The organism is Actinoplanes sp. NPDC051470, from assembly GCF_040682035.1.
GTDB lineage: Bacteria > Actinomycetota > Actinomycetes > Mycobacteriales > Micromonosporaceae > Actinoplanes.
The window spans coordinates 1-47517 of record NZ_JBFBAA010000048.1; the positions used below are offsets into that span (position 1 = coordinate 1).

A 47517-nucleotide genomic window follows, 5' to 3' on the forward strand; every position below is an offset into this window, starting at 1 on the left:
CTTGTTTGCATCGGCGTTTCCATGAACCATTCGGCCATCCTAGACGGAGCGAACTTATCGAAGGCCCCTTCTTCTGAAGCGCACGGATCTGCCGCTGATAAGGCGCGGTGGCCCGTTCAGGCTGGACGGTGGGTTGGGCCCGCGGCTCATCCGCGCCGGCGAGATCGCGCAGAATTCGGTTGTTCCAACCGAACGCAGCAACCATCGGGCATGCCACAGTGTTTCGGTCGCCGACAACAAGATGACGAAGTCCGCGGGTTATCATTAGGTCTGTTGAGTCTTCGCACGGCTCGGCTGGGCCGCCGCCTTGACGCGTGACGGGCTGGAACGAACAGACATCCTCGCGGTTCAGGGGCTGCAACCACGATGCATGGTTGAAATCCAGGTCAAGGACTGGCACCCCACGAGTCGGTCAGCGTCTTCCAGCGTGCGTCCGCCTGATACCTAACCCTCACCGGTGGGGCTGACGATCAACCTCTGGTTAGCCTCAAGTCGCCGCGCGTGCCGCCGATCTCACAATCCGTGCGTAAACGGATCATTCTCGCCTCGGGTCTCACCGCCCTGTCCATGCTCGGCCTCGCCGCTGCACCGGCCTCCGCCGCTCCTCCCGCCAGTGCGAACGGCAAGCGCTGCACGATCATCGGTACCAAGGGCAACGACCGGCTCAACGGCACCTCGCGCGCCGACGTGATCTGCGGGCTGGGCGGCAACGACGTGCTGCACGGCAACGGCGGGAACGACGTGCTGGACGGCGGCGCGGGCGCCGACACCCTCCTCGGGGGTGCGGGCGCCGACGTCATGCTGGGCGGTGCGGGTCTCGACACGGTCTCGTACGCGGACCACACGAGCGCCGTCACGGTCGTGCTCGACGGCAAGGCGGGCGACGGCGCGGCCGGCGAGCAGGACACGGCCGGCGGGGACGTCGAGAACGCCGTCGGTGGGTCCGGCGCCGACACGCTCACCGGCAACGGCGGACCGAACACGCTGACCGGTGGCAACGGCAACGACTCGGTGTCCGGCGGCGCGGGCGACGACGCGGTGCGCGGCGAGAACGGCGACGACAACCTCAGCGGCGGCGCCGGCAACGACTACGTTGACGGCGGCGCGGGGCAGGACTCGTGCCCGCGCGACACGGGCGACCGGCAGCTGAGCTGCACGGTGGCGCTGACGGTGGCGCCGGTCGTGATGGCGACACTGTCCGGCCGGATCGCCGACGCCGGTGGGCAGCCGGTCGCCGGCGCGCTGGTGGAGATCTGGAGCAACACCTTCGGGGCGTCGGCGGTGAGCGGCACGGATGGCACGTTCTCCCTGACCGCCCGAGCCGGTTCGTACAAGATAAAACTCTCCAACATCCCCGATTACCCGGCCATGCTGACGTCGTCCGTCGGGCTCACCGTGGACCGGGACCTCGACATCACCCTGCCCCGGTCGGCGCAACTGACCGTGCATGTCACCGACCCGGACGGCACGCCCCTGGCCGGCGCGTTCGTCGAGGCGAAGCCGGGTTCGGCGCCGCCCACCGATGGCCCGCTGTGGTCCGGCGGTCCGGCCTACTCGGTGATGCCCTGGCTGCACGGCGGCTTCACCGACGCCGGCGGGGACTTGACCGTGAGCACGTTCACCGGAGTGATCCCTGAGGTGACCGGGTCGTACGAGTCCGATGGCCGGAGTTACCGGGGCTCGCTGCCGGCCGTGGAGTTCGACGGTGATACCGACGTCTCGCTGACGTTGACCGCGCTGCCGGTGGTGGCGCCGGCGCCGGCGCCGACGGCGACGCTGTCCGGGCACGTGGTCGATGCCGACGGGCAGCCGGTCGCGGGCGCGAGCATCAGGGTGCGAGACATCTGGGCGAACACCGACACGGCCGGCGCGTTCACGGTGACGGCGAAGGCGGGACAGCTCGGCATCTCGATCTACCTGCCCGGGAATCAGAACAACCTCTACCTGGTGACCTGGACCGATCTGTCGGAGGACGCCGAGGTCACGATCACGCTGCCGCGTCCGAGCCGGCTGATCGTGCACGTCGTCGACCCGCAGGGCACGCCCGTCGAAGGCGCTGACGTCTTCACGCAGGACGGCGTCGGAGGCAACGCGCCGCTGTGGCCCGGTGGGCCCGGCTTCGACCAACTCTCCGGGTTTTCCTCGGCCAAGACCGGCGTCGACGGGTCGGCGACCATGTGGGCCTATCCGGGCCAGGTTTCCGGGCTTCAGGCCACTCACGAGATCGATGGCGAGACGGCCACCGGCGGCCTCGCGAAGGTCGCCGTGGTCGGCGACACCGAGGTGACGCTGGTCGTGACCCCGCCCGCCAAGGTCCATCTGACCGGGCACGTAGTCGACGCGGACGGGGCGCCGGTCGCCGGCGTCTGGGTGAACGGCACCACCACCGATGCCGCCGGTGCCTTCGCGCTGACCGTCCGGCGTGGCCATGTCGACGTCGACGTGGTCTCGCCGGACCGGATCGACTACTACGCGCCGTACTGGCTGCGGACCGCCACGATGCTGACCGAGGACACCGACGTGACGATCAGGCTGCCCCGGCGGGTGCGGCTGACCGTGCACGTCGCGGACCCCGGCGGTCACCCCGTCGCCGGTGCCACGGTCGTCACGAACGCGCCGATGAACTGGCGGCCGAGTGGCACGCGGACACTGTGGCCCGGCGGGCCTGTGTACACCTACCAGACGTACGCTGGCAGCGGGGTGACCGACACCGACGGCACGCTGACGCTGTGGGCGTACGAGGGCGAGACCGTGGTCGTGTCCGCGACCTACACCGCCGGCGGAGTGACCAGTGAGGGCAGCGTGCGGGCGGTCATGCCGGCCGGTGGGCTGGAGGTCACCGCCGCTGTGGGATCGTGACCCGCCGCGGCCGCCGCCCAGCATCGCGAGGGCGGCGGCCGCGATTCCACCGTGACCTCGATCCAGAACCTACAACGAACGCACGAGCTGGGCACAGCCACGGCGGAGGTTGGGCTCTCTTCGGCTGTCCCAGGTCTCTCTGACCGCCGGGGTCTACCGCGAACGACACGACACCCACGGTCTGCCGCGCGAACTGGTCGACCAACTCGATACATTGGAGTCCGTCGATTCAAGCGGAGGATCTATGAGCCAGGCTCGTCGTGCCGTCGCCCGAGTTCTCGCAGGCCTGCTGGCCACCGCAGCCGCGCGGGATGTCTTCCGATGCTCAGCGGTTGTTGTATGCCTCGACGACGGAACTCGGGATACGGCCTCGCTCCGAGACAGCCCAACCATTCTTGGTGGCCCACTCCCGGATCGCCTGATTCTCGCCCCGGCTGCTCGCCCGCGACGGCCCGACTGCACCACGCCGTCCCGCGATACGGCCGGCCTTGGCAGCGACCGCCAGGTACGGCTCGAGCGCCTTGCGAAGCTTGCCGGCATTCTTTTCCGACAGATCAATCGTGTAGGTCACCCCGTCGAACCCGAACTCGACCGTCCGATCGGCGTCCCCGCCATCGAGATCGTCGGTCAACACCGTGATTGTCTGACGAGCCATCTAAACCATCCACTCCCTCACCCAACATCAAGAACCTGGAGCCACGTCCACCAGCCTGCCGCACCGCAAAGCCTAGATCATCCATCCCGGGCCGTACGCGCCCGAACATCGGCAACGACGCCCCTCCACACGAGCCACAGCTTCACCGCAGGAACGGCATCAAAATCAAGACAACCTCACAGCGGCGGAATCCCTGCCGGCTCACCACACAGCCCCGTCTCACTGATTTGCCGAAGTGAGTGCTTCAGCTGGTGCTTGGCAGATTGCGATGCAGGGAAGTCCACGTTCGCCAAGGCACGGCACGGCACGGAGTGCCTCACCGTTGAAGTAGCCAGTCGAGCCGACCGTCGACTATTTCGGCGTGCCGTCGTTCGATCTCTGTACCGTTGACCAAAGCGTCGGCGACGTCTGACAGCATTGCGGTCACGCTTGGCCAGATCGGGCGATCGTAGTTCCATTCGTCCTTGCGGTGTCTACCTACGCAGCCATTTCTGGGTCCCGAACGGAGATCAAGGAATAGGTAATCCCCGCCCAGATTGTGGGCGATGGGGAGCCATTCCGGCAGCCATACCCCGGAAGAGGGGGAACCGGCTGGTTCAGCACTTAGACGAGAAAGCTCGGGCTCGTCGGCAATAAAATTCTGCATGACGTTATAGCGGATCAAAGCGTCACGGGTAGAGAGAGGTGTCCAGCCTGCCGGTATAAGCCAAACAGCAGGGCCGTATTCGTCAGTTCCGTCTGCGAGCCGCCACCATGCCTGCTGGTCGGCCGGTAGCGGTTCCCGCAAGGCTCGCTCTATGGCGATGAGCCCTTCGTCGGAGGCGGGACCCTGAAGGCTCGCGAGATCGCCAGGGCAGTTTTCGTTCAGCCAGTTGACGATAATCGTCCAAGAATACCCTACGTTCGGCGGCTGCTCCATGCCCCTATCATCCATGAAGCTGAAGGGTTTGGCCGTGAAACAGCGGCATTGCATGGGGGTGCCTGCTATGACCCGCTGCCTCTGACGACACGTGGTCATCTAGCATTTCCGGCGTGCTCTTGTACAAGCTAGTTATCCGTGAAGAGTAGGTACTCTGCCCGTGCTTGGCCGGCCGACCCTCTTAGGCAACGGGCGCCTGTCAAGCAAGTCATACTCGTATTCGGGTATGGCTTCAGGGGGGTCGCGCTGAATGGCGCCCTTCAGATGCTTGAAACTCACGCGTCAGCACATGGTGAGTGCGCGCAGTTATTTCAACGCCGCGGGCCACTGCCGAGATTGCGCGAAGCGTGACTTCAGAAATTCACACTGGCTCCTCCGTGAGCCAACCGATCGCGCACTCATGCCGCAGACAATGCGCTCCCGTGGTCGAACCTCGTCACCGAACGTAAGTGGTCAGCCGGCTAGCGACCGGCGCCTCGACCTCACGGAGCGGTGGAGTCCGGACCTCACGAATAAGGCCAGTCTCTCGTCGTGCGTATTGTCGGGTTCTCATCGGGGGGCCCCGGTGTGAGGGGCGTGTACGGCGAGTGGGTGGGGTTGGCCGGTCAGGGCGGCGAGGGCGGTGGCGACTTCGGTGAGGTCGGCTTTGATGTAGGTGGTGGTGGCGGGGCCGGTGGTGTCGGTGTGTCCGGCGTAGGCGCGGGCGGTGGCGTAGCCGTAGTGGCGTTCGACCCAGGTCAGGGTGGTGTGGCGTAGCCAGTGGGTGGAGATGCACTGAGCGGTGACCCAGGGCAGATGCCGACCGATACGGGCCCAGAGTTGGTCGTAGCGGCGTCCGGTCAGCGGACGCCCGTCGCGGTGGCGTAGCAACTGGTCCTGGGGTTTGGTGGCGCCGCGGGTGCGGGCGTGGTGCAGCAGGTGCGCGGCCAGCTCGAGCGTGACGGGTTGCCATCGCATGGTTCCGCCTTTCTCGTGTAGGAGCACGAGGCCGCGGTCGGGGTCGACGTCGGTGGCGCGGAGGGCGAGGGCGCCGCCGCGGCGGCAGGCGGTTTCGGTGTGCAGTCGTAGCAGCAGGGCGTCGAGTGCGGGGTCGTGGCCGGTGGTGCGGGCGATGGTGTTGATGGCGGCGAGTTCGCCGGGTGTCAGGGCACGCCGGGTGCTGGGGAGTCGTCGGGGTTTGCTGATGCGGTGGGCGGGGCTCGCGTCGGGGGTGATGTATCCGTCGGCGATGGCCCGGGTGAACAGGGCGCGGGCGGCGGTGATCAGGTGGACGCCGGCGTAGCGGCCGCTGCGTCCGTTGCGGCGGGGCACGGCGTTTGCTGCGGCGTGGCGGCGCAGGGCTTCGACGTCGGTGGCGCGGATGTCGTCGAGGCGGCGTTCGCCCCACGCGTGAGCCATGTGTTTCCAGTAGCTGCCGTAGGTGCGGCGGGCGGCGGGCCCGGCGGCGGCTTCGATCTGGGGCAGGTACTGCGCGACGGTGGGCACGCTGCGGGTGGCGCCGGGCTGTAGGTCGGCGAGGGCGGCCTGCAGTTGGTGGACGGCCTGGTCGAGGCGGTCGGGGCCGGCGGTCATCGCCCGCCTCCGGGTGGCCGGTGGTAGTGGGCGGTGAGCAGCCGGGCGAGCAGGGCGACCGGGTGCACGGTCAGGGTGTCCCGGTCGATCGCGGCGACGAGGGCGACGGTCGGGTCGCGGTCGAGACCGGCCATGGTGCGGACGGGGGCGGGTATGGCGATCTCGCCGCGGGAGCCCACGATCACGGTGCCGGACCCGTCGGCGGTCAGCACGACGGCGTCGTCGCCAACGTGCAAGACCAGCGCGTCGGCGGGGGACCAGCCCAGGGCGCGCAGCAGGGGGCGGCTGGTGAACCGGCCGGAGGCGTCGAGGCGGGCGATGTCCAGCTGTAACGGCGGGTGGGGCCGGGGTGGTGGGGTGAGCGCGGCGATGTCCAGCGGTGCGGGCAGTGACCGGGGGAGGGCCGGCGGGATGAGGGCGGCGATCGGCTCGTCGAGCCGGCCGTGGTCATCGGAGGAGGGCGGCGGCCGTCGGGCGCGGCTCATCGCATGCCCCGAAGAGGACGTTGCAGCTCAGGGCTACTGCGCCGACCGTCCAGCCGTCGGCCGGGCGCCAGCCGGGAACCATGAGTGCGCCAGAGGCCGGTCTGGCCCGCCCGAGCAGATCTTGGTGGGACTCCACCGACAGTTGTGTCCGGAGGGGGAGTTGAGCCCCCACCAGCCGCATCCGTGCCACAGGCACGTGCTCATGCGTCCACAATAGCTGGTCAGCGGGCTGGACGTCCAGTTTGTCTTCTGGCACAGGCCTTTTGACCGTGTCTGATCGTACGCCGGACCGAGAAGGTCGTCGGTGCCTGAAGGCAGAATTGATTCGCACCGCGGGGCCGCGAAGCGACCAGGGTGAGTGCCGGCTCAGCCCATGCGGACGATGGGCGGTTCGGGGTAGCGGGTGCAGCAGAGCGGCCAGCCACGCCCGGGCCGCGGGAGCGAACTGGACCCGGTCACCACCGAGCTGCCGTTCGAGGACCATGATCTGGTGGCGCAAGGCCAGGATCTCGGCGTCCTTGTCCCGGTCACTCATCGGCAACAGCCGCAACAGTGCCATCGCGTTGGTCACACGGAGATACGCCAGTCGCAGCAACACAACCGATCATGCTCGTGTAGCAGCAAGCATCGAGCATCACCGAGGTCCGGTCACTGAACCAACCCGGGTTCGGGCTGCGCACATCGGCCGCTGAGATGGCTGTGAACAGGGCGGATGAGTTTTCGGCACCCGCAGCGCCGAGATCGGCGAGGCGCTGGCCACCACCGCGCCGAGCTTGTTACCTGAATGTAACTTGACCGCAACTTCTGTCGCGCGTTAGCTTCGACGGCGAAGGCAACTAACGCGCGACAGAAGCAGGTCAGCGATGCCAGATCGCCCCGTTATCATGAGTGATGTCGCGCGAGCGCTCGGCTTGTCCCGAGCGGCTGTGTCCTTCGCGTTCAACAACGAAACCCAGGTGTCGGCGGAGACGCGCAAGCGTGTGTTCGAGAAGGCTGCGGAGCTCGGTTATCGCCCCAATGCCGGCGCGCGTGCCCTTGCCGGCCAGCGGACCGACCTGTTCGGTTTGCTCACGGACATCGTCTCGACCCCCTTCGGCGGGGACCTGATTGCCGGTGCCCAGGATTCGTTCTGGCGCAACGACAAATCCCTGATCATCGCGGGCGCGTCCCGCATCGACCGACCGCACACCCGGTCGATCGAGATGATGTTGGAGCATCGGGTCGGCGGAATCATCGTCGCCACGACCTGGAACCGCGCTATCGAGCTGCCGCCCGCGTTGGACGGCGTACCGGTCGTGCTGGTTCACTGCTTCGATACCCACGGTCGCCACTCCACGGTTCTGCCCGATGAGGAGCAGGGCGGATACGCGGGAACCCGGATGCTGCTGGCGGCCGGCCGCCGGCGCGTCGCGTTCGTCAACCTGCCGAGCGACCTGGTGGCGGCAGGTGGTCGCGAACGGGGCTACCGCCGGGCGCTGGGCGAGGCCGGCATCCCTTTCGATCCTGCACTCGTCGTGTCTTCGGGTCCCGACGCCCAGGATGCGTACGGCGTAGTGCTCGCCCTCCTGGGTGGCAATGCGGTCGACGGTCTGTTCTGCGCCAACGACCGCATCGCCATGGGCGCGTTCGAGGCCGCGCGTGAGCTGAACCTGCGGATTCCGGAAGACCTCTCCGTCGTCGGTTTCGACAACATGGAGATCATCGCCAAGTCGCTCCGGCCCGCACTGTCGACGGTCGCGCTGCCCTTTCGTGAGATGGGGGAGCGCGGCGCAGAACTCCTGATGGACATCGCCGACGGGGCGCCGCCCGCGCATCTGGTGCTGTCCTGTCCTCCGGTCCCCAGGGATTCGGTACTGCCCTCCTGACCGGCATCCCCCTTCTTATTCGGCGAAAGCCTCGAACAGCTTCTATTCAACGATGAGAGGAAATCATGAGTGGTTCTCGTTCACGTCGTTTCTGTCGCGCGTTAGTAAGCCTGACCTCGGTTTTCGTCTCCGCCGCCCTCGTCCTCACGGGCTGCTCCCGCGGGCCGTCGAGCTCATCCTCGGAACATATTCTTCGGATCGCTGCCATCGGCAACGCGTCGTTCGTGCAGAACTTCAACCCGTTCTCGCCGTCCGCGATGAAAATCACCAACCGTGCCGTCTACGAGTCGCTGATCATCACCAATCTCGCCAAGGGTGAGGTCGTGCCATGGTTGGCGAAGGAGTACCACTGGAGCAAGAACGGCAAGTCGCTCACCTTCACGCTGAACGACAACCTCACCTGGTCGGACGGTCAGCCGCTGACCGCCGCCGACGTCGTCTACACCTTCGACCTGGTTCGAAAGGTCCTGGGCGATGCCACGTACGACTACGTCGACTCGGTAACCGCGTCCGGCACGGGCACCGTGACGTTCGCGTTCAACCGCCCGTACACGCCCGGCCTGTACGAGCTCGGTACACAGGTGATCGTCCCGGAGCATGTCTGGAAGGGCGTCACCGACCCGGCGAAGTTCCAGAATCCCAAGCCCGTCGGGTCGGGCCCGTTCACCGAGGTCACCAACTTCTCGGCCCAGTCGTTCGACCTTCGGCGCAACCCCCACTACTGGCAGAAGGACAAGGCGAACTACCCCGCCATCCGCGTCATCGCCTACGGCGCCAACGATGCGGCCAACATCGCGGCCATCAACGGTGACATCGACTTCGGCCTCGGGTTCATCCAGGACGTTCAGAAGACGTACGTCGACGTGGATCCGCAGCACCGCGGCTACTGGTTCCCGACGGTGGGGAACACGATCTCGCTCACGTTGAACACCCAACAGGCGCCGTACAACGACGTGAATCTCCGCAAGGCGATCAGCATGGGCATCGACCGTGAGGCTCTCGTCAAGAAGGGGATGAGCGGATATACGCATCCCGCGGACTGCACCGGCCTGAGCGACGCCTACGACTCCTGGCGGGACAAGGACGTCGTGTCGCAGTGCGATTGGACCACGTTCAACGTCGACGCCGCGAACAAGCTGCTGGACGCGTCCGGGTATGCGCGGGGCGCCGGCGGGATGCGTACTGCTCCGGGCGGGAAGCCATTGACGTTCAGCATCGGTGTGGGGTCGGCGTCCACGGACTGGATCGCCGTGGCCCAGGTGATTTCCGACGACATGAAGGCGCTCGGCATCAACGCGCCCCTGAAAGTGCAGGACTGGTCGCAGATCAATCAGGCGCTCTTCGGCGGTACCTTCCAGGGCAACATCGCCTGGAGCGCCAGCGGGCTCACCCCGTTCGAGTACTACCGCAGCGCCATGTCCTGCCGAACGGTCAAGCCCGTCGGTCAGGAGGCCACCCAGAACTTCCAGCGGTTCTGCAGCAGGGAGGCCGACCAACTCCTGGACCAGTTCGCGGCCACCACCACAGAGGACGAGCAGCACAAGGTCGTCGACCAGCTGCAGGCTCTCTACTCGAAGCTTGCCCCGACCATTCCGCTGTTCCCCGGGCCGGAGTGGGGCGCGTACAACAGCAAGGTGTTCGTGGGTTGGCCGACCAAGGACAACCCCTACGCCACGCTCTCCCCGGAGGCGTCGAGCACGGTCCTGGTCTTGACGACGATCCACCCCCGCTGATCGCTCCGGTGCCGGTGGGGATGCGGACTGATGCCCCCACCGGCGCCTCTCCCGGAGAGGGAATGCCCGTGATGCGCCGCTTCTTCAAACCCGACCACGCGCGGGTGGGTGACACGATCCCGTTCTACTGGGACGGGGTCTACCACATCTTCTACCTGAAACGATTCGCGGACGACACGCACGACCGGATCGAGACCGACTGGTGGCACCTCACGAGTACCGATCTGGTCACCTTCACCGAAGTCGGTGTCGCGGTCGAACGGGGCGGGACGAAGGATCCCGATCATTCGGCGGCGACGGGCAGCATCGTCCGCGTCGGCGAGCAGTTCCACCTCTACTACACCGGCTTCAGCGCCTGGCAGCGGGCGAACGGCGGACGACATCAGACGATCCTCCGCGCACGCAGCACCGACCTGAACTCGTGGACCAAGGACCCGGACTTCTCCCTCGTCGCCGACGAGGAAAACTACGATCGGCACGAATGGCGGGACCCGTTCGTGGTCTGGGACGACGAGGCGGGCGTCTTCCGCATGCTCATCGCCGGCCAGAAGAACGACGGACCCGCCCTGCGGCGCGGCGCCACCATCCAGGCAACCTCCGCGGACGGCGAGGACTGGACCATCCGGGACCCGCTGTGGGCGCCGGGGCTGTTCTCGATGCATGAATGCCCCGACCTGTTCCACATGGGCGACTGGTGGTATCTGGTGTACTCGACACTCACGGATCGCACCGTCACGCGGTATCGCATGGCACGCTCTCTCGACGGCCCCTGGACGGCGCCCGCCGACGACGAGATCGACGGCCTGGGCCTCTACGCCGCGAAGACCATCTACGACGGCGACCGCCGGTACATCGTCGGGTGGTGTCCGAACTACACCGCCGGCCAGGACGGCGCGTCGTGGTTGTGGGGCGGCAATCTCATCGTCCACGAGCTCTTCCAAGCGCCGGACGGGCGCCTGCTGGTGCGTGGCGTAGGGCGAGCTCGCGAGGAGTTCGCACGACTGGCCGTTCCCGTCGCGTTCGGGGCGCGGCGAGTCGAGTCCGCGTCGGGATATGCGACGAGCAGGCTCGGCGTCATGCCGCACGTCGGCTGTATCGACGTGACGCTCGACCCCGAGCCCGGCACGAAGGTCTTCGGCCTCGAGCTGCGGACCGACGACGAACGCCGGCACGGGTATTCACTGTCGGTCGAGCCGGCTCTGCATCGCCTGAGGATCGACCGATTGAACCGGTTCGGGGCGGATGCGCCCTTCGACGTACGCCCGTTCGAGCCGCACGGCGGGACCGTCTCGCTGTCGATCGAGTTCGACGGCGAGGTGGCCGTCATCTACGTCGACGACGAGAAGGCGATCACCTTCCGTGGCTACGACCTCGACGGCGATCAGCTCGCCGTCTTCGTGGAGGAAGGGGCGGTCGAGATCGGCTCCGGCAGCATTTTCTCCCTGCAAACCCGACCCGAGGAGGACCGATGACCGCGTGGCTGGAGCAGGCCCGGTACGCCCTGGAGCGAGGGGACCGGTCACGGTCGTTCACCGCCGAGAATCCGACGGCAGCGCCCGGTGATGGCGGGCGCGCCTCCTCCATCCTCGGCGCAGGCCGTAAGGGCGCGCCGTGTATCACCATTCCCGCGGGCGGGACCGTCACCCTTGCCGAGGCCGCGGGAGCGGGCGAGATCCGGCACATCTGGTGCACTGTCACCCATCACACCGAAGCGGTCGGCTTCGTGCTGCGGGATCTCGTCCTTCGCGCCTACTGGGACGGATCCGACACGCCTTCGGCGGAGGTGCCTCTGGGGGACTTGTTCTGCAACGGCAACGGCCAGCGCAGTCTGGTCACCTCCTCCCAGGTGGTGGTCGCCCCGACCAGCGGGATGAACGCCTACTTCCGGATGCCGTTCCGGGACGGCGCCCGCATCACCATCGAGAATCAGCATCCCGTCGACGTCGAGGGATTCTTCTACCAGATCGACTGGATTGAGATCCCCGACCCCGCGACGGTGTCGCCGTTGCGGTTCCACGCGGAGTTCCGCCGAGAGAATCCGACCCGCCTCGCCCACGACTACGTCCTCGTCGACGACATCGTCGGCCGCGGTGTCTTCCTCGGCTCGTACCTGACCATCGTCGCTCTGGAGCGGTACTGGTGGGGCGAGGGCGAGATGAAGTTCTTCATCGACGGCGACACCGATCATCCGACGATCTGCGGCACCGGCACCGAGGACTACTACGGCGGTGCCTGGGCCTTCCAGGACCGGCTCTCTTCCGAGACCGAGCCGGAGGTGCTCACCTTCAGCGCTCCCTACGTCGGGTATCCGATGTACGTCACCCGCGACCAGTCGCACCAGGCCGTCTACGCGACGGCGATGGCGCCCGCACACGGCATGTACCGGTGGCACGAACCGGATCCGATCTACTTCCACCATGACCTGCGGGTAACTCTGCAGCAGATCGGCCAGGTCGGACCCGATCTGGTGGAGCGCGCCGATGACGTCTCCTCGGTCGCGTACTGGTACCAGGAGTCGGTGGGCAACACCGGTCATCCGTTCCCGAGCCGCGACCAGCGGCGCCCTCGCTAGGAGCAGCGCGATGGCCTACATCCTCCGCCGACTCGGCTACTATCTCGTCGCCTTCTGGGCATCCCTCAGCATCAACTTCATGCTGCCGAGACTCATGCCGGGCGATCCGGTGGGTCGCTTGCTCGGCCAGATGCAGGGAACCCTCACCGACGCGCAGGTAGAGCAGTTCCGGCACCTGTTCGGACTGGACGACAGACCGATCTGGTTGCAATACATCGAGTACATCCACGATGTGTTCACCGGCAGACTGGGCATCTCGACCTCCCAGTTCCCCGTCCCCGTGGTAAATGTCATCGGCGCACAACTCGGGTGGACGATCCTCCTCGGCGGCACCGCACTGATCATCGCAGTGGTACTGGGCAACCTCTTGGGGATAGTGGCGGCCTGGCGCCGCGGCGGAATCCTCGACCGGGTGTTCCCGCCCCTACTGGTGTTCGTCGGCTCGTTCCCGTACTTCTTCATCGCGATGATCGCCCTCTACCTGTTCGGAGTGAACCTGAAGTGGTTCCCGATCGGGCAGGCGTTCACTCTCGGAGCCGCACCCTCGTTCAGCGGGCAGTTCATCGGGGACGTCATCTGGCACCTGGTGGTGCCGGCCGGGACGATTGTCGCTGTCTCGCTCGGCGGCTGGATGCTGGGCATGCGCAATACGATGATCGGTACAGCCGCCGAGGACTACATCACCATGGCCCGCGCGAAGGGACTGCGCGAAGGCCGGATCATGTATCGCTACGCGGCACGCAACGCGATGCTGCCCTCGGTGACCGCGTTCGGGATGTCCATCGGCTTCGTCGTCGGCGGCGCGCTGCTCACCGAAGTGGTCTTCGCCTACCCCGGTATCGGCTACCAGCTGCTGAGGGCCGTGCAGTCACTGGACTACCCCTTGATGCAGGGCATCTTCCTCACCCTGACCGCCGCCGTCCTGGCCGCCAACTTTCTGATCGACATCGTCTATGTGCGGCTCGACCCGCGCGTTCGTGTGAGGTAGCGCATGTCCGTCCAGAACTCCGGCTCCAGCATGCTCACGACCGCAGCCACGTCGCAACCGGCCGCCCCGGCGAAGGCGCCGAGATACCGTGACCACCTGGCCCTGCGCATCCTCCGCGACAAGCGGGCGCTGACCGGGGTGATCATCCTCGTGATCTTCGTGGTGGTCGCCCTCGCGGCTCCGCTTCTCGAACCCGGCGACCCACGCGCATCCGTCGCGACCGGCTCCGAATCCCCGTCGTTCGCTCACCTTCTCGGCACCACGACCAAGGGCGAGGACGTTCTCGCACTTCTCATCTGGGGAGCTCGCAGCTCGCTCGGGATCGGCTTCACCGTCGGAGCGCTCGCCACCCTCGTCGGTCTGCTGATCGGCCTGACATCCGCCTACTTCGGCCGGGTGATCGACGACATCCTGTCCGTCGTCACGAACATCTTCCTGCTGATCCCCGGACTGCCGCTGCTGATCATCCTGGCCGCGTTTCTCCCTCCCGGGCCCGGGACGATCGTCATCGTCCTGGTGATCACGGGTTGGGCGGGCTCGGCCCGCGTCGTGCGAGCTCAAGCTCTCTCCCTGCGCGGGAAGGACTACATCGACGCCGCCGTCGTCACGGGCGAACGTCCCCTGACGATCATGATCCGCGAAATGCTGCCCAACATGGCCTCGATCGTCATGAGCACGTTCCTCGCGTGCGTCATCTTCGGCATCGGGGCACAGGCCGGACTCGAGTTTCTCGGTCTCGGGGACGTGTCCGCCGTCAGCTGGGGAACGAACCTGTTCTGGGCCAGCAACGAAGGGTCCCTCATCCGTGGCACGTGGTGGACGTTCGTGCCGTCCGGCGCGGCGATCGCTCTGATCGCTTTCTCCCTCGCGCTGATCAACTACGCGGTCGACGAGGTCACCAACCCCCGACTCGCGGGCCGGACCAAGTGGAAGGACCGCCGGCGATGACAACACTTCCCGCAACCGATCCGGCTACCCGTCCCGGCGATGCCGACGTGGTCCTGGACGTGCGAAACCTCACCATCGAGTACGACGTGAACGGTCGCTCCGTCACCGCCGTCGATGACGTGTCCTTCACCATCCGGCGCGGCGAGACCTTCGGGCTCGCCGGCGAGTCCGGAAGCGGCAAGAGCACGATTGCGAACGCCATCCTCAAGCTTCTCGGCGGGAACGGTCGCGTCGTGTCCGGATCCATCCGGTGCGGCGACGTAGAGATCGGTGCTCTCGACGGCGAGGAACTCCGTGCGTTCCGCTGGAACCGCGTCTCGATGGTGTTCCAGAGCGCGATGAACTCGCTGAACCCGGTGATGACCGTCGGTGACCAGATCATCGACGTCTTCACCACTCACCGCCGGATGAAGCGTGCCGAGGCGGCGCGCCGAGCGCGCATGCTGCTCGAGCTCGTCGGTATCGACCCGAAGCGGACGGCTGCCTACCCACACCAACTCTCGGGCGGGATGCGTCAGCGAGCGGTGATCGCGATCGCGCTGGCCCTCGAACCGGATCTGCTGATCATGGACGAACCGACCACCGCGCTGGACGTAGTGGTGCAGCAGGAGATCATCAACGAGATCAAGGAGCTGCAGGCTCGGCTCGGGTTCGCCATCCTCTTCATCACCCACGACCTCTCGCTGATGGTCGAGATCAGCCAGCGGCTCGGTGTGATGCGCCATGGCGCTCTTCTGGAGATGGGTAGCTCGGCGGAGGTTTATGCGAACCCGAGGCATGCCTACACCCGGCAGCTGATCGAGGCCTTCCCGCCGGTGCGCCCGGACCGCTCGGAGATCGCGCAGCCACAGACCTCCGGCGAGGAGGCAGCCGCTCCGCGCGCAGACGTGGTGGTCTCGCTGCAGGACGTCACCAAGGACTTCGCCTCCGGGTCGATGTTCTCCCGTCGCACTAACCGTGCCGTGAACAGGGCGACTTTCGAGATCTACGCCGGCGAGATCATGGCCCTGGTCGGCGAGTCAGGCAGCGGTAAGAGCACGATCGCGCGGATCCTTGCTCGATTGGAGCAGCCGACCTCTGGGCGCATCGTCGTCGGAGGAATCGACGTGCTTCGTGACGAACGCCGCCGCGCGTCCCGCCGGTACCGCAAGTACGTGCAGATGGTGTTCCAAGACCCGTTCGGATCTCTGAACCCGACCAAGCGGGTCCGTCACTTCCTCGAGCGGCCCCTGGCCCTCCACGCGGACCTTGACGCCTCGCAACGCCGCGAGCGAGCCACCGACTTGATGCGGTCGGTCGAGCTGGATCCCGCGCTCCTGGACCGGCACCCGCATGAACTGTCCGGCGGGCAGCGTCAACGAGTGGCGGTAGCGCGGGCCCTCGCGGCCGACCCGACGGTGATCCTTGCCGACGAACCGACCTCGATGCTCGACGTGTCGGTGCGGATGGGAGTGCTGCAGCTGCTGAGGCGGCTGCGCGACGAACGCGGAATCTCGATCCTCTACATCACCCACGACCTGGTTTCCGCACGGTTCGTGGCCGACACGACCATCGTCATGCACCGCGGCGTGCTGGTTGAAGGGGGCACCAGCAGCGAGGTGATGGATACCCCGCAGCATCCGTACACCCGCCTCCTCGTCTCGGCGGCACCCGACCCCTTGCGCCGTACGCCGTTCGACCGAGAAGAACGCGCCCGAACCCGTGCGGAGATCCAGGCGATCGCTGACGGCCGGACAACGGCCGGCGAGAAGCCCCGGCACGTCTTCATCTCACCCACCCACTGGATCCGCGACGACAGCGTGCAATAGCGCGACGCCTGACGCCATCTCGCCGCATATCGCGACCCGACTTCTGAATTGAGCAACATGACGACACCGACGACCTTGTCGCCTGGCCGCCCCCAAGTCCACTTTGCGCCGGCTCGCAACTGGATGAACGACCCGAACGGGCTCATCCGCCACAATGGTGTGTTCCACCTGTACTTCCAGCACAACCCCGAAGGGCCGAACTGGGGGAACATGAGCTGGGGCCATGCCACCAGCACGGATCTCCTGACATGGCAGGAGCACGCGGTAGCACTGTGGTTCGACGACGATGAAGAAGTCTTCTCCGGCTCCGTCGTCTTCGACGAGGCCAACTCGTCCGGGCTCGGCACCGCCGGGAACCCGCCACTGATCGCCCTGTACACCTCAGCCTCCGCTCGTGGTCAGGCGCAAGCGCTCGCGTACAGCACCGACGGCGGCTACACCTGGGAGAAGCACGGGATCGTCCTGGACAGAGGAACCACCGACTTTCGCGACCCCCGAGTGTTTCGACACCAGAACCGCTGGATCATGGTTGCTGTGGAGGCCGTCGACCGGCACGTCCACCTCTTCCACTCCACTGACCTGCGAGAGTGGGCGCCGCTGAGCGTGTTCGGCCCGTACGGAGCGCCCGGGGGAGTGTGGGAATGCCCTGACCTGTTCCCGATCGGCGACCGATGGGTCCTGACGCTCTCCGTCAATCCCGGTCACCCGACCGGCGGCTCCGGCATGCAGTACATCGTCGGCGACTTCGACGGCGTCAGGTTCGTCCCGGCCCGGTGGGGCTGGCTCGACCATGGCCATGACTATTACGCGGGAATCACCTTCAGCGGAATGCCGGAACCCATCATGCTCGCCTGGCTGAGCAATTGGATGTACGCCCGCGACGTCCCCACCCACCCCTGGCGGGGAAGCACTGCACTCCCGCGACGGCTCACCCTTCGTGGTGACACGCTCTTCCAGACGCCCGCCGTACGAGTCGACCGACCCCGGGTTTACGAGGCGTCCGACATCACGCTTCCGCCGGGCGGGTTCGACCTCCCCGCCGAAGCGCATGGAGCGGCCCTGCGTATCCAGGCGCGCGTCCGGCCGGGCTCAGCCGCGCTCGAGCTGCGCGTACGCGGCGCAGCCAACGAGGGATCCGCGGTCTGCATTCGCTACGCGGCCGGCCGGCTGTCGGTCGACCGATCCTCGCTCGCCAGCTCCGACATCTTGCCGTCGGCCGGAGCAGACGCCGCGGCGATCGTCCCGCTGAGGGACGGCGTGCTGGAACTCGACGTCTGGGTTGACACCACCTCCGTCGAGGTCTTCGCCGACGGCGGTGCCGTCACGGTCAGCGAGGCCGTCTTCACCTCCGAGGACCACGTCGGCGTCGGCATGAGCAGCGACCAGCCGGGCGTCGTCGTCGAGCACATGACGGTGACCGCCCTGAGCCGGACGGACCAGGCTTCGCGATGACCTCCCGAACTATGCCGCCCACCGATGTCCTGGTCATCGGGGAGGCGCTGGGCGACATCGTCGACGACGGATCGGTCACCGAACACGTCGGGGGCAGCCCCGCCAACGTCGCACTCGGTCTCGGCCGCCGCGGGTTGGACGTCGCTCTCCTCACACAGATCGGCCGCGACACGCGCGGCAGCCGGATCGCTCGCCACCTCGAACGCTCCGGCGTCCGACTGCTGGACGAGTCCTTCTCCGATCACGCGACCTCCACCGCTACGGCTACGGTGGCTGCCGACGGCTCCGCGGACTACCGGTTCGACGTGCAATGGCGACTCTCACCCGCGCCCCTCCCGGTGTCCCCGACGGTCGTGCACACCGGGTCGATCGCCGCGTTCCTCGAACCCGGTCGCCACTCCGTACTCGCCCACATCGATCGGCTCCGCCCACCGGTCGTCACGTTCGACCCGAACATCCGAGCCGATCTGCTCGGCAGCCATCCGGAAGCCCTGAACTGCTTCCGGGAAAGCGCTGCCCGCGCCGACCTCGTCAAGATGAGCGACGAGGACGCGGCCTGGATCTACCCGAGCATGGCACCCGATGAGGTGGCGCGCGCATCGGGAATCTCGGCCCCCGGCTGGTCGTCATCACGCGGGGCGCGCGTGGCGCAACCCTCACGACTGCGACGTCGGAGGTACATCTCTCCTCGGTGAAGACGCCGGTCGCTGACACGATCGGTGCGGGCGACACGTACATGGCTTCGTTGATCCTCGACTTGCTCACCCTGCGCGGTCACCCCTTGGATGTCGACACCGTCGCTCGGATGGGCGAGCGAGCCGCCCAGGCGGCCGCCATCACGGTGTCCCGCCCCGGCGCCGATCTGCCCTGGGCCCACGAACTCGCCGGGCCCGAAGTGTCGCCACCATCCCCCGAGGATCTCGACCTCGGCCTGCGATACCTGCCAGGGCAGCGCCGGTAGCTCAGATGCGCGAAGGCATCTCGATTCGTCAACCGGCAGCGTCGAAGCTGTCCGACAAGGAAGGCGACTCATGGAGAACTCACCTGCGGTCTCTCGCCGCGCACTGCTCAGCGCTGCGGGCGCGGTGGGCATCGGCGGATCTCTCGCCCCGTCGTGGACCACGGCCGGACTCGCGGCCCCGGCCCCGGCCGGCGGGCCACACCGACGGGGTGACTCACCCTCGAAAGGACTGTCGCGTATGCGGCCCAGCTATCACTTCAGCGTTCCCGACAACTGGAAGAACGACCCGCAACGCCCGATATATCTCGATGGTGAGTACCACTACTACTACCTGTACAACGCCGACTACCTCCAGGGCGGCGGCGGCACCGCGTGGAGACGCGCAACGACCCGAGACCACGTGTCGTTCAACGACTGCGGTGTGGCCATTCCCAAGTTCAGCAACGGCAACGGTAGCTGCTGGTCGGGATCCCTCGTCGTCGACGAGCACAACACCGCCGGGTACGGCGACAACGCGGTGATCGCCATTGTCGCGCAGGCCCCGAACGGCGTTCAGGCGCAGTACCTCTGGTACTCCACCGATCGAGGAAGCTCGTTCCGGCCCGTCGGGCAGGCTCCGGTACTGCCGAATCCCGGTGTGCCTGACTTTCGCGACCCGAAAGTCGTGTGGGACGGCGACCGCGGCCGCTGGTTCATGGCCAACGCCGAAGGACAGAGGCTCGGTTTCTACACCTCATCGGATCTGAGGTCATGGCAGCACGTCGGCCAGTTCGAGCGCACCGACCTCGGCCTTCTGGAGTGCCCTGACATCTTCCGCATGACCGCCGACGACGGCACCCGGCACTGGGTCCTGGCTACGAGCGCCAACGGCAAGAGCCGAGGGTTGCCCGCGACCTACGCGTACTGGACCGGGGCCTTCGACGGCAGCTCCTTCACTCCCGACCACCCGGAACCGGAATGGCTCGACTACGGTTTCGACTTCTACGGCGCAGTCACGTACCCCGATCACACCGCATCCGGAGCGGAGAACGATGCCCTCCGCCACGCGATCGGCTGGGCCAACTTCTGGGACTACCCCCACAACACCCCGACCCTTGCCACCGACCAGTACAACGGCGACGACATGATCGTGCGCGACATCCGGCTCAAGCACGTCGGCGGAACCTACTACCTCGCTTCCGCCCCGACCGCTGCCCTCGAAAAGTACGCCCAGCACTCCCATCAGCTCGGCGACGTGCAGGTCACGGACGTCCTCGACCTGGACATCGCCGCGCCGGCGTACGACCTGACGTGCGAGCTCGTGTGGGACCCCGCCACCCTCCCGTCCAATGTGGGGTTCGAGATCTGCCGGGCGCCCGGCGGTGGCCGTCACGTGGCCGCCGGTCTCTACATGAAGGGGCCCTTCGCCTACGTCAACCGACGCCCCACGATCAACCCGACCGGAGGCGAGAGCCAAACGCCGATCGACCCCTCGGTCGGCAGGCTCTCCATCCGGATCCTGGTGGACCGCACCAGCGTGGAGATGTTTCTGGGAGACGGACGTGTCGTGCACTCGCACCGGGTCTTCCCTCTGGAAGGCGACAACCACATCCGCCTGTACGCTCACGAGGGCGCTGCCACCTTCGGAAACCTGACCATCCGCGAAATCGTGTAGCACACGTTCGAGCCGCGATCGAGGGCGGAACCTCTGAGTCAGGCCGCCAGGCGTGGCTGTCATCGGCTGCGCCTGACGCCTCGGTCTGTCAGCTGGTTCGGATGCCGGCGAGGATGGTGGCCACGAGTCGTTGCAGCTCGGTGAGGCGCACCAATCGGGCGACCGCCACGTAGACGGCGGTGCCAACGACGCCTGCCGCGGCGGGCTCGATCGCAAGACCGGCTGGACGCTTGCCGAGCAGGCCAGAGACCTGTCCCCGGACGGGATGCAACGTCTGCTGCGGTGGGCCGATTGGGACATCGACGCCGTGCGGGACGAGGTCCGCGACTATGTGATCGAGCATCTCGGTGACCCGCAGGGCGTATTGATCATAGACGACAACGGTTTCCTGAAGAAGGGCGTGAATCCCGCGGGCGTGGCCCGGCAGTACTCCGGGACAGCCGGCCGGGTCGGAGGCTGCCAGATCGGTGTGTTCCTGGCCTACCGCTCGAGCCGTGGTCACGCGCTGATCGACCGACAGTTGTATTGGCCTGCGGCTTGGACCGACGATCGTGATCGCTGCCGGGCCGCGGGTGTCCCGGACGAGGTCGGTTTCGCGACGAAGGTCGAGACGGCCCGGCAGATGCTGGCCCGGGCGTTCGTGGCTGGGTGCCTGGCGGCGTGGGTGGCGATGGATGAGGCCTTTGGGCAGTCGAAATCGTTGCGGGTCTGGCTGGAGGGAACACGACCAGCCGCAGGTGGTGGCGACCCGCTGCCGCGAACTGGACGACGTCGGACTCGGGCGGCGTGGTGGCGGGCACGCGGCTAACCGCGTGCTTCGACCGGCCGACGGCGTGATCGCGATGGCGAGCAGGCGAGGTGTCGTCGGCCTCGACAGTCGGTTACGCCGGACGGTCCGGAAGATCTTACGAACCTATTGCGCCTTCATCCCCGGCTGTGTGTGCCGCGTACCCCTGGGTGGCAAGACGTGACGATGGTCCATTCGGGCTCGTTGCGGCGACACGCGGGATGTCTTGGAGGCTGGCATGCGGGGAATCGGTTCGATCGGGTGGCGCCGGCTGTGCGGCATCGCGGTCTGCTCAGTCAGCCTGCTCCTGGCCAGTCCGGTGCCTGCGCGCGCCGAGCCCAACGTCCCGGTGCCTCCCAACGAGCTGATCTCCGACGACGGCGAAGGTCGCCTCTCGGCCGCCGACAGGGATCTCGTCGTCAAGGTGCGTCTCGCTGGGCTGTGGGAGATCCCCGCTGGTCAGATGGCGCAACAGAAGTCGCAGGATCCGCGGATCCGGGAGATTGGCCGGGAGATCGCGGCGCAGCATCAGGTGCTTGACGCACTCGATCGCGCTGCCGCGAAGAAGCTGGGGATCGTTGTGCCGAAGACGCCGAACAGCGATCAGCAGGGCTGGCTTGCCGAGATGCGCGACGCCGAAGGTGCCGAGTTCGACGAGATCTACATCGACCGGCTTCGCGCGGCGCACGGAAAGATCTTTCCGGCGATCGGGACCGTACGGGCGACCACCCGCAACGACACCGTCCGCAAATTGGCGCAGCAGGCGAACCAGTTCGTGGTGACGCACATGACGCTGCTGGAGAGCAGCGGCATCGTCGACTTCGCCGCGCTGCCGACCGCGCCGAACCCCGCGGCGGCCCCCTCGAGCGCGGCGGCGACTGCCGCACGGCAGTTAGCTGGGGCCAACCAGACCGCGACGTCGACGACGAACCTGCCCGTCGTGCTGCTCGCGCTCGCCACCGGCCTGGGTATGGGCGTGTTCGCGACGCTGCGCATGGCCGGCAAACGCCGTCGGCCGCATTACGGACGCCGGTGAGTTCGCCGATCGGCGGCCGGGCGCAGCGGGGTGGCGAGCAGGCTACCGGCGGCCAAGATCCCTGCGGCGTACGAGCGGCCAGCTAACGGAAACGTGCTGGTGGATACCGCGAGGACGGTGGAAGCCTTCTTGCAGGGTGCGCACGCCGACTCCCTGCTGCGTGGGCGAGGTCGCGGGCAGTCAGGGCCCGGGCGGGGTTGGCCTGCATGAGGTCGATTGCTCGCTTGATGTGGCGCGGGTGGCTCGGCGGGGCCTTGCCGGCGAGTTCGGCGCGGTACTGGTGCCCGGTCGAGAAGAGCACAGCGGCCCGCCTTGGTCCTGTTCCAGGCGAGGGCTTATCCCGGCCCGGTGACCGGCCATCAGGTCCATGCGCCAACAGTCTTGTGCGGACAGTAGTTGTGCGGTCTGCAGTGCGGTGACCTCGAGCCGGTCCAGGGCACGTTGAGGGTGCGGCGGCAGTTGGTGGTGAGGATTCGGGTAGCTGGGTTCGGCTGAAGCCGCCGAAGTCGCAAAACGGGGAGCGCACGCTGGTGCTCGACCCCGCGAGCAGCACGATGTCGTGTGCGGCGCCGCGGGCCACGGTGGCGGCCGGTTGATCGTCCAGGACGAGACCGCTCCCGGACCGGCGCCGCCGCCAATCGCGGCGGACTGACCGGCTGGGCGATACCACGGCCCAGCCCTTTGGCTCCTTCGACGGCGAAACGGTGCTGCGGCCAGTGGCTCGCCCACTTGGTCAGCTGCGCGAGGGTTCCGGCGTTGACGACGTGTCGTCTCGTGGCGAGCTTTTGGCCGGTCGGGTCGACCGCGACGGCGGTCAAGGAGGACTTATGCGGGCTTACTCCCTGATTCTTACGGCCCCGCTACGGGATGGGGACAGGGTCATTGGGTTGTCGGGTAACTGCTGGTCACGCCGGTGATCAGGTCGTGTGAGCGGCGGTTCTCTTGGCGGTAGCGCGGGCGATATCAGTCGGCCTGTGGTGTGGTGCCAACCGATCGCGGTGTTACGCAGCGTCGCGATGACGGCGGGCCCGTTGCCGGGTCAGGCTTGGTGCAGGTCTTCACGGAAAGTGACGTCGCGGACGTGGTGGAGACGGCTTTCGATGTGCCAGTGTCGGCGGATCCAGGTCTGCAGCTCGGCCGGCAGCGCCTGGCCGCGACATGGTTAGGTAGGCGGTCTCACGGCTGGTCCTACCAGCGATGATGCGTGTGCGTGTGATCCGGACGGCCTGCTGCGCGTGGGAAAGGCGATGCCGCCCGGGGTGGCGACGGTGACGGATTTGACAGTGCGGGTCTCACGACGGCCGTGACCACGCTCGCGAGTCCGGTTACCGACCGGGATCTGGTGCCAGGGAAGCCGTTTCAGCTGCTTGAACAGGGTGGGCTGGTTGCCTCTCGCCTGTACGAGCAGGTGCGCTTGGCGGGCGGTGACCTTTGTCGGCGCGCACGGTCTGGGCGTGCAGGGCGTCGGCGGTGAACAGCACCCCGTCGAGGGTGCCGAGCGCGGCTTCGACGGCGTCGAGTAACGAGGCGAACGAGGTGATCTCGTTCGACCTCGTGTCGACGGTGACCTGGGCGATCACGATCCCGGTGATGGTATCCAAGGCGGACAGCAGATGGACCTGACGGCCGTCACCCGGGCGGGCGCCGCGCAGGGTCTTTGCCGTCTACCGCGATCACCCTGCGATAACTGCGCGGCAACGGGGCCGGCCGGGTTCGGGTGTGAAGCCAGCCGGCAAGAACAGTGGCCAGCACGGTCGGATCGAGACGGACCAGCAGCCGCCACATCGTCGTGCCGGTGGGTGGCGTTAGTCGTAGGATCGGGCCCCGGATGGGCGCCTTTTTTGGACCCAAGGACTGAGCGTTCACCATGATCAATGCGCGTGAGTTTGGGCCCCACCCGGTCTTCATGACATGTGAGTGATCTGAGCTCTCGATCATGCGAGCGTAGGCTTTCAGGGATGCGGATCGGCGAGTTGTCCAAGCGCACGGGCGTGAGTCCGCGTTCCCTGCGGTACTACGAGGATCAGGGCTTGCTGGCCAGTGCGCGCTCCGATGCCGGGCAGCGGCACTATTCCGATGCCGACGTCGAGCGCGTGGCGCTGATCCGGCAGCTGTTCGACGCGGGCATGTCCAGCCGGGTGATCGCGTCGGTGTTGCCATGTGTGGATACTCCGACTGACCCGGCGATCACCGAGTCGGCGTTCGTCACGATGACGCGCGAGCGCGAGCGGATCGACGCCGACATCGCGCACCTGTTCCAGACCCGGGATGCGCTCGACGTCCTGATCGGGATCAACCGCAAGTACTGGGTGGAGCTGACCTCGGCCCCGGTCCCGGGGTGACACCGCAGGCCCGACGTTGTGACTCGCGCCTCAGCCGGTTGCCCTTCACACCGATGTAAGCGGTGAGCATGGCTGTGGAGCCCGGAACGACCGGGCCGGTCATGCAGAAGGCGGCAGAACATGGGGCGGGCGTGGGGTTTCGGCAGGTTTGGCGGGCCTGAGGTGCAGGAGTTCTTTGATCGTCCCGACCCGGTCCCCGGTCACGGCGAGGTGCTGATCCGGGTCGACGTCGCCGGCGTGAATCCGATGGACCACGTTCTGCGCTCGGCTCTGATTCCCGGGCTCGACAGCGGGCGTCCGTTTCCCCGGGTGCTGGGAATGGAGGCAGCCGGAACCGTTCTCGCCCTCGGCGAGGGCGTCGACGGGCTCGCGGTGGGTGACCCGGTCTTCGGCTTCGCGCTCACCGGTGGCGGCACCTACGCCGAGACGACGGTGCTGTCTGCACTGAACACCGCTCGCATCCCGGTGGGCCTATCCGCGATGGTGGCGGCAACGTTGCCGGTGGCTGGGACGACCGCGGTGGACGCGCTCGACCAGCTCGGCCTCCCGGCCGGCGCCACTGTCATGGTCAACGGGGTCGGTGGTGGGGTGGGGCTCTTGGTCGCCCGGCTGGCCGTCCAGCGTGAGCTGCGTGTGATCGGCACCGGGAGTAGCACCAAGCGCGAGTCCGCCGAGGCCATCGGGGTGCGGTTCATCGACTACACCACCGGGGACGTGGCCGCCGCGGCCCGCGAGCTGGTTCCGGAGGGCTTCGACGGGATCGTCGACCTGGTCGGAGGCTCCTCGCTGCGGACGATCGCCCCACTGGCCAAGAAACCCCGCAACGTCATCGCCGTGAGTGATATGTCGGTGTCCGACATCGGTGGGCGTTTCGTCGAACGTCGCCTCGACCGCGAGAGTCTGGAACGGTCTGCCCGGCTGGCCCTCGACGGAGTCCTCACACCCACGATCACTGCTATTTATTCACTCGCCGACGCCTCGGCCGCCGTCGCCGCCATTGAGAACGGTCACATTTCAGGCAAGGCTGTCATCAAGGTGGCATGAGCCGCGTTCGTCCGCCGACGCCGAAACCATAGGTAGCGGACAGGCGAGAGTCCGTGGTCCTATCCACCCGCGGGCAGGGCGGGGCCCAAATCCACGCCCAGCGAAATCCGCGAGCAGACACTGGGACCCAAACTCCCGCCCGAACGGGACCCCTACTCACGCTCAAAACCAGGTGGGCACGCCATCACCGAAGCAGAGCCAGATCCGGGCGTGTTCATCGAGGTCATGCGGCCAGGCCGGTGATCGCCGCGAACGATGATGCACCCGCCATGACCGCGCAGACCGCGACGGTCAGCACCGCGGACAACGGGTAACGGATCCCGCGTGGGCCACGCGGATCGGGGACCCGTCGCCCACGTCGAGGCCGGTACGGCGCAGCGCGGCGACGCCGAACCTTGATGGCCTTCAGCCTCTGTGGTGGGCTCTCGCCAAGATGCTGCTACCGGCCGCGAGCACTGCTTCTTCCTTGGGTCTCGGCGTCCAGCCAAGCAGTTGCATCGCTTTGGCGCTGGTGGCCCGATGGGGGGTGACCGATCAGGGGTAAGGCCTGCCGGGCGTTGTTATCGAACTTTGCCGCCAATCGGACGATCCTGGCGGCGACGGTATCGAGCGGCCAGTCGCCCCAGACGGCGGCCATCCGGGTCCAGTAGGTGCCGTAGGTGCGGCACGACGACGGCGTCGCCGCCGCCATCACGCGGGGCAGATATTCGGCGACCGTCGGCATCCGCCGGGTGTGGTCCGGTGTGGCTTGCAGGTCGGCGACGGTCACCCCGAGCTGGGCGAGCAGGGTGTGGGCCGCGGCGACCCGGCTCGGATCAGCGGTCACGGTGCTGCTCCTGCGTCAGGTCGGCGTAGTGCTCGAGCAGCAGCCGCGTCACCACGGCAGGCGCGTGCACCACCAGCACGCCGTGGTCGGGCGCGGCGGCCAGCACGACGTGGCCGTCATCGGCGATGCCGGCCAGGGCCCGGGCCGCAGCGGGCACCGCGAGCTCGCCGCGGCTGCCCACACTTTGCAGGCCAGTCGGTGAGCTTCGGATGAGCACCGCGTCATCCACCACGACGGCGTCGACGCGGTGCCCGGGTGGCCAGTCGAGCGCTCGCAGTAGCCGGCGGGCGGAGAACCGGCCGGACGCGTCGAGGCGGCCCATGTCCAGCAGCATGGACTCGGCGTCGGCGCCGGTCGGTAACCGAAGACGGGGCGGCAGGGTGAGAACCAGCGGCGCTGCCGGGGGAGGGCGCTGGATGACGGGTGGGATCAGCGCCCCGATCAGCTGCTCGGGACGATCTCCGGGTGGCCCGGCCGGCGAACCCACGCCATCCATCGTCAGCACATCTCAGCGCGCGATGGTCGGGAAACGCGAAAGGTCAGGCCGTGAGCCACGGCCTGACCTTTGACAATTCGGCGCACCGTATGCGGCGAGGTTCCAGTCGGTGAAAACTCACCGTTGCGGTGAAATCCCACCGATACTGGTGTCCGGAGGGGGACTTGAACCCCCACGCCCTATACGGGCACTAGCACCTCAAGCTAGCGCGTCTGCCATTCCGCCACCCGGACCTGCATTGCAGCCTAGCGGGAGCGGTGCCGGGATTGCGCCCGGGGACCGCAGCCCTGCGGGCCGCACAGGAGAGAACTTTACACGGCCCTGTGAGGGGTCTGCGCGGAGGCCCGCCGGGGGAAGTGGGATCGGACAAAAGGGGACGTTGTTGCGGTCGGGTGTGGCGGGGGAGGGTTGTACCGGGCAGCATGTCTCGGGTGTCGCAACCCTCTCCGCTCGAGCCTGCCCGGCAGCGTGCTCAGTATTTGGCTGAGCAGGGTGATCGGGCCGCCGGCATTGCCATGCTCGCGCATGCCGTTGCTCTGGGGCGGGCGAATCTTGGTGAGGATGATCCGGGGGTGTTGGCTGCCTCCCACCATCTGGCTCGGCTTCATCAGTTTGATGATGATCCGTCGGGGGCTCGGCGGGTTCTGGAAGAGGCGTACGCGGCGGGGCAGTGGCGGTTGGGGGACTCTGATCCGCTCATGTTGGAGATCTCCTTCGACCTCGGCGTTGTGGCTGAGGAGTTGGGGAATCGGCATGAAGCTCGCAAGGCGCTCAGCCGGGTGGTTGAGCTGGGCGACTCGGTGCTGGGGAGTAGTCACTGGGCCGTTTTGAAGGCTCGGGCCTATCTCGCTGGGAACCATGGGGCCATCGCGCATAGTGCGCCTGTTCCGGAGGCGCCGGCTCAGGAGAGCCGGCCGCAGGATGTGGCCTCGCTGGTCGCGCCTCGGCAGGCCAGTGCGGAGCCGCTCATTCCTCAGCAAGGGGGGACTCCGCTGGTCCGGCGGGTTCCGGGGGCTCAGACGCCGCCGTTGCCTGAGGAGTATCCGCAGGCTCAGCCGTTGGTCAGGCGGGACGCTCCGGTCGCGGACCAGGCGGCCACGCTTCCACGGGTTGTTCAAGAGCCCGCGCCCCTGCCACCACCGACGCAACGAGCGCCCGTCCAGCAGCCGCCCGTCCAGCAGCCGCCGGTCCAGCCGCCGCCCGTTCAACAGCCGACGGCTCAGCAGCCGCGGGTCGAGGGCTGGGGCGGCTGGCCGGCCGAGCAGGCGCCGGCGCCATCCCCGCCGGACCCCACACCGATGCAGGGCTGGCCGGCGGAGCAGCAGGAGCCCTACCGGCCGTTCGACGACCTCGCGATCCATCGGCCGTTCGGCGACCCTCAGCCGCCCCGGATAACCGCAACACCGACCGAGGCGCCCGCGGCATCGTCGTCCTCGAAGAAGGGCCCGGCGATCTTCGCGGCCATCGCCGCGGTTCTGGCGGTCAGTGTCGCCGTGGTCGCGCTGGTTTTCGTGCTCGCCGATCGGGGCGGCAAAGATGACGGTAAAGATTCAGATGTGCCAACTGTGGGAGGCGGGCCGCCGCCGCGGGGGGTGCAGGTTAGGGACTACGGGACCTCGGTGGAGATCAGCTGGGTCGACGCCAGCGAAGGCAAGACATCGACGCTGATCACTGGGGGACACCCGGGGGAGGTACTCAAGCCGATGGGTGAGGTCGGGCCCGGAGAAACGCGCTTTGAGCTGCGCGGACTCAATGATCAGCTGGACTACTGCTTCGCCGTGGTGTCGGTCTACGGGGTGAACGCGTTCGCGCCCAGCGAGCAGTCGTGCACGTCCCGGCCGGGGCCCAAGCAAACCAGTTAACGATCACGGAAAGCGATCATGGTTATCCACAGGCGTGACTCGCCGGGTGTCCCGAAGGGATCGAACGTCTTATGATGGCCCGCGTTCTGCTGGCTCAACGGGGAGGAACCGCAGGCCGTGAGCACATCGAAGGCCCCATGGCGTACGCGTGGTGGTCTCGTCACGATCGGTACAGTCCTAACTCTCGTGACGGGGCTGGGGCTGACCGTGCTCGGGCTCGGCGCGGCGGATCAGGCCGTCGCGAGCTTTGACGCCGCCTCCTGGGTGTGGTCCAAGGGCAAGGGCGAGGTCGCCCGGGTCAACGGGGTGACCGCCAAGGTGGACACCCGCGTCGATGTGCCCGTGGCTCGTAACCACACGATGCAGATCTCGCAGAACGACCGCTTCGTGATCTACCGCGACGTCAGCACCGGCGTGATCAGCTCGATGGACCTGACCTCGCTGAAGATGTTCGCGACCACGCCGACCAACTCGGGGCTGGGCGTGAGCGTGGCGCTGCACGAGGACGCCGCGTTCGTGGTCGACGCCGTGCGCGGCGTGGTGCGGCAGATCGACCCGCGCTACCTGACCCCGATCGGGCAGCCGCTGAACTACCCGCCGGGCATCACCGGTGGCGTGTTCGACGGCAAGGGCCGGCTGTGGATCGGCGTCCCCAGCCAGGGCACCGTCTCGGCGATCACGGCCGCCCCGATCGCGTCCCAGGGAACCGACCAAGGGGGCCAGGCCGCCACCGCGGGGCCGGTCCAGGTGGCCACCACCTCGGTCGCCCCGGCCAGCCATGACCTGGCCATCTCGACGCTCGACGACGGTGTCGCGGTGCTGAACCGCACGACCAACGCGCTCACCTCCGTACGCGGGGATCAGAAGCTCGTGGCGCAGCTGCCTCTCGCCGGACCGGGAACCGTGGCCCCGCAGACCTGGGGGCTTTCGATCCCGGTGACGGTGCCGGACGCGCGGCAGGTCTACGTCGTCAAGGGCGACAAGATGGGGCCGAGCTTCCAGGTGCCGGGCGACGGGCCTGAGCTGCAACCGGCGGTGGCGTGGGAGGGCTTCTTCTACGTCGCCGAGGAGGACACCGGCACGGTGCACGTGTTCGACGGGCAGGGCCGCGAGCAGAAGAGCATCCAGGTGCCGAACCCGGGCGGGCCGCTCGAGCTCGAGGTGCGCGAGAACTACCTGTTCATCAACGCTCCGGGCGCGTCGACGGCGCGGGTGGTCGACAACGCCCACCAGGTGCGGATCGTCGACAAGTACGCCGACGACGTGCTCGGTGGCGACGCGCCGCCCACGCCGGACACCCCGCCGCCGCCCCCGAAGCCGAAGAAGCCCGAGGTCAGCAAGCCGGGCGCGCCGCGCAACGTGCGGGCCGCGGCGGGCAACGCCGAGGCCCGGGTGACCTGGCAGTCGGCCAACCCGAACGGCGCGCCGATCACCCGCTACCTGGTCACCGGCGCCGACCGGACGTTCCAGGTGGGCGCCGACCAGCGCTCGCTGAACGTGACGGGGCTGACCAACGGCGAGACGTACCGGTTCGAGGTGCACGCGGTCAACAAGAAGGGCGACGGGCCGTCCAAGACCAGCAACGCGGTGCGGCCGACCTCCGAGGTCCCGGACGCGCCGACCGCGGCCACGGCGGTGGCCAAGCCGGACGGCACGGTCGCCGTGAGCTGGCCCGCGGCCAACGGGCAGGGTCTCGAGATCGAGCGGTACGCGGTGACCGCGATCTCCGAGGGCGGCAGCGCGCCGGTCGGCGAGTCGAGCTCGGCCGAGCTGACGGTCAAGGCCGGTGAGCTCGAGTACGGCAAGCAGTACGCGTTCACCGTCGTGGCCGTCAACGAGCGCGGCGCCGGGTCCAAGGCGTCGCCGGTGAGCAACAGCGTGGTGCCCTACGCCAAGCCCGAGGCGCCGGAGAACGTGGAGGCCACCACGGTCGGCGACCAGAAGGGCGCGATCCGGGCCACCTGGACGCCCGCGGCCGAGAACGGGCGGCCGATCACCAAGTACGTGGTGACGGCGGGCGGCCGCTCGGTCGACGTCGCCGACGGCAACGCGGTCACCATGACCGGCTTCGGCGACGGTGAGACCGTCCGGGTCGAGGTGCGCGCGGTCAACGAGGCAGGGGAGAGCGCCCCGGGCTCGGCCACCGCCAGGACCGTGGCGATGCCGCAGGTCACGATCACCGGCGCGTCGTCGACGTTCAACTCGGGCACCGTCACGTTCAGCGTCAACGCGGGCGGTGGCACAGCGACCTGCAAGGCGAAGACCGACAAGGGTGGCACGGCCGACGGCAGCTGCTCCAGCCTCAGGATCACCGGCCTGAAGCCGAGCACCACCTACACCTTCACGGTCTCCGCCACGAACAAGGCGGGGACCGCGACCAAGGACAAGAAGATTGTCACGGCGAACATCTACGGCGTCGCCACCTGCAAGAACGGCGAGGACGGCGACACCGCGACCTACTGCGACAAGGACGTCGACGGCCGGAACGGCAACGAGACCTTCTCGGTCACCAGGCAGGACGACAACAACAAGACCGGTTGGGCCCGGCCGGGGACCCGGCTCCAGGCGTACTGCAAGAAGTCCGGCGAAGAGGTCTTCGCGTACATCTACAACAAGAACAAGCGCAGCACGTGGTGGGTCAAGATCAGCTCTGGCAGTAACAACTACATCCCGTGGGCGTGGCTCAACCTCGACGGCGGCGACAACATCAACAACCTGCCCACCTGCTAGGCGGAACACATGCACCCGGAACAACCGTTGCCGCCCCAGCACATCCAGGGCTTCGCCCAGGTCGCCGCGCAGCTCGCCGAACGCATCGGCACGGTCGTGCTGGGCAAGCCGGACGTCGTCCGGCTTGCCCTGACCGCGCTGTTCGCCCAGGGACACGTGCTGCTCGAGGACGTGCCCGGCGTCGGGAAGACCACCCTCGCGCGGGCGCTGGCGGCCAGCGTCCGCGGGCAGTGGCGGCGCATCCAGTTCACCCCCGACCTGCTGCCCTCCGACGTGTCCGGCGTGACGATCTTCAACCAGGCCAGCCGCGGCTTCGAGTTCCACCCGGGGCCGGTGTTCGCCAACATCGTCATCGCCGACGAGATCAACCGGGCCTCACCCAAGACCCAGTCGTCGCTGCTCGAGGTGATGGAGGAGCGCCGGGTCACCGTCGACGGCGTGCCTCACCCGGTGCCGCAGCCGTTCCTGGTGGTCGCCACCCAGAACCCGGTCGAGATGGACGGCACCTACCGGCTGCCCGAGGCCCAGCTCGACCGGTTCCTGGTCAAGCTGTCGGTCGGCTACCCGGACGAGGACGTCGAGGTCGAGGTGCTGCGCGGGGCGGCCCTGCGCTCGCCCGACACCCTGGAGCCGGTCACCGACACGGCCACCGTCGGCGAGATGGTGCGGATGGCGCTGCGGGTGCACATCGCCGACCCCCTTTACACGTACGCGGTCCGCCTGGCCGCCGCCACCCGCAACCACCCGCAGGTCCGCGTCGGCGTCAGCCCCCGCGGCGTGATCGCGCTGACCCGCGCCGCCTCCGCGTTCGCCCTGATCAACGGCCGGGGCTACGTGCTGCCGGAAGACTTCAAGACGCTGGTCGAGCCGGTCTTCGCGCACCGCGTGCTGCTCTCGCCGGACGCCCAGCTGCGTGGCGTCACGGCGACGGAGGTGCTGGCCGACGCGATCCGGCAGGTGCCGGTGCCGCTGCCCGACAACCAGCGCGTATGAGGGGCGTCACCGCCCGCGGCTACGGCGTGGCCGTCGCCGCGATAGCGCTGCTCACCATCGGTTTCCAGTTCGGCTACCCCGACCTGGCCGTCCTCGGGGTGGCCGCGGTGCTGGCGGCCGGCACCGCGGTGGTGTTCGCGCTGTGGCGCCCGACGCTCAAGGTCGACCGGCTCGCCGACCCCGACCGGGTGGCCCGCGGCGACCCCGCCACCATGCGGCTGACCGTGCACAACGCCAGCCGGTTCCGGGCCGCGAGCCTGGTCGCGGTCGACCGGTGCGGCCGTCGGGAGGTGCCGGTCCCGCTGCTGCGGCTACGGCCCGGCAAGGACACCACCGAGACCTACCCCGTCCCCACGGAACGGCGCGGTGTCGTCCCGATCGGCCCGCTGCTGGTGCGGCGCTCGGATCCGCTCGGGCTGATCGAGCTGTCGCGCGGCTACGGCGGGACCACCACGGTGTGGGTGCACCCGCGTATCCACCTGCTGCGGGCGGTGCCGGCCGGCATGGCGCGCAGCCTCGACGGCCGCATCGACAAGGTGCCGCACGGCACGATCACGTTCGACTCGCTGCGCGAGTACGTGGTCGGCGACGAGCTGCGGCGGGTGCATTGGCGCAGCTCGGCCAAGGTCGGCGAGCTGATGGTGCGGGAGCAGCTCGACACCAGCGAGCCGACCATCGTGGTGCTGCTCGACGACCGCAAGCAGGCGCACCCCGACCCGGAGACGTTCGAGACGGCGTGTGAGGCGGCCGCGTCGATCATCGCCGCCGCCGTGCGTGAAGACCTGCCGATCGGCCTGCACCTGGTCAGCGCCGACCGGACCGGCCCCTACCTGGACGTCCTCACCGAGGTGGCCCTCGGCACGGGGGAGCTGACCCCGAAGGTAAGGCACCTCAGGACGCAGCGTCTCGGCGACACCCTGGTCTTCCTCACCGGCCCCGGCGGCCGCGGCGACCTCGGCGAGGTGGGGGCCCTGCGCGGCCCCTACCCGGTCGTCATCGCCGGCCTGTTCGGCGACCGCGACGCCGCGCCGGTCACCGCCGGTAACGGCATGATCGTGATCGAGGCCGAGGACGGGATCGAGTTCGCCGCCGCCTGGGACGGGGTCCGCGGATGGTGAGGTGGCTGCGCGCTGCGGTCGTACCCATCGTGCTCGTGCTCCTGATCGCGCTGTCCGGGCTGGTCCTGGGCCGGATCTACGCCGACGACCTGCTGGTCAGGCTGGTCGCGGGCGCGGCGCTCGGCTCGGTCGCGGCCTCGGTGGCGGTGCGCCGGCTGCCGTCGTGGACCGCCGCGCCGGCGTCCGTACTCCTGCTCGCCGGTTACACGCTGTTCGCGCTGAACGTCGCCGCCGACCGGGCCGCGCTCACCGACCCGCTCGCCGCGATCGTCCGCGACTCGCTCGTCAACGGCATCCCGCGCCTGCTCACGGCCATGATCCCGGTCGAGCCGACGCCGGACACGGTGGTCGTACCCATCGTCGCGGCCTGGCTCGCCGGTCTGGCCGGCGCCGAGATCGCCGTGCGCGCCGGCCGCGTCCTGCTCGGCTGCGTCCCGGCGGCGGCGCTCTACGCGGGCGCGCTCTACGTCGTCGGCCCCAACGCGTCGGCCGCGGGCTGGTCGTCGGTCGCCTTCGCGGGGCTGGTCGCGGCCGCGTTGACAAGTTCTCAACCCCTTGAGGGTACGGGCACAGCAGACGTGCCCGTTCCCACACGCGCGATCATGCGGGGGCGAGCGCTTGCCGGCGCGGCCGCCGGGCTGACGGTGGTGGTCGCCCTGGTGGCGCTGGCCGGCCCGTGGGTCGCGGGTCGAGTGAGCGCGACCCCGGTCGACCCGCGCCGATACGTCTCACCACCCCAGGTGGACTCGCTGGACGAGAGCCCGCTCAACCGGATCTCGGGCTGGGCGCTGACGCCCACCGAGCGCCTCCTGTCCGTGCGGACCACTGTTCCCAAGCAACGCCTGCGCCTCGCCGTGCTCTCCGACTACGACGGCGCCACCTGGCGCGTCGGGGCCACCTACCGCAACGCCGGCCGGGTCCTCCCACCGCAACCGCCGCCGCCCGGCACCACCGTCGACGAGGTCAAGCAGGACATCACGATCGACGGCCTGACCGGTCGCCTGCTCCCGGTGGTGCCCACCCCCAGCGAGGTGTCGGGCGCCCGGGTGGCGTTCGACCCCGCGACCGGCACGCTGATCCGCCCCGAGGAGCTGCGCCCCGGAGTGCGGTACGAAGTGGTGTCCGAACGTCCCACCCCCGACCTCAACCTGCTGCCCGAGGCCGACTCGCCCACCGGCGACGCGGTGGCCCGCTACCTGGCCATCGGCGCCAACGTCCCCGAACCGATCCAGCGCCTGGCCGACCAGCTCCAGGAGGGCAACGGCGCCGCCTTCGACCGGGCCACCGCCATCGAGGAGTTCCTGGCCGAGCACTACCGCAAGGTCAACGACGCGCCCAGCGGCCACGCCTATCCCAACCTCGAGTACTTCCTGTTCGGCCCCCGCAACCGTGGCGGCCAGGTCGGCACCTCCGAGCAGTTCGCCGCCTCGTACGCCCTGCTGGCCCGCCTGACCGGCCTGCCCAGCCGCGTCGTGGTCGGCTTCGACGTGCCGGCCACCGGCCAGGTGACCGCGGCCAACGCCCTGGCCTGGCCCGAGATCCTCTTCGACGACCTGGGCTGGGTCGCCTTCGACCCGATGCCCAAGTCGAAGGACCCGCGTCCGGTCGAGGAGGACTTCACCCCCAAGCCGACCAAGCCCCCGCCCCCGCCGTCCGAGGCGCCCCCGCCCAGCGACGCCGCCAGCCAGTCCGCCGGGCCCACCATGCTCGCCGCGCGCCCTGGCGGCGGCCCGACCACCCTCATCGTGGCCACCGGCGCGTCCGGCTCGGCGTTCCTGCTGCTGGCCGCGGCCGCCCTGACCATCGTGACGATGCGGCGGTCGCTGAGGCGGCGGCGGCTGAGCGACGGCCCGCCCGACGACCGCATCGCCGGCGCCTGGCTGGAGTTCACCGACGCGCTGCGGCTGGCCGGGAAACCCGTACCCCATCACCTGGCCGCCACCGAGGCCGCGGCCCACGCGGCCGACGTCCCTCGGCCGATGCTGCGAAGATCAACGCCGCCGCCGGCCACCCCGGATCTCCCGGCCCTGGACGGCCTGGTCGACGGCATCAACACCACCGAGTTCGCCCCCGGCATGGCCGACGAGACCCAGGCGAGACGGGCCGCCGACCAGGTCACCGCCTACGCCGAAGCCCTGAGACAGAACCGCTCCTGGTGGCGCCGCCTCTGGTGGACCCTGCACCCCGGCCCGCTCCGCTGGCACCGCCCCCGCGACCACTGAGGACCTAGGACGCCCGAGTTGATCCGGCGCTTGCGTGAGCTCACCGAAATCGGTGATCATGATTACTGGGGGGTACGCAATTGTCTCGGTGGCGTCTCGGTCGCGTTCCACGGTGGCGAACCCGCACCCTGATCATCGGCGGGATCCTGTTCCTGGCCTCGGCCGGCCTGCTGATCGCGGCCGGGTCGACCCGGGGATTCACCTCCGACCTGCTGCTCAACCTCGGTTCCAGCCTGGTCCTGGCCGCGGTGTCGTACCTGATCTTCGACCCGATCTTCGACGAGGCCCGTAAGGCCCGGGTCCAGGAGCACGACCGTTTCGATCAGGCCGCGTTCGTCGACCGGATGCGCGAGACCCACCGCAACATCCGGATCCTGGACACCTGGACCCTCCTGCTTGAAGACCGCACCCGCACGCGGACATTCAGCGCCATGCGCAAGGCCCTCGACCAGGGCGCGACCATCCGGGTGCTGCTCCTCGACCCGAGCTCGGCCGCCGCCCAGCAACGGGCCGAGGAACTGGTACGCCGGCAGATCGACGTCGCCGCGCAGATCATGGACAACCTGCGTCAGCTGTACCTGTTCCGCGACCAGCTCGACAGCCCCGAGGTGAAGTCCCGGCTCAAGGTCTGCGTGTACGACGCGTCCCCGTCGATCCAGCTCTACCAGTGGGACCATCGGGCCCTCATCTCGTTCTTCCCGATCGGCAAGGTGTCCTTCGACGTGCCGCAGCTCGAGGTCGACATGGCCAGCCCGTGGGGCCAGTTCGTGGACCGGCGCTTCGACGAACTCTGGGACCACCAGGAGCACGTCCGTTCCCTGGACCGGTACTGGCTGCTCGCCGTGACCCTGATGCAGGGCAGCGAACGCCTGGACACGGTGTTCCTGCCGTACGTCGGCACCGAGGACGAGGTCTACGTCGACGGCACCGGCAACCTGGCCAACCGGCTGGCCGAGCGGGTCCTGCACGCCCGCGACGACCAGCCGGCCGGATCGGCGCCCTTCGGCGCGCTCGCCGTCTGGCCGCCCCGCCGGTCCGGCCGGGAGGCTCACGACTTCGACCTGATCCGGCTCGACCAGGAGCACACCCCCGGGCCGACCGACGTTCTCGCCCTCTTCGACGGGAAGTACGGCAACTACCCGCCGGCCCGCTCGGCCGAGGTGTTCCTCCTCCGCCTCGTTCCCCGGTGACGCGCCGTCGCCGCCGGCGCCGCTCGCTTCCGGACGACGCCGGCGAAGGGCCGTGGACCGGGTGTCCGGAACGCATCTGACATCCAGGGTCCCTACAAGATGGAGCTCGCCGGCAGCTCCTGCGTCTGGCCTCGCGGTCACCGCACCACCGGGAACACCAGGTGCGTGACCCGGTCGCCCTGGACGCAGACGGTGGGGTTGCCGAGCAGGACGTCCTCGGCGGAGAGCTTGCCGAAGAAGGGGCGGTTGCCCTCGCCCATCACGACCGGGACGAGATCGACGGCCACCTCGTCCAGCAGCCCCAGCTCGAGGCATTGCCGGGCGATGGTGCCACCGGTGACCGTGACGTCGCGGTCACCGGCGAGCGCCTGGGCCTGGGCGACCGCGGCGGCGACACCGTCGGTCACGAAGGTGAAGGGCGCCTCGGGGTGGGCTTCGACCCAGTCCGACGGGACGCGGTGCGTCACCACGACGACGGGGACGTCCAGGGTGTGCCGGCCCTGCCAGCCGTCCGTCACGTCGAACAGCGTCCGGCCGCAGACCAGCGCGCCGAGTGAGGACACCCACCGCTGCCAGTGGTCCGAACTCGGCGGCGTCAGGTGGACGTCGAAGTCGCCGGCCGGGGTCGGGCTCGCGATCTCGCCGTTCTGCAGCCAGTCGAACAACCGGCCGATGGTGTTGTCCGGCTTGGCGACATACCCGTCGAGGGACATGATCGCTTGCGCCACTACCTTGCCCATGGTGCCTCCTACCTCTCCTTCGTCGTGGTTCCGCCGGGTCGGCGGTGGTCGAACAACGTCCCGCACCCCCGGACGGCTACCGGTGCTCCGGCGTTCCCGAGGACGGACCACAGCAGGACCTGGTTGGCCGCCAGGACGAGGCGGCCGGTCCGGCGCTCCAGGTCGTGGATGGCGCGAGCGGCTCGGAAGCCGTTCCCGCCGATGAAGACCGCCTCGGCGCGGTGGCCGAGGTGCCGCGCGACCCACTCGACCACCATGGCCGGTTCGATCCAGCGCGGATCGTCGGGCAGATCCGCCGCCAGCCAGGCCTCGACAACCTCGAAGCCCTGGCCGCGGAAGTACTCGGCGCCGAGCTCGTTGAGCGAGGGCCCGAACCACGGCGGGTGGACGAGGCCGACCCGCTTGACGTGCCGGGACCGCAGCGCCGACACCGCGGACCGGGAAGCGGAGTACGCCGGCACGCCCCACCGGTCCCGGAGCCGCTTCACGAGCGTGCCCTCCTCGTCGTGGCCCAGGGCGTACCCCGTGCTCGTCGACGCCAAGGCGAGCACGTCCACGCCGGCCGGCAGCGCCGCGGCCGCCTCGTCGAGGACCGCCGCCCCCGCCTGTGCGCGCAGGCCACCGGCGTTCCGGATCCTCGAGACCTCGACCCGGATCCGCCCCGGCGCCATGGCCGGCATCTCGACCTCCGGACCGGGCGTGGCGTGCGGCGTGAGCACGCCCAGGGTGAGCAGATCCATGACTCAACCCTCGCGTGGCGCCCGGCCAGGATCAACGACGATCTGGTACGCGGAACGTGTAGCATCGCTCAACGATGCCCGACCTGGAACTGCGTGAGCTGCGGCTGTTCCTCGTACTCGCCGAGGAACTGCACTTCGGCCGCGCGGCCGACCGCCTCGGCCTCACCACCTCGCGCGTCAGCCAGACCGTGCGCGCCATCGAGCGGAAGCTGGGCGATCAGCCGCTGTTCCGCCGCACCAGCCGCGTGGTCGAGCTGACCGAAGCCGGGCGTACGCTGCGCGCCGAGCTCGCCCCCGCGGTCGCCGGCCTCGACCGGGTGCTGCGGACAGCCGCGTTCCGGGCCCGCGGGCCGGGTGTGGTTCGCGTGGGGCTGCTGAACGCCGCCTCCGGGGTGAGCATCCTGAGCCGGGCCGTCGAGCGGTTCGAGGCCAGGTACGCCGGTGCCACGGTACGGCTGAGCACGACGCCGTTCGACGACCGCCTCGGGCCGCTACGCCGACGCGAGGTCGACCTCGTCGTGACCCGCCTGCCCCTCGACCAGCCGGACATCGTCGTCGGCCCGGTGCTGACCGCCGCCGACCAACGGGTGGTGATGCTCGGCCGGAGCCATCCGCTCGCCGGCCGCGCCGATCTGTCCGTCGAGGACCTGGCCGGCCACGACGTCCGGCGCCCCTACGGACTCACCGCGGAGCAGGCCGAGGCCACCTGCCCGGCCAGGACACCGTCCGGGCGGCCGATCCGGTTCGTCGACGCGCCGGTCGACGACAACGCCGAGCTGCTCTACCTGCTCGCGCGGGGCCGCCTCGTGCACCCGACGGTGGCGCCCTTCGCCAAGCACTTCCAGCACCCCGACGTGGTCGCCATCCCGCTGCGCGACCTGCCACCCTCCGCCTGTGCGCTCGCCGCCCTGAGGGACGTCGCCGACCCGGATCGCGACGCCCTGCTCGCCATCGTCGGGGAACTGTCCCCGAGCTGAGCGCCGCGCCGGTCGGCGTCCTGACCAGCGAGCCTGCGGCCGGCGGGGACAGGCAGAATGAGCCGGTGGAATCTCTGCTGCTGATCGTCGTGCTCGCTGCCGTCGTGCTGGTGGGCACGGTCATCGGCCGCCGGTTCAGTGTCGCGCCGCCGATTCTGCTGATCACGTTCGGCTGCCTGCTGGCGCTGATTCCCGCCCTGGCCGAGGTGCGGCTGCCGTCCGAGGTCGTCCTGCTGCTCTTCCTGCCGGCCATCCTCTACTGGGAGAGCCTCAACACCAGCCTGCGCGAGATCCGGGCCAACCTGCGCGTCATCATCCTGTCCGCGGTGGTCCTGGTCGTCGTCACGATGGTGACGGTGTCGTACTCGCTGCAGGCCCTCGGGGTGGCGGCCTCCGCGGCCTGGATCCTGGGCGCCGTGCTGGCGCCGACCGACGCCGCCGCGATGGCCGGCCTCGCCAAGCGGATGCCGCGCCGCACGCTGACCACGCTGCGGGCGGAGAGCCTGATCAACGACGGTACGGCGCTGGTGCTGTTCGCGGTGGCGGTGGGGGCGCTGGTCGCGGGGGAGATTCCCGGCCCGGTCGAGCTGTCGGCCCAGCTGCTCTGGTCGTCGGCGGGCGGCATCCTCTCCGGGGCGCTGGCCGGCGGCCTGGTCGTGCTGGCCCGCCGGCATCTCGACGACCCGCTGGTCGAGGGCGGCCTGAGCATCCTCACGCCGTTCCTCGCCTTCCTGCTGGCTGAGGTCGGCCACGCCAGCGGGGTCGTCGCCGTCGTCGTCTCCGGGCTGATGCTCGCGTACGCCGGACCGCGGGTGATCCGGGCCCGGTCGAGGGTGCAGGCCTTCGCGTTCTGGAACCTGGCCACCTTCATGCTCAACGGCAGCCTGTTCGTGCTGGTCGGGATGCAGATCCCGGAGGCCGTCAGGGGCATCTCGGGACGGTCGTTCGGCCCCGCCGTCGGCATCGCGCTGGCGGCCACCGCGGTGGTCATCCTGACCCGGCTGGCCTGGGTGCACGTGTCCACGGTGATCGTGCGCACCGTCGACCGTCGTGCCGTGCAGCGCGCCCGCCGGGTCAACTGGAAGGTCCGTACCGCGAGTGGCTGGACCGGTTTCCGCGGCGCCGTCTCCCTGGCCGCGGCGCTGGCCGTACCGGTCACGCTGGCCGACGGCACCGCGTACGCCGAACGTGATCTGATCGTCTTCACCACCGTGGTGGTGATCGTGCTGACGATCCTGCTGGAAGGCCTGACCCTGCCGCTGGTGATCCGCTGGGCCGGCCTGAACGGCGACGAGACCCGGGCCGACGAGACGCGCGAGGCCCGGCTGGCCGCCGGACAGGCCGCGCTCGACGTGCTGCCGGAGGTCGCCCGGTCGCTCGGAGCGCCGGACGACATGGTCGACCGGGTCCGCGCCGACTACGAGGACCACCTCGAGATGGCCCGGGCCGACACCGACCCGGCGGCCCAGCGGTACGAGGAGCTCGAGCACCGGCTGCGGCTGGCCGTCCTGGACAACAAGCGCCGGGCCGTCACCCGGATGCGGGACCTGAACAAGATCGACGACATCGTGCTGCGCGACCTGCAGGCGGCGATGGACATCGAGGAGCTGCGCCTGCTCGGCCCGGCCGATTCCGACTGACTGGTCGGTAACAACGTCGGCGGAGGAGCCGCGCCTGCTCGGTCGGCCTGTTAGTTACCAACTAGTCGGTAAGAGCCTGCTAGTTACCAACTAGTCGGTAAGAAATATGGGTCAGAGCTCGATCTTGTGCCCGGTGTGCCAGAAGCCCTCGATCGGGGCGGCGTTGCGGTCGCCGTAGTACGGGTGCCACCACTTGGCGGCCTGCCAGACCGCCTCGGGACAGCTGGCCCGGCTCTCCAGCGACGGCGTCAGGTCGTAGCCGGCGGCGTTCAGCAGCGACTCGATCATCGCCGCCGACGGGATGCCGCGGCCGTCCAGCAGCGGGTTGCCCGCGTGCCCGACGCCCCAGAGGAACGCCAGCCACTCCAGCAGCAGCTCGGTCGCGTCCAGCACCGAGCGCTGCTTCTGGTAGCGCTCCAGCACCGAGATCTGCCCGGCGGTGGTCGGCGCCTGCCACACCTCGGCGGCGACCGGCAGCCGCAGCAGGGCGATGTTGGGATGGTGTACCGCGTCCTCGTACGTGCCGAGGCGGCCCCGCTGGAGACCGTTGGTGGTCGTGGGGACCGCGAAGCCGGCCGGCGGCTCGAACGAGATCTCGTACAGCGTGGTGCTCGCCGGATCGTCGCCGACCGGGCCCAGCAGCGCCACGTGGGACCAGTAGCTCGGGGTCAGGTCGTGCCTCAGGTGGGACTGGGCCACGCGCAGGCGGAACGGGAGGTGGCCGCGGCTGCCGATCAGCAGGACCAGCGTCCCGTCCTCGCGGTTCAGCCCGTTGCGGACCAGCCACTGCACGTTGTCCTCGCCGTCGCGGCGGCGGGAGCGGTCGAAGCTGGACGACTCGGCCGCGGCGGTGGAGCTGAGGATCTTGAGCACGGGTGGCCCCTCAGAAGGTGGGTGACAGGCGGATGGGATCAAGGTCATGGCGTACGGACGCAGCGCCGTCGGTGGCGGCCATCCAGTACGTGATCAGCAGCTCCAGGCCGAACCCGGACTGCCGGAAGGCGAGCTGGGTGAGGTGGTTGCCCTTCTCGCCCGCGCGCGGGTAGATCGTGGACGTAGCCAGCTTGGGCGCGCCGTCGACCTGGATGGTCGCCGGGGGCGCGGCGGCGGCCCGGTGCCGGTACCAGGGATCGTCGCGTTGCCGCCGCACGGCCGCCAGCTGGTCCAGCCCGGGCGTCGTCACCAGGGACACCGGCGACGAGATCACCTCGTACACCTTGGCCTCGGGGTTGCCGATCTCCTCGGCGAGCACGACCCGGCCGTAGTGGACGTCCCCGGTCAGGCACAGGACGGGACGGCCGCGGCGGGCCAGGCCGGTGATCGTCCGCATGATGGCCGGATGGTCGCCGTAGTCGGCCAGCCCGCGATCGCCGAACGTGCCCTTCAGCCAGCCGGCCGCGCCCTGCAGCAGCGACTGGCCGGTCACGACCACCCCGAAGCGGCCCTCGTCCCCGACCCGCCGCGCCCAGGCCTCGAACTGCGCCAGGCCGCCGGGTGGCAGCGTCGATCGGCGGTCACGGTCGCGGAACGTGCGGTTGTCCATCAGGAAGAACGACAACGGGGGTACGTCGAGCTCCAGCAACGGGCGATACCCGCCGGGCGTGCTGAGCTGGAAGGCCTCGTACATCTGCCTGGCCGCGGTGTACCAGTGGTCCCGGAAGCCGGGGATCAGGCTCTGGAAGGCGGTCGGGCTGCCGTGCGGCGCGTTGTTCCAGTACTCGTGATCGTCCGGGATGGACGCGGCCGGCGCCGAGTGCAGGATCTCGGCGTAGCCGCCCGGCCCGCCCCAGTTCGCGACGTAGTCCTCCTCGAACTTCGCCGCCAGCTCGGCCTGACCGGTGTGGAAGTTCCGCAGCGCCGGCAGGTCGAGATACACCTGATCGCCCATGAGCAGCGTCAGGTCGGGGCGGTGGACCGGCGGCAGGCCGCGGACCAGGTCGCCGGCGAAGCCCCGCTTGTCCTCGTGTCGGTAGAAGCACGACGCCAGCAGCACGTTGAACGCCTCGAACCCGCCGCCCGCCGGCACCGCGGCCGGCAACGTGCGGAGGGTCAGGACGTCGGAGAAGGTGGTGCCCGAGTCGCTGACCCGGACGGTGTAGGTGGTGTCGGGAGTGATCCCGGTGCGGAACTCGTACACGCCGGTGAACGCCCGCGGCCCGGCGGCCGAGGGCCGCGCGCCGGACAGCGCCCGGACGGGCACGGGGGTCGCGTCGGCGCCGTTCAGCTGCCATCGCAGAGCCAGCGGCACGGTGGCGCCGAACACGCCGATCCACACCTGCACCACCGGGTCACGGGTCGCCCGCGGATGAAGAACCAGGATCAAGGTCATCAGCTCCGGGCCCAGCGTACGGTGTGATGGCCGTCACCGGAACTCGCGTCGTCAAGCGGACAGGAACAGGTGTGTATCGCATTCTCCGCGCACGGCTCCGGGACGGCGACGCCGAGGCGTTCGGGCAGGTCTTCGACGACCACGCCCGCGACGTCCATCGGCACGCGCTGCGGACGACCGGCTCCTGGAGCACCGCCGAAGACGTCGTCTCGCTGACGTTCCTCGAGGCCTGGCGGCTCCGGGAGACCGTCCATCCGGACGGCGACAGCGTGCTGCCGTGGCTGTTCGGCATCGCCACCAACGTGCTGCGCAACACCCGCCGGGCCGGCCGCCGGCACAGTGCCGCGATGGATCGGATGCGCAGTGAGACCGTGCCCGACTTCGCCGACGAGGTGGTCGACCGGATGCGCGACGCCGAGCGGCTGGCCGCCGCGGTGGCGGCGTTGCGGCGGCTGAAGCCGGCCGAACGGGAGGTGTTCGCGCTCTGCGTGTGGTCCGGGCTCGACTACGCGCAGGCGGCCGAAGCTCTGGGCGTACCCATCGGAACTGTTCGGTCCCGGTTGTCGCGAGCCCGCACGCGACTACGCGACCTCACGGAACGGGAACTCGCTCCGCGCCGCGGACAGGAACCAGGTGGCCGCACTCCCGCGGCCCGGTCGCTTCAGGAGGGAAACCGATGAACGACACGCCCCGACCCGAGCTGCTCCCGGCGCCGGAGGTTCCCGACCTGCCCGACGACCGCCATCGCGAGCTCAAGGACGCGTTCATGCAAACCATCACCGAGGTACGCCCGCAGCCGGCCCGGCGCCGCTGGCCGATGATCGCCGTGCCGGTCGCCGCCGCCACGATGGCCATCGCGCTGATCACCGTCGTCGCCGTGAACCGCCCGACCGACCGCGGCCCGGAGGAAACCGTGGCCGCCCCGATCGTGGCCATCGACCCCGGCAACGCCAAGGAGGCCCGCGCGATGTTCGACCGGCTCGCGCTCGCCGCCGGCGCCCGCCCGGCCACCTCGGTCGGCTCGGGCCAGTTCGTGTACGTCCGCAGCAAGGTGGCGTGGCTGGTCTTCGCGGAACCGTTCGACGAAAGTGACGGCTCGCAGAGCGCCGGCGAAGACCCGCAGAAGCTCGACAAGGTGCACAGCCGGGAGATCTGGCTGCCGGCCACCGCGGGCAGCAAGGGCCTGATCCGCGAGCGCGGCGAGACGTTCGGCCTGGAGGGCGCGCGGACCAACAGCTCGTACGCGGAGATGCCGACCGAACCCGGCGCGCTGCTGCGCAAGATCTACGCCGAGACCAAGGGCCAGGGCGACGACCCGGACGACGTCGCCTTCGACTACATCGGCGAGGCGCTGCGCGAGAGCATCCTGCCGCCCTCGCTGGCCGCGGCGCTCTACCGCACCGCCGCCGAGATCCCCGGCGTGGTGCTGGTCAAGGACTCCGTCGACGCGGCGGGCCGGCACGGGGTGGCGGTCGGCCGGACCGACACCCTGGGCGAGCGTACGGAGTGGATCTTCGACCCCCAGTCGTACGAATACCTGGGCGAACGTTCCTACCTGGTGCGTGACACGAAGGTCGGCAAGGCCGGCATGCTCACCGCCACGACCGCGGTCCTCGAACGCGCCGTCGTCAACAAGCCCGGCGCCGAACCCCAGTGACGACCTGATCGTCGGCCAGATCGACGACGGCGGGCGCTGCGGTGGACAGGCGGTCGGCCGCGTCGGAAAGCTCGGTGGACGCCGGCCGACGCGCTTCGCCCGCCGGCCTCTACCGGGCCGACGCCGCGCCCCGGCGGGTCCTGATCACCTGCGGGGGCACGGTCGATCGGCGGCAGCTCGTTCAGCGGCCGAGTCCGGCCCGGTCGACCTTGCGGTGGAACCGCATGCCGGCCAGACCACCGAGGATGGCCCCGATCAACGCGGCGATCAGGGCGAGGACCAGGGCGATGATGGCGCCGGTGGTGGCGTCGTCGCTGCTGACGGGCAGTTGCGGGAACCCGCCGACCCGGTCGAGGACCAGCACCGCCGGTCTTTGCCGTCGCATGCCCTTCGGTCGATGCGCTAAACGAAAGGGGGCTCGGGTGTTGGCCGGCTCGGCGTTTGGCGAGGTCCGCGGGTTGAACGCCTTCTTCGTCAGGTGCCGGCGCACCGGCGGGTCAGGCGGCCGGTTGGAGCAGGACGGCATACAGGTCGTCGGGGCCTGGTTCGTGGACGTTGCCTTCGCCGTCGCGTCCGATCGGGAGGTGCTCACCGGAACGGGGGAGGTACCAGCATGGCTGCGCGTCGGCCAGCGGTGAGCAATCCGCACCGTCCCGGTCCGGGCGGGCCACGACCACGACTGCGTCGTCGGGCAGGTCGGTGATGATCTCGCGCAAACCGGCGACCGTCACCGCGCCGATGGTGAACAGGGGATCGACGCGTGCGTTCTGATCGCGTACGTAAGTGTTCTCCTCGGCGCTCATCCGGCCTCGTTCCTGAGATCAAGACGTTCCATCCGCCGCGGCCCCGAGGTCGTCGTACGCCTCGAAGACACCGCGGTGGACTCGTGTTTACACGTGTTAGCGGGTGAACCGGGCCAGAATGCCCTTCTTCACCGCTGTGGGCCGCTGCTGCTCGCCGGCCAGGGAGCTGACGACGATCAGCGCTCCGGTCAGCGCGGGCACGATCCACTGCATCACGGAGAGCTTCTTCTGCGCCTTGGCGACATCCTCCGGGGTGCTCGCGGCGGCCTCGGTGCCGGCCAGCGCGGGTACCGAATTGTCCTTGGCGACCTTCCGGCCGAGCAGCCGGCTGTATCCGGTCGCCGCCAGGGCGGCCACGGTCAGACCGGTCTTGGCCAGCGCGGTCGCGCCGGCGCCGCGCTGGGCGACCAGTCGGGACCGGTTACCGATGAGCTCGCCGACGCTGCCGGCCAGGTGGGCGCCGATCGCGGCGGCGTTGACCGGGGTCCACTTGTTCCAGCCGGTGTTGGTCACACGGCCGGTGCCGTTGGCAGTGTCCGCTTCCGCGGCGGCGGGGTTGAGTGAGACGGCGTTGGCCAGGGTGCCACCGAACCAAGCGGCCAGGCCGACGTCGTGCAGAGATCGGGATACGGTGTCTTGCGGCAAGATGTCCTCCGGACTCGAGATGGTGTTGAGCCTCGGCTACCCCTCAGCTGCCCGGATATACCGATTCGACCGCGGCCTCGCAACGGGCCCTCGCTCGGCTCGGCCTCATCGCCGGCGGATCACCGCGGCCGCGGTGTGCGGTCACCGACCCATATCTCGCCGCGGCCACGCGCTCGGTGGTGAGCTTGGCGATCGTCTGGAACCGCTGATCCATGCGCTCCGAGTGGACCGGGGTGCTCGCCAGGGTGGTGATGGCGGTCTCCAGGAGAGCTGGTCCCGGCGGAGGTGGTGTGGTCTTGGCCGGGTTCCTCGAGGGCGGGCACTGCTGGATCCTCGGCAGCGGTGGCCCACGGTGTACCGCATCGTCACGCCCCGACCGGGCTGGTCAGATCCGGTGACGTGGGTCGGGCAAGGATCGCGGGCGCGTCCCGCTTCCCGGCGGCGACGCAGAGCCGGCGTGCAGAAGGGCCGCGATGGCCGGCGCGCCGGTCGGCCGGGCGAGCAGGAATCCCTGGCCGTAGTCGCAGCCGAGGGCCTTCAGGGTGGCGTGTTGCGTGCCGGTCTCGATGCCCTCGGCGGTGACGGTCAGGTCGAGGTCGTGGCAGAGCTGGATGGTGCGGTGGACGACCGCGGTGGCCGCGGAGTTGCCGGTGTCGTTGAGGCCGGTGACCAGCTCGCGCGCGAGTTTGACGGTGGCGATGGGCAGGTGGGACAGCGCGGCCAGGTTGGCGTGACCGGTCCCGAAGTCGTCGATCGCCAGGTGGATGCCGCGGCCGGCTAGGCCCGTATTCCGCAGGTCGGCGATCGTCAGCACCATTCCAGCGGATTGACGTCGAGCAGGTCGAGGATTTCGAGTTGCAGGGGTGTGG

Annotated in this window: 40 protein-coding genes, 1 tRNA gene and 2 pseudogenes; 26 read left to right on the plus strand and 17 right to left on the minus strand. The window is 69.0% G+C overall.

Going from position 1 to position 47517, the window contains the following annotated elements; genetic code table 11:
• The first annotated feature begins 522 nt into the window (after positions 1–522).
• On the plus strand, positions 523–2859 hold the full coding sequence (locus AB0M54_RS44540) for a carboxypeptidase regulatory-like domain-containing protein (protein WP_364478753.1): 2337 nt from the start codon (positions 523–525) through the stop codon (positions 2857–2859).
• A 325-nt stretch (positions 2860–3184) separates the two neighbouring features.
• Here the strand turns inward: AB0M54_RS44540 and AB0M54_RS44545 are convergent, their stop codons facing one another.
• From AB0M54_RS44545 to AB0M54_RS44560, 4 genes are all read right to left on the minus strand, one after another.
• Positions 3185–3514: an Lsr2 family protein gene (locus AB0M54_RS44545; RefSeq protein ID WP_364333800.1), complete on the minus strand. Its 330-nt coding sequence runs from the start codon at positions 3512–3514 to the stop codon at positions 3185–3187.
• A 316-nt stretch (positions 3515–3830) separates the two neighbouring features.
• On the minus strand, positions 3831–4433 hold the full coding sequence (locus tag AB0M54_RS44550; protein WP_364478756.1) for an SMI1/KNR4 family protein: 603 nt from the start codon (positions 4431–4433) through the stop codon (positions 3831–3833).
• A 549-nt stretch (positions 4434–4982) separates the two neighbouring features.
• Positions 4983–6005 (minus strand): site-specific integrase, encoded by a 1023-nt coding sequence (locus AB0M54_RS44555; RefSeq protein WP_364478759.1) that lies wholly within the window; start codon positions 6003–6005, stop codon positions 4983–4985.
• Positions 6002–6490, minus strand: coding sequence for a hypothetical protein (locus AB0M54_RS44560; protein ID WP_364478761.1), 489 nt, complete (start codon positions 6488–6490; stop codon positions 6002–6004). The genes AB0M54_RS44555 and AB0M54_RS44560 overlap by 4 nt, the downstream gene beginning before the upstream one ends.
• Before the next feature lie 884 nt (positions 6491–7374).
• On the opposite strand from AB0M54_RS44560, the gene AB0M54_RS44565 reads away from it, so the two are divergent.
• The 13 genes and pseudogenes from AB0M54_RS44565 to AB0M54_RS44625 all read left to right on the plus strand — a co-directional run bounded on the left by AB0M54_RS44565 (position 7375) and on the right by AB0M54_RS44625 (position 22294).
• Entirely contained in the window at positions 7375–8355 is a 981-nt protein-coding gene (locus AB0M54_RS44565; protein WP_364333507.1) for a LacI family DNA-binding transcriptional regulator, read from the plus strand.
• 65 nt (positions 8356–8420) lie between these two features.
• Positions 8421–10088: an ABC transporter substrate-binding protein gene (locus AB0M54_RS44570; RefSeq protein WP_364478763.1), complete on the plus strand. Its 1668-nt coding sequence runs from the start codon at positions 8421–8423 to the stop codon at positions 10086–10088.
• Between the two features lie 62 nt (positions 10089–10150).
• Complete coding sequence (locus AB0M54_RS44575) at positions 10151–11560, plus strand: family 43 glycosylhydrolase (protein ID WP_364333513.1); 1410 nt, start codon at positions 10151–10153, stop codon at positions 11558–11560.
• Positions 11557–12660, plus strand: a complete 1104-nt coding sequence (locus AB0M54_RS44580) for a glycoside hydrolase family 172 protein (RefSeq protein WP_364478765.1) — start codon at positions 11557–11559, stop codon at positions 12658–12660. The genes AB0M54_RS44575 and AB0M54_RS44580 overlap by 4 nt, the downstream gene beginning before the upstream one ends.
• A gap of 10 nt (positions 12661–12670) precedes the next feature.
• Entirely contained in the window at positions 12671–13648 is a 978-nt protein-coding gene (locus tag AB0M54_RS44585) for an ABC transporter permease (protein WP_364333519.1), read from the plus strand.
• 3 nt (positions 13649–13651) lie between these two features.
• Complete coding sequence (locus AB0M54_RS44590) at positions 13652–14596, plus strand: ABC transporter permease (RefSeq protein ID WP_364478767.1); 945 nt, start codon at positions 13652–13654, stop codon at positions 14594–14596.
• Positions 14593–16404 carry an ABC transporter ATP-binding protein gene (locus tag AB0M54_RS44595; RefSeq protein ID WP_364478834.1) on the plus strand — a complete coding sequence of 604 codons (1812 nt, stop codon included), beginning with the start codon at positions 14593–14595 and terminating at the stop codon, positions 16402–16404. Before AB0M54_RS44590 ends, AB0M54_RS44595 begins: the two co-directional genes overlap by 4 nt.
• A gap of 57 nt (positions 16405–16461) precedes the next feature.
• On the plus strand, positions 16462–17856 hold the full coding sequence (locus AB0M54_RS44600; RefSeq protein ID WP_364478770.1) for a glycoside hydrolase family 32 protein: 1395 nt from the start codon (positions 16462–16464) through the stop codon (positions 17854–17856).
• Positions 17853–18551, plus strand: a complete 699-nt coding sequence (locus AB0M54_RS44605; protein WP_364478773.1) for a PfkB family carbohydrate kinase — start codon at positions 17853–17855, stop codon at positions 18549–18551. The genes AB0M54_RS44600 and AB0M54_RS44605 overlap by 4 nt, the downstream gene beginning before the upstream one ends.
• Positions 18485–18817: a PfkB family carbohydrate kinase gene (locus AB0M54_RS44610; protein WP_364478837.1), complete on the plus strand. Its 333-nt coding sequence runs from the start codon at positions 18485–18487 to the stop codon at positions 18815–18817. Before AB0M54_RS44605 ends, AB0M54_RS44610 begins: the two co-directional genes overlap by 67 nt.
• A 238-nt stretch (positions 18818–19055) precedes the next feature.
• Complete coding sequence (locus AB0M54_RS44615; protein WP_364478776.1) at positions 19056–20471, plus strand: glycoside hydrolase family 32 protein; 1416 nt, start codon at positions 19056–19058, stop codon at positions 20469–20471.
• 202 nt (positions 20472–20673) lie between these two features.
• Positions 20674–21244 (plus strand): annotated as a pseudogene (locus tag AB0M54_RS44620) (IS701 family transposase); the annotation flags it as partial.
• 252 nt (positions 21245–21496) lie between these two features.
• Positions 21497–22294 carry a DUF4142 domain-containing protein gene (locus AB0M54_RS44625; protein WP_364478779.1) on the plus strand — a complete coding sequence of 266 codons (798 nt, stop codon included), beginning with the start codon at positions 21497–21499 and terminating at the stop codon, positions 22292–22294.
• A gap of 1325 nt (positions 22295–23619) precedes the next feature.
• On the opposite strand, the gene AB0M54_RS44630 is transcribed toward AB0M54_RS44625, so the two are convergent.
• On the minus strand, positions 23620–23895 hold the full coding sequence (locus AB0M54_RS44630) for a hypothetical protein (protein WP_364333536.1): 276 nt from the start codon (positions 23893–23895) through the stop codon (positions 23620–23622).
• Between the two features lie 357 nt (positions 23896–24252).
• Here AB0M54_RS44630 and AB0M54_RS44635 point away from each other — a divergent pair, with 357 nt between their 5' ends.
• Both AB0M54_RS44635 and AB0M54_RS44640 read left to right on the plus strand, forming a co-directional pair.
• Positions 24253–24636, plus strand: coding sequence for a MerR family transcriptional regulator (locus AB0M54_RS44635; protein WP_364333539.1), 384 nt, complete (start codon positions 24253–24255; stop codon positions 24634–24636).
• A 162-nt stretch (positions 24637–24798) separates the two neighbouring features.
• Positions 24799–25680 carry an NADP-dependent oxidoreductase gene (locus AB0M54_RS44640; protein ID WP_364333542.1) on the plus strand — a complete coding sequence of 294 codons (882 nt, stop codon included), beginning with the start codon at positions 24799–24801 and terminating at the stop codon, positions 25678–25680.
• A 250-nt stretch (positions 25681–25930) separates the two neighbouring features.
• Here AB0M54_RS44640 and AB0M54_RS44645 read toward each other — a convergent pair.
• The 4 genes and pseudogenes from AB0M54_RS44645 to AB0M54_RS44660 form a co-directional block, all read right to left on the minus strand.
• Positions 25931–26080 (minus strand): annotated as a pseudogene (locus AB0M54_RS44645) (transposase family protein); the annotation flags it as partial.
• 39 nt (positions 26081–26119) lie between these two features.
• Positions 26120–26506 (minus strand): hypothetical protein, encoded by a 387-nt coding sequence (locus tag AB0M54_RS44650; protein WP_364478782.1) that lies wholly within the window; start codon positions 26504–26506, stop codon positions 26120–26122.
• The gene (locus AB0M54_RS44655; RefSeq protein ID WP_364478785.1) at positions 26496–27002 is read right to left on the minus strand and encodes a hypothetical protein; all 507 of its coding nucleotides are present in this window, start codon (positions 27000–27002) and stop codon (positions 26496–26498) included. The genes AB0M54_RS44650 and AB0M54_RS44655 overlap by 11 nt, the downstream gene beginning before the upstream one ends.
• A 146-nt stretch (positions 27003–27148) precedes the next feature.
• A tRNA-Leu gene (locus AB0M54_RS44660) sits at positions 27149–27235 on the minus strand.
• A gap of 198 nt (positions 27236–27433) precedes the next feature.
• Between AB0M54_RS44660 and AB0M54_RS44665 the strand changes: the two genes are divergently transcribed.
• The 6 genes from AB0M54_RS44665 to AB0M54_RS44690 all read left to right on the plus strand — a co-directional run bounded on the left by AB0M54_RS44665 (position 27434) and on the right by AB0M54_RS44690 (position 37117).
• Positions 27434–28864, plus strand: a complete 1431-nt coding sequence (locus AB0M54_RS44665) for a tetratricopeptide repeat protein (RefSeq protein WP_364478788.1) — start codon at positions 27434–27436, stop codon at positions 28862–28864.
• Positions 28865–28981: 117 nt separating this feature from the next.
• Positions 28982–31594: a fibronectin type III domain-containing protein gene (locus AB0M54_RS44670; RefSeq protein ID WP_364478791.1), complete on the plus strand. Its 2613-nt coding sequence runs from the start codon at positions 28982–28984 to the stop codon at positions 31592–31594.
• A gap of 9 nt (positions 31595–31603) precedes the next feature.
• Positions 31604–32587 carry a MoxR family ATPase gene (locus AB0M54_RS44675; RefSeq protein WP_364478794.1) on the plus strand — a complete coding sequence of 328 codons (984 nt, stop codon included), beginning with the start codon at positions 31604–31606 and terminating at the stop codon, positions 32585–32587.
• Entirely contained in the window at positions 32584–33705 is a 1122-nt protein-coding gene (locus tag AB0M54_RS44680; protein WP_364478797.1) for a DUF58 domain-containing protein, read from the plus strand. The genes AB0M54_RS44675 and AB0M54_RS44680 overlap by 4 nt, the downstream gene beginning before the upstream one ends.
• Positions 33699–35927 (plus strand): transglutaminaseTgpA domain-containing protein, encoded by a 2229-nt coding sequence (locus tag AB0M54_RS44685; protein ID WP_364478800.1) that lies wholly within the window; start codon positions 33699–33701, stop codon positions 35925–35927. Before AB0M54_RS44680 ends, AB0M54_RS44685 begins: the two co-directional genes overlap by 7 nt.
• Before the next feature lie 80 nt (positions 35928–36007).
• A complete protein-coding gene (locus AB0M54_RS44690) occupies positions 36008–37117 on the plus strand; it encodes a hypothetical protein (RefSeq protein WP_364478803.1) in 1110 nt (369 codons plus the stop codon).
• Positions 37118–37254: 137 nt separating this feature from the next.
• Here AB0M54_RS44690 and AB0M54_RS44695 read toward each other — a convergent pair whose 3' ends face one another.
• Entirely contained in the window at positions 37255–37857 is a 603-nt protein-coding gene (locus AB0M54_RS44695; RefSeq protein WP_364478806.1) for a dihydrofolate reductase family protein, read from the minus strand.
• 8 nt (positions 37858–37865) lie between these two features.
• Positions 37866–38597 (minus strand): hypothetical protein, encoded by a 732-nt coding sequence (locus AB0M54_RS44700; protein ID WP_364478809.1) that lies wholly within the window; start codon positions 38595–38597, stop codon positions 37866–37868.
• 74 nt (positions 38598–38671) lie between these two features.
• Here AB0M54_RS44700 and AB0M54_RS44705 point away from each other — a divergent pair, with 74 nt between their 5' ends.
• Both AB0M54_RS44705 and AB0M54_RS44710 read left to right on the plus strand, forming a co-directional pair.
• The gene (locus AB0M54_RS44705; protein ID WP_364478811.1) at positions 38672–39574 is read left to right on the plus strand and encodes a LysR family transcriptional regulator; all 903 of its coding nucleotides are present in this window, start codon (positions 38672–38674) and stop codon (positions 39572–39574) included.
• Positions 39575–39639: 65 nt separating this feature from the next.
• Positions 39640–41214 carry a Na+/H+ antiporter gene (locus AB0M54_RS44710; RefSeq protein ID WP_364478814.1) on the plus strand — a complete coding sequence of 525 codons (1575 nt, stop codon included), beginning with the start codon at positions 39640–39642 and terminating at the stop codon, positions 41212–41214.
• A 111-nt stretch (positions 41215–41325) separates the two neighbouring features.
• On the opposite strand, the gene AB0M54_RS44715 is transcribed toward AB0M54_RS44710, so the two are convergent.
• Both AB0M54_RS44715 and AB0M54_RS44720 read right to left on the minus strand, forming a co-directional pair.
• Positions 41326–42087: a hypothetical protein gene (locus AB0M54_RS44715; protein ID WP_364478817.1), complete on the minus strand. Its 762-nt coding sequence runs from the start codon at positions 42085–42087 to the stop codon at positions 41326–41328.
• Between the two features lie 10 nt (positions 42088–42097).
• Positions 42098–43543 (minus strand): metallophosphoesterase family protein, encoded by a 1446-nt coding sequence (locus AB0M54_RS44720; RefSeq protein ID WP_364478820.1) that lies wholly within the window; start codon positions 43541–43543, stop codon positions 42098–42100.
• A gap of 71 nt (positions 43544–43614) precedes the next feature.
• On the opposite strand from AB0M54_RS44720, the gene AB0M54_RS44725 reads away from it, so the two are divergent.
• On the plus strand, positions 43615–44223 hold the full coding sequence (locus AB0M54_RS44725; protein ID WP_364318009.1) for an RNA polymerase sigma factor: 609 nt from the start codon (positions 43615–43617) through the stop codon (positions 44221–44223).
• Positions 44220–45200 (plus strand): CU044_5270 family protein, encoded by a 981-nt coding sequence (locus tag AB0M54_RS44730; RefSeq protein ID WP_364478823.1) that lies wholly within the window; start codon positions 44220–44222, stop codon positions 45198–45200. Before AB0M54_RS44725 ends, AB0M54_RS44730 begins: the two co-directional genes overlap by 4 nt.
• A gap of 181 nt (positions 45201–45381) precedes the next feature.
• On the opposite strand, the gene AB0M54_RS44735 is transcribed toward AB0M54_RS44730, so the two are convergent.
• The 4 genes from AB0M54_RS44735 to AB0M54_RS44750 form a co-directional block, all read right to left on the minus strand.
• Positions 45382–45585, minus strand: coding sequence for a hypothetical protein (locus AB0M54_RS44735; protein WP_364478826.1), 204 nt, complete (start codon positions 45583–45585; stop codon positions 45382–45384).
• A 112-nt stretch (positions 45586–45697) separates the two neighbouring features.
• Positions 45698–46003, minus strand: coding sequence for a hypothetical protein (locus tag AB0M54_RS44740; protein WP_364318006.1), 306 nt, complete (start codon positions 46001–46003; stop codon positions 45698–45700).
• Between the two features lie 96 nt (positions 46004–46099).
• Positions 46100–46648: a hypothetical protein gene (locus AB0M54_RS44745; protein ID WP_364478829.1), complete on the minus strand. Its 549-nt coding sequence runs from the start codon at positions 46646–46648 to the stop codon at positions 46100–46102.
• Between the two features lie 385 nt (positions 46649–47033).
• Positions 47034–47465 carry an EAL domain-containing protein gene (locus tag AB0M54_RS44750; RefSeq protein ID WP_364478831.1) on the minus strand — a complete coding sequence of 144 codons (432 nt, stop codon included), beginning with the start codon at positions 47463–47465 and terminating at the stop codon, positions 47034–47036.
• Positions 47466–47517: the final 52 nt, after the last annotated feature.

Bases quoted from the DNA above. Each gene is read 5' to 3' on its own strand.
- AB0M54_RS44735 (WP_364478826.1), bottom strand. From the start codon at position 45,585: ATGCGACGGCAAAGACCGGCGGTGCTGGTCCTCGACCGGGTCGGCGGG.
- AB0M54_RS44555 (WP_364478759.1), bottom strand. From the start codon at position 6,005: ATGACCGCCGGCCCCGACCGCCTCGACCAGGCCGTCCACCAACTGCAG.
- AB0M54_RS44635 (WP_364333539.1), top strand. From the start codon at position 24,253: ATGCGGATCGGCGAGTTGTCCAAGCGCACGGGCGTGAGTCCGCGTTCC.
- AB0M54_RS44580 (WP_364478765.1), top strand. From the start codon at position 11,557: ATGACCGCGTGGCTGGAGCAGGCCCGGTACGCCCTGGAGCGAGGGGAC.
- AB0M54_RS44605 (WP_364478773.1), top strand. From the start codon at position 17,853: ATGACCTCCCGAACTATGCCGCCCACCGATGTCCTGGTCATCGGGGAG.
- AB0M54_RS44730 (WP_364478823.1), top strand. From the start codon at position 44,220: ATGAACGACACGCCCCGACCCGAGCTGCTCCCGGCGCCGGAGGTTCCC.
- AB0M54_RS44600 (WP_364478770.1), top strand. From the start codon at position 16,462: ATGACGACACCGACGACCTTGTCGCCTGGCCGCCCCCAAGTCCACTTT.
- AB0M54_RS44750 (WP_364478831.1), bottom strand. From the start codon at position 47,465: ATGGTGCTGACGATCGCCGACCTGCGGAATACGGGCCTAGCCGGCCGC.
- AB0M54_RS44695 (WP_364478806.1), bottom strand. From the start codon at position 37,857: ATGGGCAAGGTAGTGGCGCAAGCGATCATGTCCCTCGACGGGTATGTC.
- AB0M54_RS44560 (WP_364478761.1), bottom strand. From the start codon at position 6,490: ATGAGCCGCGCCCGACGGCCGCCGCCCTCCTCCGATGACCACGGCCGG.
- AB0M54_RS44720 (WP_364478820.1), bottom strand. From the start codon at position 43,543: ATGACCTTGATCCTGGTTCTTCATCCGCGGGCGACCCGTGACCCGGTG.
- AB0M54_RS44570 (WP_364478763.1), top strand. From the start codon at position 8,421: ATGAGTGGTTCTCGTTCACGTCGTTTCTGTCGCGCGTTAGTAAGCCTG.
- AB0M54_RS44565 (WP_364333507.1), top strand. From the start codon at position 7,375: ATGAGTGATGTCGCGCGAGCGCTCGGCTTGTCCCGAGCGGCTGTGTCC.
- AB0M54_RS44625 (WP_364478779.1), top strand. From the start codon at position 21,497: ATGCGGGGAATCGGTTCGATCGGGTGGCGCCGGCTGTGCGGCATCGCG.
- AB0M54_RS44680 (WP_364478797.1), top strand. From the start codon at position 32,584: ATGAGGGGCGTCACCGCCCGCGGCTACGGCGTGGCCGTCGCCGCGATA.
- AB0M54_RS44740 (WP_364318006.1), bottom strand. From the start codon at position 46,003: ATGAGCGCCGAGGAGAACACTTACGTACGCGATCAGAACGCACGCGTC.
- AB0M54_RS44655 (WP_364478785.1), bottom strand. From the start codon at position 27,002: ATGGATGGCGTGGGTTCGCCGGCCGGGCCACCCGGAGATCGTCCCGAG.
- AB0M54_RS44585 (WP_364333519.1), top strand. From the start codon at position 12,671: ATGGCCTACATCCTCCGCCGACTCGGCTACTATCTCGTCGCCTTCTGG.
- AB0M54_RS44675 (WP_364478794.1), top strand. From the start codon at position 31,604: ATGCACCCGGAACAACCGTTGCCGCCCCAGCACATCCAGGGCTTCGCC.
- AB0M54_RS44705 (WP_364478811.1), top strand. From the start codon at position 38,672: ATGCCCGACCTGGAACTGCGTGAGCTGCGGCTGTTCCTCGTACTCGCC.
- AB0M54_RS44595 (WP_364478834.1), top strand. From the start codon at position 14,593: ATGACAACACTTCCCGCAACCGATCCGGCTACCCGTCCCGGCGATGCC.
- AB0M54_RS44545 (WP_364333800.1), bottom strand. From the start codon at position 3,514: ATGGCTCGTCAGACAATCACGGTGTTGACCGACGATCTCGATGGCGGG.
- AB0M54_RS44700 (WP_364478809.1), bottom strand. From the start codon at position 38,597: ATGGATCTGCTCACCCTGGGCGTGCTCACGCCGCACGCCACGCCCGGT.
- AB0M54_RS44550 (WP_364478756.1), bottom strand. From the start codon at position 4,433: ATGGAGCAGCCGCCGAACGTAGGGTATTCTTGGACGATTATCGTCAAC.
- AB0M54_RS44685 (WP_364478800.1), top strand. From the start codon at position 33,699: ATGGTGAGGTGGCTGCGCGCTGCGGTCGTACCCATCGTGCTCGTGCTC.
- AB0M54_RS44590 (WP_364478767.1), top strand. From the start codon at position 13,652: ATGTCCGTCCAGAACTCCGGCTCCAGCATGCTCACGACCGCAGCCACG.
- AB0M54_RS44575 (WP_364333513.1), top strand. From the start codon at position 10,151: ATGCCCGTGATGCGCCGCTTCTTCAAACCCGACCACGCGCGGGTGGGT.
- AB0M54_RS44615 (WP_364478776.1), top strand. From the start codon at position 19,056: ATGCGGCCCAGCTATCACTTCAGCGTTCCCGACAACTGGAAGAACGAC.